Raw genomic sequence first — 53,018 nt, forward strand, 5'->3', positions numbered from 1 at the left:
CAGCATGCCAATCGAGATGCCGCGATGCAGATTCCGCTGGACGGGGTGCTGCCGCAGCTCTGGGATCGAGCCCTCGCGCTCAGTGCCGATGCGGTGCTCAATTTCGGCTACGACTGGCTACCGCTCTGGCTTACCCCCCACGTGGTCAGCCCCGTCTTCCACCTGGTGAGCATGGGATCGGTGTCCTCCTTGATGGATCGGGCCATTCAGGATTTGGCGCATTGGGATCAGCGCCGCATGGCCTTTCATACCCAACGTCAGGCCAAAGATTTCGCTCTTCCCCATCCCCCTGAGGTGGTGGGCAATGGCTTTGACCTGTCCCGCTACGCACTGCAGCTCACCGGGGATGGTCCGCTCGGATGGGCTGGTCGTGTGGCTCCCGAGAAGGGGCTGGAGGATGCCGCTGCCGTCGCAGCGGCGCTGGGCGAGCCCCTCAAAGTGTGGGGACTGGTGGAGGATCCCGCCTATGCCAGCCGTGTGGAAGCGCAGGTGCCTGCCGGCACGATCGAGTGGTGTGGTTTTCAATCCACGGATGAGCTTCAGCGGCAACTGGGGCGTTGTCGTGCCTTTCTCAACACTCCCAAATGGAATGAGGCCTACGGCAATGTGGTGGTCGAGGCCCTGGCCTGCGGCGTCCCCGTGATCGCTTACGACCGCGGTGGCCCTGGCGAGATCATTGAAAACGGTGTGACCGGATGGCTGGTCACTGCCGATGACCGCGAAGCGCTCACCGAAGCAACCCGGCGCGTGGCGGCTATCGACCGGCGTGCCTGTCGACGCTGGACGGAGCAGTGGGCCAGCCAGGAGGCCCTCGCGGCTCGAATCGAGGCCTGGATCCGTCGTGGTTTGATCCCAACGGATGGCACCATCAGCTGATGACCGCGGTTTCGTCAGCTCCAATCGTTCCCACGCCACGGCAGCGCCGACGGGGACTGTTGCTCATCCTTGCCCTGGGGGTAGCGCTCTGCTGTTGGAAGCTCGGCAGCACAGGGTTGGTGGATGAAACACCGCCGCTGTTTGCAGCTTCAGGACGAGCCATGGCTGAGACCGGTGATTGGCTGACACCACGGGTGAACGGGCTGCCCCGTTTTGACAAGCCGCCCCTCGTTTATTGGCTGATGGGGCTTGGGTATGCCCTGCCTGGTCATCAGCTCTGGGATCCCCTTGGGACCTGGGCGGCGCGTTTGCCGTCCGCGCTGGCTTCGGTGGTGACGATGCTGGCCATCGGTGACACCTTGATGCGTCATCCCGGTTCCGAGGATGACCATCCCCGCCGCACGGCAGTGGCAGCAGCGCTGGCTTTCGGGTTGTCGCCCCTTGTGCTGATCTGGAGCCGCACGGCCGTCAGCGATGCCCTACTGAATGGAACGCTGGCTCTCAGCCTGCTCTGCCAGTGGCGTTGTTACGTCTCCGAATCCGAACGGCGCTGGTGGTTGGCCTGGATCCTCCTGGCCACAGCTGTGCTCACCAAGGGGCCTGTCGCAGTGGTGCTCACGGGCATGACTCTGTTGCTGTTCGCGATCACCCGACGAGACTTGGCTGGTCTCTGGCGTCGCCTCAGACCGTTGCCAGGACTTCTAATCACCGCGGCGATCAGTCTTCCCTGGTATGTGGCTGAGTTGCTGGTGGAGGGTCAGCCGTTCTGGGACAGCTTCTTTGGGTACCACAACCTTCAGCGACTCACGAGCGTGGTCAATGATCACCTCCAGCCCTGGTGGTTCTTCGGACCTGTGCTGGTGGTGGCATCTCTGCCGTTCACGCCCCTCCTGCTGCTTGGATTGGGACGGGTGTTGACCGGCTTCTTCGGCAGTGCCTCCACCGCTCGAAAGCCTTCTCACGACAGCCTGATTGATTTCGCTGGTTGTTGGTTGCTGGCTGTTCTGTTGTTGTTCACCGCAGCGGCCACCAAGTTGCCCAGCTACTGGTTGCCTGCCACGCCGGCTGCGGCGCTGATTATGGCGATCACAGCGCGCCCAGCGGCGCTTCAGCGCCGTTGGGCGCTCCTCACTGCCTGGTCCTGCATAGCGGGTCTCGTCTTGATCCTGACAGTGGGTTTTTGGCTGTCTTCGCTTTGGATCCCTTTGATCCAGGATCCTGAAATGCCCACCCTGCCCGCCGAGCTGCTGGCCAGTGGTCTTGTGCTGAGGTCAGCGGTCTGCTTTTCAGTCGCTCTCTTTCTGGGCCTGTGGTGTCTGGGTTCGCCGGTGTCGGGGCGACTGCTTGCCTGGCAGGGGCCACTAGTGGCCTTCCAGTTGTTTGCGCTCGTGCCGATGATCCAGCTGGGTGATCGGGTGCGCCAGCTGCCGGTGCGCCTTGTGGCCGAGCAGGTCGTGGCGCAGCGCCGGACTGGCGAACCGCTCGCCATGATCGGCGTCCTTAAGCCATCGCTGCACTTCTACACCGGTCAGGTGGTGATTTACGAAGGCGAATCGCGGGCTGCACTCATGAACCTGGCCGATCGCCTCAACCATGAACGTCGGCAGGGATTTGAGGGCCGCCCCCGCGACGCTGCTGATGGATCTCCCTCGGTGCTCGTGGTGATCAACACGGGCACCGCAGCCAAGGAGCATTGGCAGGATCTGCAACCTCAGATCCTGGCCCGTGAGGGAATTTATGAGCTCTGGCGCCTCGACCGTGAACGCCTGGAGGAGCGCGCCGATGCATTGCAGGCCAGTGGCGTGGTGCTCACCTGGCGCAAGCCAAGACCAGAGCGCTACTGATCGCCCCCGTTTGCCTTGCTCAGCTCCATGCGACGGCAGAAACTGCAATGGCCCCACTGGGCCATCTCGCCCAGGGGGGATGGCGTGCCGCAACGGGGACAGGGCGCGATGCCATGCACATCGATTCGGCTGGGATGGCGCTTCCAGTCCTCAAGAGGGTCATCCGCAGCTGGGCGCGCGACTGCGTGGTGCTGCTGGATGCGCAAATCCTTCACCGGATGGCCTGCGGCACGAATCGCCGCCAGCAGTTGCAATTTGCTGTAAAGCAACGCCTGGCGCCACTGGGGGTGGCTGGCCCCCACGGTGAGGACGCCATTGCGCAGGCCCAGGGGTCTGCAGTGGCCAGCGAGCTGGTCGCCGGCCAAGGTCCGCCAGTCCTGCCAGAGAGCCGCTAGGGACCCTTCCTGACGCCAGGTCTTCTGGAGGGCTTCGAGACATCCGCTCAACGGTTGGGCGGGCGCAGGCATGGGTGGCAGAAGCACTTCACCCTTGCCAAAGCGACGTCGCTGCGATTGCGGGGCCCGTCCCATGGCCGTCTGCCGATTTCTGCCAAACCCTAGGCAGGTCCGGTTGATTCGCTCGCTACCCTCAGGCAACGCTCTCCGCGATTCATGGGTTTCTTCAATCGGGTCAGCCGTCTGCTGCGCGCCAATGTCAATGATCTGGTGAGCAAGGCCGAGGATCCGGTCAAGATTCTCGATCAGTCCGTCGCGGACATGCAGGAGGACCTGGTGAAGCTTCGCCAGGCCGTGGCGTTGGCGATCGCCAGCCAGAAGCGTCTGCGCAATCAGGCAGATCAAGCCGAAGCGCAAGCTCGCACCTGGTACGAACGGGCTGAGTTGGCACTGAAGAAAAACGAGGAGGATCTGGCCCGTGAGGCGCTAACCCGCCGCAAGACCTTCCAGGAGACCGCTACGTCCCTCGCCAAGCAGGTGCAGGGTCAGGACGCCCAGGTCGAGACCCTGAAGAAGAGCCTGGTGGCGCTCGAAGGCAAGATCGCTGAAGCCAAAACCAAGAAAGACATGCTGAAGGCCAGGGCTCAGGCGGCCAAGGCCCAGCAGCAATTGCAGAGTGCTGTGGGCAATCTGGGCAGCAACTCCGCCATGGCGGCTTTCGAGCGCATGGAGGATAAGGTCGAGGCCATGGAAGCCAGTAGTCAGGCTGCGGCCGAGCTCGCGGGAGCTGATCTCGAAAGCCAGTTTGCTGCTCTGGAGGGTGGTGACGATGTCGACGATGAACTGGCTGCGCTGCGCCAGCAACTCTCGGCGGGTCCCGAGGCTGCCGCTCTGCCCTCTGCAGACCAAGCAGCAGATGCCACCGTCGAACCGGTGAAAGTTACGGAGGTCGATACCGACCTTGAAGAGTTGCGCCGCTCCATCGACAAGCTCTGAGCCTGCAGGCCCTCCGGCAGTCACACCGATTCATAGGATCGAAGCACTTCGCAGCTCCGATGTGTCCGCCTCTGTTTCCGATTTCACCGACGCAGGGTTTGCTCAAGAGGTGCTCAAGGCAGACAGCACCGTTCTGGTGGACTTCTGGGCTCCCTGGTGTGGTCCCTGCCGGTTGATGGCGCCGCTGATGGACTGGGCCGCGGAGGCTTATGCAGGTCGTCTGAACGTCGGAAAAATGGAAGTGGATGGCAATCCCACCACCCGCGATGCTTACAAGGTGCAAGGCATTCCTTGCTTAATTCTGTTCCGGGATGGTGTGGAACTTGCCCGGCATGAAGGAGCGGTCGCCCGCCCACAGCTGCAGGCCTTCCTGGATGCTCACCTCTGATCGTCTGGCCAGGCTGGGCAGCGGTGTTTTTGACCGCAACGATCGCCGTAAAGCCGCTTATGGACGCAGCGCCGCTTGCGCTGAACAGCCGCTGATCGATCTTTCGCTTGGCTCAACTGATCTTTTGCCTCCGCCGGCTGCTGTGCAGGCCATGGCATCTGTCCTGACGGAACCGGCCAGTGCCTCCTACTGCCTGCACGCCAGTACGGAACCCTTTCGCCAGGCCGCGGCGGCCTGGTGCCAGCAGCGCTTCGGTGTGTCGGTCGATGTCGACCGTGAGGTGCTGCTGCTGGTTGGCTCCCAGGAGGGGACGGCCCATCTGCCGCTCGCTGTGCTCAATCCAGGAGATTCAGCGCTGATCCTCGACCCCTCTTACCCCTCCCATCGGGGCGGCCTCGAACTGGCGGATGCCGCCATTGAGACCCTGCCCTTGTTTGCTGAGCGGCAATGGGCTCCCGATTTCGACGCGCTCTCTCTGGCTCAGTGGGATCAGCTGCGCCTGATGGTGCTGGGCTTTCCGCACAATCCCACCGCCTGCACCGGCGAGCAGGCCTGGTTGGACGCGGCGATGCGCCGCTGTGATCGTCACGATCTTGTGCTGGCCCACGACAATCCCTACGTGGATCTTGCCTTGGAAGGAGAGGCGCCGTCATTGTTGCGTTGTCCCCATTGGCGGGAGCGCGGTATCGAGTTCTTCTCCCTCTCAAAAGGGTGGTGTCTTGGTGGGTTCCGTTTGGCATTCGCGGTGGGAGCGGCGCCTTTGATTGCGGCCCTACGCGAACTCAAGGGCGTTGTGGATTTCAACCAGTGCCGGGCGCTGCAGCAAGGCGCGATTGTGGCTCTTGATCAACATCCCGACTGGCCATTGCGCCTGCAGCCGGTGTATCGCGAACGGCGGGATCGCACCCGTCAGGCCTTGGCAGCTTTCGGATGGTCGATCCCCGAACCGTCGATGGCGCTTTACCTCTGGATGCCTGTGCCGGGTTGGGCTCGTGCCCGGGGTTGGAGTGATGAACAGTTGTCGGCTGACCTCTTGGAGCATTGCGGGGTGGCCCTGACACCTGGCTCCGGGTTCGGTGATGCCGGCGCCGGTTGGCTGCGCCTGGCCTTGGTGCGGCCCACCGATGTGTTGGAGCAGGGGGCAGCCCGTCTGGCTCGATGGTGGACGCAACAGCATTGAAAGAGATCCGCATCCCGCAGGGACGGCTAGTTCACGCGCTTCGCGACAGGGGCTCGTCCGGGTGGCAGCTGCGTCATCTGAGTGTCTGTTCCAGCACTGAAACCGCGTTGACGCAGTGGTTGCGTCAACAACCCTGGTTGGCGCGTCAGCCCCGGGCGGTGCTGGCCCAGCATCAACGCTTCGCCCACGGCCAGTACGGTCGCTTCTGGATGGCACCGCCAGGAGGCGTCTGGTTGAGTGCCGCACTGCCTTGGCCGAACGGTGAACCCTCCACGGGCCTCTTTGGGCTGACTGTGGCGTTGGCGATGGCCGAGCAGCTGGAGAGCCATGGGGTGTCGGCAGCCATCAAGTGGCCGAATGATCTGATCGTTGGCTCCCGCAAGCTGGCGGGTGTGTTGCCCAAGCTTGTGTTTCGTGGCCATCACGTGCGTTTGGCCCGGATCGGGGTGGGCCTGAATGTGTGCAATCCAGTGCCGCAGGGGGGCATTGCCTTGCGGGAGTTGCTCCCTCCCGGACGTTGTCGAGTTCGCTTGTGGCAACTGCATATGCTGCTGGCACTCGAGCGTGCCAACCAGCTTGCGGCGCATCCTCAACGGGTGGTCGCTGCGGCGGATCAGCGCCTGTGGTGCAGGTCCGTTGCCGATCCGGCTAGCGGTGAACACTGGGCTGTGTGCGGCATCGGTCTGGATGGTCAGCTGCTCCTGCGTCAGGGAACCCGGACCACCAGCTGGACGCGTTGGGGCGGTCGCTCAGACGGGAATCTTTAAAGTCTCACCAATGAGATGGCGTCGTTCATTGGCATTGCGCTTGCTCGCTGCGTCCCTGCTGCTGTCCCTTCCGTCACTGCAGGCTCCGGTGCAACCTCAGGAGCTGCTTCCACCTCAGGCGCCTCTGACCTTCGACCGGTCGCTGGAATCTCTGGAGCGCAATCAGGTGATCACACCGCAGGAGCGTCGACAGCTTGAAACCGGTGATGTCAGCCGACCAATCAACGTGCCGGCATTCCAGCAGGCCTGTCGCAGTGGTGCCTTGTCACGCCAGGAATGCAACGGTGGCGTCGCCGTGCGTGGTCGTGGGGTTCGCTCGCCCCGAATTGTCTGGAATGGCCGCGATGAGTTGCTCACCGGACTGCGTCGTCTTGGACCGGATGGTCAGCCCTTACCCCCGATTTCGGTCCCCGTGGGCGCTCTTCTCGCGGGACCGTCTCCCGGATTCCGGCTGGACTCGGTCTTTGCGGTGTCACCGCGTCCTGCTTCCGTCGCAGGCAATGGCGATCGCCAGCTGTTGTTCCCGATCATCGGGTCCGCCATCACCACGAGTGAGTTCGGATGGCGCCTCCATCCGATCGTGGGCCAATGGCTGATGCATGCCGGCAAGGATTTTGCTGCGCCGGAAGGGACTCCCGTCGTGGCAGCACTCTCGGGCCGTGTGCTCAGCAGTGGTTTGGCCGGCGGCTACGGCATCGCCATTGAACTGGAACATGAACTGCCCCGCCGCAGAACGCTCTACGGCCATCTCTCCGAGCTGTATGTGAAGGCCGGCCAGACGGTGCGCCAAGGAGAGGTGATCGGTCGGGTCGGTAGCACTGGTCTAAGTACGGGACCGCATCTTCACTTTGAGTTGCGCCAGCCGCAGTCAGGCGGATGGGTGGCCAAGGATCCAGGCGATCTGGACCTTAATCCGCTGACGGCCTCCGGCGCTGATGCAGTGTCGTTGCTGGTGGCCCAGCTGATGAACAGTCTTGAGCGGCCAGAGGGGTCATGACGCCGACGATCGGCTGTCAATGCGCATGATGAATCACACACCGCGAACAGTGTGGATCAAAGGAGGCAACTCCTTCGATTCAATTTTCTGACGCAGATAGCGGATGTACACATCCAGCAGATTGTCGTCGCCGTAGAAGTTTTCGCCCCAAACACCGCGCATGATTTCGGCCCGTTCCAGCACCTTGCCCTGACCACGCATCAGGAAGTTCAGCAGCTCGTATTCCTTGACCGACAGCTGAATCATGCGGCCTGACCTGCAGACATCCCGGGTGTTGGTGTTCATGGTGAGATCCCCCACCTGGAGAGTTTCTGGTTGAGCGGCTTCGCCATCACCGCCAGAGAAGCTGATCGCGCGTCGTTGCATGGCCCTGAGCCTGGCCATCAACTCTTCGATCGAGAACGGCTTGATCAGGTAGTCGTCTACGCCTGCATCCAGTGCTGTGACGCGATCCGCGACGTCATCGTGTCCCGTCAACATCAGGATCGGTGTGGTGATGCCACTGCTGCGCATGCGTTGACAGATGTCCACGCCACTGAAGTCCGGAAGATTCCAGTCCAGAACAATCAAGTCGGGAGCGGGTTCGGTGCGGGCACGGATCAGGCCACTGGCACCATCAGCGGCCACCTCCACGGCGTAGCCCTCCACCTCCAGCTCCATGGACAACAGTTCTGTGAGTCTGGCTTCGTCATCCACAAGAAGGAGTCGGGTCTTCGTTGTAGTGGAGGACGCCATGTTGGCCAGCTCACTCGCGCCCAGACTAATCAGCTTGTCCCGGGCTTCCCAGCTGATTTGGGGCGCTCGTTCCAGCGCTCGATGCGACCGTCGCGGAAATGGGCCACCCGCTCGGCTCGCGCGGCGACGTCATCTTCATGGGTCACGAGCACCAACGTGATCCCCTGAGCATGCAGTGCATCAAACAGGTTGAGCACATCGTCGGTGGTGCGGGAATCCAATGCTCCGGTGGGTTCATCTGCCAGCAGCAGGCTCGGCTGGTTGATGATGGCTCTGGCAATGGCGACACGCTGCTGTTGGCCGCCGGACAGCTGGTTAGGACGGTTCTGCATGCGATCTGCCAGACCGACGCGATCCAGGGCTTGGCTGGCTTTCTCGCGTCGTTGCTGGGCGGGCACTCCCGCGTAGATCATCGGCAGCATCACGTTTTCCAGTGCTGTCGCATGGGGCAGCAGGTGGAACTGCTGAAACACGAATCCCAGCTGCTGATTGCGCAGGTCAGCCAGAGCATCATCGTCAAGATCCTCAACAGCGTTCCCATTGAGGCAGTAGGACCCTCCGCTGGGTCGATCCAGGCAGCCCAGGATGTTCATGGCCGTGCTTTTGCCTGATCCGCTGGCCCCCATCACGGCCACATAATCGCCCTGACGAACGGTGAGATCGAGTTGATCAAGTGCTTTGACCAACCCAGCACCATTCCCGTAGACCTTGTCAACGCCGCGCAGTTCTGCGACAGGAAGCCTTGCGACTGCCGTTGATTTATCCAAGGGTTGTTCCGGAAACACTGGCGATCGCCTCCTGCAGCAGTGGAGTGCCGGCGACAGCATCGCTAGCCCATTGGAAGAGGGGATTGGACAGGATTCCACCGATCGCGGTGATCACTACGCAGGTAACCAGGGCCACGCGCAGGGGTGGAAGGCCAAGGGTGTCCCACTGGATGGCGGGGTAAGCCTTCACCACTTCAGAGGCCTCCTGAGGCTCCTTGACCACCATCATCTTGATCACACCGATGTAGTAGTAGATCGAGATCACCGAAGTGATCAGGCCCACCACCACCAGTAGGTACTGCTGATCGGCCCAGCCAGCGAAGAACAGGTAGATCTTGCCAAAGAAGCCAAGCATCGGCGGAATGCCACCCAGGGAGAGCAGGCAAAGGCTGAGGCCCAGGGTGATCAGCGGATCCTTTTGATAAAGGCCCGCGTAATCGGAAATTCGATCACTGCCGGTGCGAATGGAGAAGAGGATGATGCAGGCGAAGGCCCCCAGATTCATGAACAGGTAGGCCGCCGTGTAGAGGATCATTGCGGCGAAACCGTCTTCCGTCCCGCAGACCAGTCCGATCATCACGAAGCCGGCCTGACCAATGGAGCTATAAGCCAGCATTCGCTTCATCGAGGTTTGCGCCAAAGCCACGACGTTGCCAAGCGTCATGCTCAACACGGCCAGAACGGTGAAGAGCAGTTTCCACTGGGTGTCGAAGCTGCCGAAGCAGCCCACCAGCAGGCGCAAGGCCAGAGCAAAGCCCGCCGCTTTGGAACCCACGGAAAGGAAGGCCACCACAGGGGTGGGAGAGCCTTCGTAAACATCGGGGGTCCACTGATGAAAGGGCACGGCCGCAATCTTGAACGCCACGGTGGCCAGCACGAACACCAGCGCTAGAGCCGCCAGGGGGGTTGGACTGGTCAGCAGCGACTGACCGATTACCTCAAGACTTGTGGAGCCGCTGAGCCCGTACAGCAGGGAGGAGCCGTAAAGAAATACTGCCGCCGCGGCTGAGCCCACCAGGAGATATTTCAGAGCTGCTTCTGAGCTGCGCGCGTCGCCCTTCATGTAGCCGGAGAGCAGATAGCTAGCGACGGATAGCGTCTCTAGAGACACAAAGACACTCACCAGATCGGTGGCTCCGCAGAGCAGCATTGCTCCGAGCGTGGCCGCTAGCAGGATTGCGGCATATTCCCCGACCGGGGTGCCTCCCTGTTCGGCGTAGCGCCAGCTGATCAGCAGCGACAGCAGGGTGGATGCTGCCACCACGGCGCGGAAGGCGATGGCCAGATGATCCGGCAGGAACGCCCCGAGAAAGGAGCTCTCCAGTGGTGCATTCCATTGCAGGGCAAGCAGCACCAGAGCCGTGCCAAGGCCGGCATAGCAGATGGGTGGAACCCAGCGAACAGAAACCTTTTCACCGGCCAGATCCACCAGCAAGGTGGCGAGCATGGCGAGGAGGACTGCACCCTCGGGGGCGACGGCTCCAGCGTTCAACGCCAGGTTCAGCAGGTCACCAGGGGCTGCCAACGCCTGGGTGGAAAGAAACAAAGCACCCAATTCGGGCATGGCGCGCGCAGGGCAGAGCGGTTCGGGTGACTGTAGCTGCGCTTTCGTTCTGGCTTGTGGCTTCCGATCAATTCGCTGCAGCCGGCGCGACGGTGCGATAAAGAGGGTGACGGTTACCTGCCCCCCTTTGGCGCACACCCTGGTCATCGTTGAGAGCCCCACCAAGGCCCGCACCATCCGTGGATTCCTCCCCAAGGACTTCCGAGTGGAGGCCTCGATGGGACATGTGCGCGACCTTCCCAACAACGCGAGTGAGATTCCTGCTGCTCAAAAGGGGCAAAAGTGGGCCAATCTCGGCGTCAACACGGAAGCAGACTTCGAGCCCCTATACGTGGTTCCGAAGGACAAAAAAAAGACTGTGAAAGAGCTGAAGGATGCGCTCAAGGGTGCCGATCAGCTGCTTCTGGCAACGGATGAAGACCGGGAGGGAGAAAGCATCAGCTGGCATCTGCTGCAGCTGTTAGCGCCGAAGGTGCCGGTGAAGCGCATGGTGTTTCACGAGATCACCAAAGAGGCCATCGGTCGCGCGCTTGAGCAGACCCGGGAGCTCGACATGGAGCTGGTCCACGCCCAGGAAACGCGCCGCATTCTCGACCGACTGGTCGGATACACCCTCTCGCCGCTGTTGTGGAAGAAAGTGGCCTGGGGGCTCTCGGCCGGGCGGGTGCAGTCGGTGGCCGTGCGTTTGCTGGTGCAGCGCGAACGGGCTCGGCGTGCGTTCCGCAGTGGCAGCTACTGGGACTTGAAGGCGGCTCTTGAGCAGTCCGGCACGCGTTTCGATGCCAAGCTCACCCATCTCGAAGGGCAACGGATCGCCACCGGCAATGACTTCGACGAGAGCACAGGTGGACTGAAGGAGGGCAGCAAGGTCCGATTGCTGAGTGAGGGCGATGCCCGCACGCTGTCAGAAGCTGTGAAAGCCGCCGCCTGGGCTGTCACCACGGTGGAGGAGAAGCCCACGGTGCGCAGGCCCGTGCCGCCGTTCACCACCAGCACCCTGCAGCAGGAATCCAACAGAAAGCTGCGTCTGTCGGCGCGCGAGACCATGCGGTGTGCACAAGGTCTCTATGAGCGTGGCTTCATCACCTACATGCGCACTGATTCGGTGCATCTCTCCGACCAAGCCATCAGTGCGGCCCGTAGCTGCGTGGAGTCCCGCTACGGCAAGGAGTATCTGAGCAAAGCCCCTCGGCAGTTCAGCACAAAAGCTCGCAATGCGCAGGAGGCTCATGAGGCGATTCGCCCTGCCGGTGAGAGCTTCCGTGCTCCCCAGGAGACCGGACTCGATGGCCGGGATTTAGCCCTCTACGAATTGATCTGGAAACGCACGGTGGCGAGCCAGATGGCCGAGGCGCGCCTCACCATGCTGTCGGTGGATCTCAGTGCTGCGGAGGCCGTGTTCCGCGCTAGTGGCAAGCGAATTGATTTTCCCGGATTCTTCCGTGCTTACGTCGAGGGCAGCGACGATCCCGATGCTGCGCTGGAGGGCCAGGAAGTGCTGCTGCCGGCCTTGAAGGTTGGTGATGCTCCCAACCTTCAAGAGGTGGAAGCGCTCGGTCATCAAACTCAGCCACCGGCCCGTTTTTCCGAAGCTTCCCTCGTGAAGATGCTCGAGAAGGAAGGCATCGGCCGGCCATCCACCTATGCGTCCATTATCGGCACGATCGTGGATCGCGGGTACGCCTCTCTCCTCAACAACTCACTCACTCCGAGCTTCACGGCCTTTGCGGTGACGGCGCTCCTGGAGGAGCATTTCCCCGATCTCGTCGACACCTCCTTCACGGCCCGAATGGAGAACACGCTGGATGAGATCTCCCATGGCAAGGTGCAGTGGCTGCCTTACCTGGAAGGTTTCTACAAAGGCGATGAGGGCCTGGAGTCCCAGGTGCACCAACGGGAAGGTGACATCGACCCGGGGGCATCACGCACCATCGATCTCGAGGGTCTTCCCTGCGTGGTCCGCATCGGCCGTTTCGGTGCCTACCTGGAGGCGAAACGTGTCGGTGACGATGGCGAAGAGGAGCTGATCAAGGCCACTCTTCCCCGCGAGATCACTCCTGCCGATCTTGATCAAGAGCAGGCCGAACTCATTTTGAAGCAGAAGGCCGATGGGCCTGAAGCTCTTGGCGAAGATCCCGAAACCGGTGATCTGGTTTATCTGCTGTTCGGTCAGTACGGCCCCTATGTGCAGCGGGGTCAGGTCAGCGACGACAACCCCAAGCCCAAGCGCGCTTCGCTGCCGAAGGGCGTCAAACCCGAGGATCTCAGTCTTGACGATGCGCTGGGCTTACTCCGCTTACCCCGTCTGCTTGGTGAGCACCCTGATGGCGGCAGGGTGCAGGCCGGTCTCGGCCGTTTCGGGCCCTATGTGGTTTGGGACAAGGGCAAAGGGGAAAAGGATTACCGCTCCCTCAAGGGTGATGACGACGTGCTTGCCGTTGGACTCACCCGTGCCATTGAGCTGTTGGCCATGCCCAAGCGTGGCCGCGGCGGCCGCACGGCGCTCAAGGATCTGGGCAAGCCTGACGGCAGCGATGAGACCGTGCAGGTCTACGACGGTCCCTACGGGCTCTATGTGAAGCAGGGCAAGGTCAATGCCTCTTTACCTGAAGGCAAGGGGGCTGACGACATCACCCTGAAGGAGGCGGTGGAACTTCTTGCGGCCAAAGCGGCCACCAAAAAGAGCAGTCGCAAGTCGGCATCGGCGAAGAAGCCAGCCGCCAAGAAATCAACAGCGAAAAAGCCAGCGGCCAAGAAGCCTGCCGCCAAGAAGCCCCCGGCTACCACCAAATCGGGTCGGCTTCGCGCCAGTGCCGTGCGCGTGATCCGGCCCGCCGATTCCTGATGGACATCCGGCGGTTTTCTTCGGCGCTGCTGCCCCTGGTGGTGCTGCTTCAGGCGTGCTCCAGCACCCCGTTCGGTCAGCAGCTCTCTGAGAGTTTCGATGGGCAGACTGCTGCGGACGTGCCCACCGCTGCACCCTCCCAACCTGAACCGTCCCAATCCCAACAGGCCCAGGCCACGGAGTCGAAGGACGATGGGTCCGATCGCGCTGCTGAACAGGAGCCGCCGAAGGATCCAACCATTTCGGAACCTCAGCAAGTCAGCGCCGATCAGCCGGTACCAACCAAGGATGTTCAGCCAGCAGATGGCCAGCCAGCAGATGGTCAGCCAGCCGAAGCGCGCGCGGTGCCGGAGCGGACCCGTCCTTATCGGATCATCATTCGCTTGTCAGCTGCTGATCCAGCGGCACCGGCAGAGGGGGTCACGGAAGCTCTGCGGCGCGCGGGAATCGGTTTCGAGGTGGAAACGATTGAGAAAGTTCCTGCGCGAGAGCTGAATCCGTCCCCCAGCGCTCAGCCGTCCAGCACGCAGCGACAGCCCGCCTCCTGATGCCTCCAGCCCTCAGTCGTCGTCAGGCTCTGCGCATGATGGAGTCCTCTTACCTAGCGGCCGCGGCCGCGTTGATCTGGCTGGCTCTCTACTACCTGCCGGTTGGCGGTGCGTTGTTCCGGCTCGCCCTGCCGCTTCCGTTGGCCTTGCTGACAGTGCGTCGCGGCGGCCGCGCTGGTGTCGAGGGGCTTGCGGTGGCGATTCTGCTGCTGATCGCCCTAATGGGGCCCGTCCGCGGCCCCCTAATGCTCTTCCCCTACGGCTTGTTGTCGGTCTGGTTGGGCTGGTGCTGGTTGCATCGACGCAGCTGGTGGCTGAGCTGGGGCATCGGTCTGCTCGTCGGTGCGGCGGGCTTTCTGGTGAGGGTTGTGGCGCTGTCGTTGCTGGTGGGAGAAAACCTGTGGCTGGTCATCACCCGGGCTGGGGCTGGCCTGCTAGATCGCCTGCTGGATCTTTTGCAACTGCCCGTGGCTCCAGATCTGCTGCTCGTGCAGCTCATGGCTCTCGCACTCGTGCTGATCCAGCAGCTCGTGTATGTACTGGCGCTGCATGCTCTGGCTTACTGGATCTTCCCTCGGCTGCAGGCTCCTGTGCCTGAGCCGCCTCCGCTTCTGCATGGACTGGTTGCCCTCGATCCTCTCTGAACGGCTTGCGGCCAGCCAGCGGCTGACAGGCACGCCGGTTCCGGCTGCAGCGGCACCGTTCCTGCAGTCTTGGTGTGATCCATCCAGGCCTCTGCCGGATCTGTTGCTGCTGCTGGCTGGCACCAGAACCGCGGAAACCAATGGGATCTCTGCTGCTGGATGTACCCCAGAAGCCCGTCGCACCACGGCCCTCGCCGATGCGGAATTGCTGCTGAACGGACCGTCGGTGGCTCCGCGTTGGCCGCTGCCTCCTCTTCCTGCTGGTGTTTCACCGGCTCTCATCAGCTGGGTCATGTGTGATCAGCTTGGTCTTCATCCGCAGGTGGCGGCGCTAGGGCTGTCTTTGCCGCCACCGTTCGCCCATTTGCGCTGTGAGCCGCCTGAGTTCGGCCCGGCGGACTGCGTGTCCACGGGGCACGCCATGGAGCTCAAACGGGTGCGCCAGTTGCTGCAGCGTGGTCACCGGCTCGGCAGTCGATTGCGGCATCCGTTGCTTCTGGCGGAATGCGTCCCGGGCGGAACGACCACGGCCCTGGCGGTGCTGACCGGTCTAGGTCTGCCGGTGGACACCCTGGTGAGCGGCAGCGCCTTGCACCCCCCCATGACGCTCAAGCAGACCCTGGTTCGGCAAGGGCTTGCGTCATGTTCAACGGGCTCCGACGTTGACATTGGGGTGTTGCTGGCTGCAGTCGGTGATCCGTTTCAGGCCTTTGCGACGGGGCTGCTCCTCGGTGTAGTGGAGGCGGATCAGCCGGTGTTGCTCGCCGGGGGCAGCCAGATGGCTGCAGTGCTGGCCTTAGCACTTCAGGCCCTGCCGCCCTCTGCGCGCCAAGGCCTCTCCAACCAGGTGCTGTTGGGCACCACGGCTTGGCTGGCCGCTGAGTGTCTCCAGGCTTCAGCCGGCCCCTCATCACTGATGGTGTTGTTGCGCAACTTGGAGCAGCATTTCTCGGTGTCGTTGCAGGCTTATGCCGCCGGGCTGCGTTTCAGCAACAGCCAGCAGCCACGGTTGCGAGATTTTGAGCAAGGTCACGTGAAGGAGGGCGTCGGTGCGGGGGGGCTCACCCTTCTGGCCCAGTGGCGTGGTCTTCCGCTCAGTCGCCTGGGGATTGCCTGTGATCGTGCAGTGGATCAATTGCTGGCCCATGGACACCACAACCGGGCTGCCCCGTAGGTTCAAACCATGAAGGCTGCTGTCCCCCCAGAGTTCCCGCTGAATCGCCGTCGCTTTCTCCAGCTCGCTGCCCTCACCGCCGCAGCCGGTCTTAGTGGCTGCAGCCGCGGCAATGCTGTGCCCACCCTGAGAGCCTCAGCGGACACCCTGCCTGCACTCTGGCGTCGCCGTCTTCCCTCCCCCTGGGCGTTCTCTCCCTTCAGCAAGGCTGCTGAGGTTGCTGATGTTTGGCCTCCATCCACCGATCTCCTGGCTCTGACCGATGGTTGGTTAGCAGGTCTTGCGCCATCGCGGCTTCAGGCGATCGCCACATCTCCGCTTGAAAGCCAACTGGGTCGACTCGGCCAGCGGTTTCTGGCTGACACCCCCGAGGCCTGGTCGGGTCTGATGCTGCCGGTGGGATTCAGTCCCTGGGTGATGTTGATCCGCCGCGAAAGCGGCACTGCGCCGGATCTGGATGCAGGCTGGAACATCCTTTTGGACCCGGCGTTCGAGGGCAAGCTGCTGCTGCCATCCAGTCCAAGACTGTTGGTCTCTTTGGCGGATCGGATCAGCGGACCTGACCCGCTGCGTCGTCTCCGTGCTGCTGCACTCAGCTTTGACGACCGCTTTGCGTTGAACTGGTTGTTGCAGGGTGAAGCCCGGCTGGCGGTTCTGCCCTTGCAGCGCTGCATGGGTGCCCTGCAGCGCGATCCGCGTTTGATGGTCGTGCTGCCGCAGCAAGGGGCTCCTCTGCACTGGACGTTGCTGCTGCGACCGACGGGGACCGCCGAGCCAGTGCCGCAGGCTTGGGTGGAGGAAGCCTGGACCCCCCCGCTTCTGCCGCGGATGTTGTCTCAGGGTTGGATTCCACCTCTCCCAGCAGCCACGCTTGCTGCCGCCGCCAATCGGGTCCCCAGCCGCCTGCTGCCCGCTTTGCTGCCACCCGCGACGGTCTGGGATGCCTGCTGGACCTTGTTCCCCTTGGATCCTTCCCAGACGTTGCCGCTGCAGGTTCGCTGGAACGCTTCAGCCCCATAGACGTCGACGTGGTGCTGCGGCCAGTCGCTTGTGGGTGTCGGCCAAAAGCGCTGGAATGGCCAATTGATGGGGGCAGCGCGGCAGGCAGTCGCCGCAGGACTGACAGGCCTGGGCATTGATCGTTTCCCACCAGTGGCCAGCCCTGCCGATCAGGTTGTACCGCTCACTGGCGAATTCCATCAGCTCGTGACCGAGCGCCAGATTGCGAAGACGCAGCAGATCAGGGATGGGCACCGCATTGGGACAGGGCAAGCAGGCGCGACACTGCTCGCAGAGCTCGTCACCCAGTCGTTCTCGGCGCTGTTGATCCAAGCGCTCGATGGCCTGGCATTCCTCGGCCTGCAGGGGACCATCGTGTTGGCCGAGCGCGTGGGCCAACTCCAGGTCTGTGGCGTTTTGTGCTCCCACGGTGAGCGTGCTGATGCCTGCGGCCAGCAGATAGCGATAGGCAAGCTCCAGGGGTTGAAACGGGCGGCAGTCCTCAACCAATCGCGTGCTGGGAGCCTGAAGACGGCCGCCCTTGTCTGCGGGCGAAATTGCGAGCACACCCATCGTCTGCTGCAAAGCCAGCTGCGCCAGAGGCATGCGTGTGGGATCGAGTAGATGCAGATGCAGACAGCAGAAACGGAACCGTTGACTCTCGATCGCCTGATGGATCAGGGCATTCGAGCCGTGGCTGCTGAACCCCACCTGGCTCACTGTTCCGCTGTTCAGGGCCCAATCGATCAAGCGGGCGCCCTCGCCATGGAGGGCCCAGTTGAGATGGCTGTCCAGATTCAGCCCGTGAATCGCCAGGTTGTCGAGTCGCTCAATTCCGAGACGCTCAAGGCTTCCCCTCAGAGCGGCTCGACCCTCGTCAAGGCTGAGACCAGGCAACAGCTTGCTGGTGACGACCCAGCCATGGCCGGCCGGTTGGATCCCTTCGCTGTGCAGTTGCGTTAGGGCCTCACCCAGAAAGGATTCGGCGGGTCCATAGGCCGGGGCTGTTTCTAGATGGTTCACCCCCGCTGCATGGGCGGCCCGCAGCACCATGAGCATCTGATCGGGTGCCTGCAGCGCCCGCATCGTGCCCAGCGTGAACAGGCTCACCGGGGGACCATCACCGAAGGGGCGTTGCTGCATCGCTTTGATGCTGCTCAAGGGGGTGGGGTGTCGCTTTGAGAGTCGCGGGAATCGCCAGGGGGCCGGGATTCCAGGTGACGCACCAGTGCGGCGGGGCTCAGTTGATCCAGGAAGCGACGGAATTCGTCCCTGTCTTCCGCATCTGCCTCGGCATCCACGGCGATTGAGGCTTCGGCGACCACTTCCTCCAGCATCCAGATGCTGCTGCCGGTGCGGATGGCTAAGGCAATGGCATCACTGGGGCGCGCATCAATCTCCAACTGGTTGACGCTCTCTAGATCAACGCCAGTGGCATCGTCGCCGTCTGGCTCGTCGCCGAGCGGTTGCAGCCGCAGCACCGCGCGAAAGGTGCTGTCTTCAATGGCATGGATGATCACCCGTTCCAGTCGAAGACCGCCTGCTTCGAGCAGAGCGGCCATGAGGTCGTGGCTGAGCGGCCTGGGCTGTGGTGTGTCGTTGAGGCCGGCCATGATGTTGTGGGCCTGGGCCTGATCAATCCAGATCGGCACCTGACGGGTTCTGGATGGATCTCGCAGCAGCACGATCGGGCTGCGACTGCTGGCATCGAGGGCGATTCCCGCCACGCTCATCTCAACCAAGGACGGCTCCGCCGCTATATCGATTATGAACAGATGACAGGGCTGCAGAGGGGGAGATGTTCACGGGTTTGGTCCAGGCGGTGGGTCGCGTTGAGCGGCGCGGTCGAGCGTTGCTGGTGGAGGGCTGTTCGCCGTTCACCCCTTTAGCACTAGGTGACAGCGTGGCCGTGGACGGTGTCTGTCTGACGGTGGCGGAGCTGGTTGGAGATGGTTTTCTGGCGGATGTCAGCGAAGAGACCCTGCAGCGAACGATCCTGGGTGCGAAGGCTTCGCACGGTGCAGCGGTCAATCTCGAGCCAGCCCTGCGCCTCTCCGATCGTCTGGGCGGCCACCTGGTCAGCGGCCATGTGGATGGCATTGGTGAGGTGGTGGCTGTGGAGGCCTTGCCGCAGTCGTGGCACTTGGAATTGCGCTGGCGGGACCCGTCTTTCGGTCGCTACATCTGCGACAAAGCCAGTATCGCCGTGAATGGCATCAGTCTCACTGTGGCGGGCTGCGCCGAGCAGGGAGCCAGGTTCTGGGTTGCCGTGATTCCCCACACGTGGTCGGTCACAGCCTTGCGGCATCTACAAGTGGGGGATGCGGTGAATCTGGAAATCGACCTGTTGGCTCGGTATACGGAGCGATTGCTCGCGGCCACTTCACCCAAGCCGGAAGGTGCCGCTGTTACCACCGCCTGGCTGGCGGAGCATGGCTGGGGCTGAGGAACGATCACAAACGATGGCCGCTTGTGAAGGGTGTCAATAAGTTGCGGGAGTTGTTCAAGCTGAACCCTCGATGACTGGCGATGAGCGCCCTGACTCTCTGGGCACGTTCAAGGCTTTCACCATTGCCGAAGGCATCCTTCTAATTGTTCTGGGCATCCTCGCCCTGATCTTCCCCGTGATTGCCTCGTTCTGGACCATCGGAGTGATCGCCGTGTTGTTCCTCGTGGGCGGCGTGGTCGGCTGGATCAGCAATCTGGCGCGTTCCGGACGCATGGGGCGCTGGGTCTGCTTCTGGCGTCTGGTGGTCTCCACCCTTTTTCTGGTGGCGGGCGGCTCGATGATCAGCAACTTCCGGGATCCGGAGGAAGCGGCCGAGCAGGTGGTGACTTTTGCCCTGGCCATCGGCATCGTTTTCCTTGTTGAGGGACTGGTCGCCTTCTTCAACGGCCTTGCACACACCAACCGACCGGGTTCCGGCTGGGCGATCGCCAACGGTGTGATCACTTTCGTTCTGGGTTTGCTGATCGTGACCTTGAAGTTCTGGGGTCTGCTGTGGGTGCTCGGAACACTGGTAGGAATCAGTTTCCTGTTCAGCGGCCTCGAACTCATGATCTTCAGCTCAACCCTGCATGACGATCAGGATCCTCCAGCTGTGGCCTGATGGACCAACGCTCAGGGGAACTCAGGCAAAACCCATATGCCTGGGTTGCGAATTCACTCCGACGCCGGGGATTCCTCGAGGGGCAGGAGTGTGATCGTGCCTGAATCTTTGTTCAATTCAATCTTGAACTCCTGGCCAGGCACGAGGTCAAGTCGTCGCGTGTAAGCATGACCGATCAGTAGGTTGCCGTTGCCGTGAACGCGCGTGCGGAAATCGGCCTGACGTCCCCTTGGGCCGCCGCTGCCATTGCCGCTGCTGGAGGGCAGCTTGTAGCCCTTGGCTTCAACGAGCGCGCGGTAAAAGCTTTTGCGCAACAGCCGGCCACTGGGTCCGACGTAGCCGCAGCCACGGGCAATTTCGTCCTCAGGTCGGTTGCTGAGGGCCCGGGCCTTGTTCAGTAATTCCTCTCCAACCAGCATCTTTATCGGAAAAGACACATCAATTCTGGCTTCAGAGTGCAATCTGGGCAAGGAATCCATGGGGATTCCCTGCACAAAGCAAAGACGGTCTGTTTCAGATCAGGTAGAGAATCACGAACAGAATCACCCAGATGCCATCCACGAAGTGCCAATAGAGCTCGGCGGCTTCGAGGGGGAAATGATTGCTGGCGCTGATGCGTCCTGATGGGCTGCGGCATTGCCACCACACAATCAGGATCATCAAGGTCCCAAGGGTGACATGCAACCCATGAAATCCAGTCAGGGCATAAAAAGTGCTGGCGAAGAGATTGTCAGTGAGACCAAACGGCAAGGTGAAGTACTCCACCATCTGACTGGCCAGGAAGGCCAGGCCAAGGCCCGCTGTGAGCAGGAGCCAGAAACGGCATCGATCGTTTTCCTGTTGGCGCAGATTCGCTCCAGCGCGATGAAATGTGGCACTGCTCACCAGCAGGAGGATGGTGTTGAGGGTGGGCAGCGGCAGTTCAAGTTCGTAAATTGCACCTGGCAGGAGTGGATTGACCGCTTTGAAGGTGAGATAAGCGGCGAAGAATCCGGCGAAGGTCATGGCATCAGCCACCAGAAAGGTGGCCAGTCCGAACATGCGGTGATCGGGATGCTCCGCTGCATGCGGATCGTGATTGGTCAGGTCGTGATCCTGGGTGGTGATGGTCATTGGCCGCTGCTCCAGAGATCACTGCCGCTGGCAGAATTGAGGTCAATTTCATCGGCGGGAACCCCATAGCCATAGGGATGGGTCACCAGGGGCGGTTCGCCGGTCCAGTTCTCCACTGGTGGCGGTGAGGACGTCAGCCATTCCGGTGTGAGCGCTTTCCAGGGGTTATCCCCTGCGGGTGCTCCGGAGAACGCGCTGGCCACCACATTCCAGAGGAAAGGAAGCGTGCTGATGGCCATCAATAGGGCTCCCACGCTGCTGATCTGATTCACCAGAGCAAATTGAGGGTCGTATTCCGCCACGCGTCGGGGCATGCCATTAAGGCCAAGCCAGTGTTGAGGCGCGAAGCAGAGGTTGAAGCCGATGAACGTGATCAGGAAGTGAAAACGCCCCAGATGCTCGTTGAGCATGCGGCCAGTCACTTTGGGGTACCAGTGATAGATGGAGGCGAAGATCACAAACACCGATCCCCCATAGACGATGTAGTGAAAGTGGGCAACCACGAAGTAGGTGTCGTGGACATGCACATCGAAGGGCACTTGCGCCAGGGCGACGCCGGTGATGCCCCCCAAGACGAAATTCACGATGAATCCGCAGGAGAACAAAACAGCACTGTTCAGGCTGATCCGCCCGCCCCAGAGGGTGGCTAGCCAATTGAAGAATTTGATGCCCGTCGGTACGGCGATGAAGGCCGTAGCGATCGTGAAGAACAGGCGCATCCAGGGAGGAGTACCGCTGGTGAACATGTGGTGCGCCCAAACCACAAGGCCCAGCACCACAATCGCCATGATCGAATACACCATCGTCGCGTAACCGAACAAAGGTTTTCGGCAATGCACCGGCAGGATTTCACTGACGAGCCCGAAAGCCGGCAGCACCATGATGTAGACGGCAGGGTGTGAGTAGAACCAGAAAAGATGCTGATACACCACCACATTGCCCCCCAATCCAGGATTGAAAAATCCGGTGTGGGCCACGATGTCGAAGCTCAACATGATCAATGTGCCAGCCAGCACGGGCGTGGAGAGCACGACGAGAATGCTGGTGCCGAGCATGGCCCAGCAGTACATCGGCAACTGCATCAGTTTCAAACCGGGTCGGCGCAGTTTGAGAATGGTGGCGATGAAATTGATGCCTCCGAAAATGGAGCTTCCACCTAGTAGAAGCACACTCAAGATCCAGATGATTTGCCCAGTGGCCGGTGTGGTGATGCTGAGGGGGGGATAGGCCGTCCAACCCGATTGCGCCGCACCGGTGATGAAATAGCTGCTGATCAGCATCAGCCCTGCCGGAGGAATCAGCCAGAAGGCGACGGCATTCAGCCTGGGATAAGCCATGTCCCTCGCGCCGACGTAGAAGGGAATCAGATAGTTACCAAAGGCGCCATTCACCACCGGCACAATCCATAGAAAAATCATCACCGTGCCGTGCAAGGTGAGAATCTGGTTGTAGACATCTCTCGGCATGAAGTCCGAGATGGGGCTGAGCAGCTCAGTGCGAATGGCGCCGGCCATCGCCCCGCCGATCAGATAAAAAGCGAAGCCGCACACCAGGTACTGGAGGCCGATCACCTTGTGATCGACGCTGAAGCTGAAATAGCGCAGCCATCCACTGGGTTGCAGTGACGCTGACGACGGTGTGGATGGTGGGGGTGCGGTGATGGTCATGCTTCAGAAGGGGTGGTCTTGCTGTTGGCCTGCAGCCAGGTCTCGAAGTCATCGGCGCTGTCCACCACGACAGAGGAGCGCATGCCGCCGTGATAAGGCCCACAGAGCTCTGCGCAAACGATCGAATAAGTGCCAGGTCGGGTGGGTGTGAAGTCGAGAACCGTCGGTTGCCCAGGGATAACGTCCTGTTTCAGCCGGAACTCAGGGATCCAGAACGCATGGATCACATCCTTCGCTTCCATTGTCAGTGAGACAGGGCGATCGGCTGGGACGTGCAGCTCCCCGGAAATGAAGTCGCCTTCCGGGTAGTGGAACAGGAAAGCGAACTGCATCGCCGTGACCTCGATGGGAAACGGTGCGATGGCCGACGCCTTGGCCGTTTGGGAATCCTGTGTAGAGCCAATGCCTCCCCAGATCCGTTGCTCCGTCGCGCTGGCAGTCGCACTGACGGCTCCATGGTTGCCATGGCCAAGGGGAACCATGCCGCCCATGCGTTCGTAGATGTCGTAGCTGTAGAGCCCGACAAACAGAACAACGATCGCGGGAACTGCCGTCCAGAACACCTCGAGCGGCAGATTGCCTTCCAGGGCGATGCCATCACCGAGTTGGCCAGGACGTCTCCGGAAACGCACCAGACTGAACACAATCAACCCAACGATTCCGACGAAGAGAATCGTGCCAATGCTGAACAAAACACGAAATAACTCGTCGTAGATGGGCGCATTCACGCTTGCATCCACCGGCAAAAGATTCACGTTCTGGCCAATCCAAAGCCCCCCGAGAACGAGGAGCATTCCTAGGACAAGCGTGAGGATGGCTGAAGGAATAGGCACCCGAACTTTGATGGGGGCAACTTCAGGCTATGGAGGTTGGTTTCAATCACCACCTACTGATTGTTAAACCAGCCTGAAAATCTCTCGGCCTGGCTGACTTTCTCGAGGTTTGTGTCAGCAAAGTCGCATCACTCTCCTGATTCTGTTGTTGCAGTCGTGCACACATCGTGCCGTTTTGATTGAGATCGCTACGTTCCGTTGATCACCACTCCATGGAGGAGTCGACGTTGACTGCATCGTCTCTTGCTCCGATCCGTCGACGTTTGGCCCAGCTGGCTGCGCATCTGGTGGTGGCCTTGGTGGCCTTAGTGGTGATCGGTGGCGCGACCCGCGTCATGGAGGCTGGTCTGGCGTGTCCGGATTGGCCGTTGTGTTACGGCACGCTGCTGCCAGGGCGTCAGATGAACCTCCAGGTTTTCTTGGAATGGTTTCACCGACTGGATGCCTTCGTGGTGGGGGTTGCACTCATGGTGCAGCTCGGTGCTGTGTGGTGGTGCCGCCGAGATCTGCCGAGATGGTTGCTGCCCATCAGCGCTTCCCTGGTGCTGATGGTCGCCCTGCAAGGAGGGCTGGGGGCTCTCACGGTTCTGCAGCTTCTTCCTTCCGCGGTGGTGACCGCTCACCTGGCTCTGGCACTAACGCTCGTCGTCACCGTCAGTGCACTCACACAGGTGCTTCTCGCCGACGCTTCGACCACGGCCGCTCCGCGCTGGTGGGTGCTGCTCGGATCCTTCAGTGTTTTGGCAGTGTGCGGGCAAAGCCTCCTCGGCGCCCGCATGGCTACGACCTGGGCGTCCCAGCGTTGCCTGGAGGCCGGAGCCTCCTGTCATTGGTTGCACTGGCATCGGATGGCCGCCACTCCCGCGGCTCTTTCGGTGCTCGTTTTCGTCCTCGTAGCGCTGTTCAGCGGGCGTTGGGGTCGCAGCCAGTGGCCGCTTCTGTGCACAGCCCTCCTGCTTGTGGGCACCCAGATCGCCCTTGGCGTCAGCACGTTGCGGCTGGGTTTGTCCCAGCCCGCTCTCACCGTTGGTCATCAGTTGGTGGCTTGCCTGCTGGTGGCCGTGCTGGCGGCGCTCACGTTTCGGCGTCAGCCTCCCGCCAGCGATGCGCTGATCGCCCTTCCCGATTCTTCCGCTTTGGAGGCCTGTCATGGCTAGTGCCACTCCGACCGCAGCTGCAGCTCCTCTCACCCGGGACCAGGTGGTCCCCTCCCGTCGCCGCATCAAGCTGCCTCCATGGTTGGAGGTGGCCAAACCAAGGCTGATTCCTTTGCTTCTGGCCACCACTCTTGGTGGGATGGCGCTGTCGGAAGGCTGGCCTCTGTCGTCGCCACGACTGGCCTGCACCCTTGGAGGTGGAGCCTTGGCCTCCGCTGCGGCAGGTGTTCTCAACTGCCTCTGGGAACAAGAGCTGGATGGTCGGATGCAGCGAACTAGTGGTCGTGCTCTCCCATCAGGACGGCTCTCCCCGACCGCCGCTTTCGCAGGTGCCGTGTCCTGCACCCTTGCCGCGGCGACGTTGCTGGTCAGCGGTGTGAACTGCCTGGCGGCCGGGTTGTCCCTGCTCGGTCTGTGCAGCTACGTACTTCTCTACACGGCGCTTCTCAAGCCCAGAACCACTCAAAACATCGTGATCGGCGGAGTGGCTGGGGCGATTCCGCCGCTGGTGGGTGCTGCGGCCGCCACCGGTCATGTGGGCCTGAGCGGCTGGTGGCTCTTCGCGTTAGTGATGGTCTGGACCCCTGCCCACTTCTGGGCCCTAGCTCTGTTGCTTCGCGACGACTATCGCGCCGTTGGAATTCCCATGTTGCCGGTGGTCAAAGGCCCCATTGTGACTGCCCGTGCTATCCGCCGTTACGGCTGGGCGACGGCTCTGCTCAGTTTGCTCGGTGTTGTCGCGTTGCCAGAAGGTGGTGTGCTCTACGGCTTGCTGGTAATTCCCTTCAACGGGCGCTTGCTTCAGATGGTGGAGCATCTCGCCCAGGACCCCAGCAGTTCCGAACGCGCCAAAGGGTTGTTCCGCTGGTCGATTCTTTACCTCTTCGGTATTTGTCTGCTGCTGATCCTCAGCCGTCAATCGGATGCAGCACTTTTGGACGCGCAGGTGAGGGGATGGATGCTGATGCTGACGGGCGGGTTCTCAGGGACATCTGCCTAGATTTTGCGAGTTCGTTTCTGTCGGTAGATGTCTCTGCTGGAGCTGGACCAACTGGAAAAGTCCTACGGGTCCGTTGAGGCTCTGAAGGGACTCAGTTTGTCTGTTCCTTCCGGTTGCCTGTACGGCTTACTCGGCCCGAATGGTGCCGGAAAGACAACGGCCCTGCGCATCCTGGCCACCTTGCTTGCCCCTGATCGCGGCACCGTGACGGTTGGAGGCGTCAATGCCTTGGAGAACCCGCGTGTTGTCCGCCAGCTCATGGGATTCGTGGCTCAGGAGGTGGCGATCGACAAGATTCTGACTGGACGTGAGCTCCTGGCTTTGCAAGGCGATTTGTACCACCTACGTCGCGCCGAGCGGAACCAAAGGATCGAGACCCTCATCGACCGCCTGTCGATGAACGAATGGATTGATCGCCGCTGTGGCACCTACTCAGGCGGGATGCGTCGTCGGCTGGATCTGGCTGCCGGACTCCTGCACGAGCCTCGATTGCTCGTTCTGGATGAACCCACGGTGGGGCTCGATATTGAAAGTCGTGCCGTGATCTGGGAAGTGCTTCGTGATCTTCGAGATCAGGGAACGACAGTGTTGCTTAGCAGTCATTACCTCGAGGAGGTGGAGGCCCTGGCCGACCGCATGGCGATCATCGATGCCGGTCGCGTGATCGCCGAAGGCTCACCCGACGGCCTCAAGCAAGACCTGGGCGGCGACAGGGTGACCTTGCGAGTGCGTGAATTCAGCGATCAACCGGAGGCCGAGAAGGTGCGCCATCTACTGGAGGGCTTGGACGGCGTCAGGCGGATTGTGGTCAACCGCGCCCAGGGCTACTCGCTCAACCTCGTGGTGGATGGCGAGCACGTGCTGTCAGTACTCAAAACGCAGCTCGCCAGTGCTGATCTCGAGGTGTTCTCCCTGTCCCAGAGCCGTCCAAGCCTCGATGATGTCTACCTGCAAGCGACGGGTCGCACCCTGATGGATGCTGAGCTGGCCGTTGCGGGTCAACGCGATCCCAAGCTCGAGCGTCGTCAGTCGATGCGTTGAAGCACAACCCTCTGTTGTTCCCGTTTTTGTCTTCTTCATGACCAGTCCAGTCATCGGTGCTCCATCCGCCCAACCCGTCGACCGCTCAGCTTTGTCCGAGTTGGCGCAGGAGACGTCTGCACTGACGCGCCGGTTGTTCCTTCAGTTGCAGCGTCGCCCGTCAACGCTGGTGGCGGGAGTTCTCCAACCGTTGATCTGGTTGGTGTTGTTCGGTGCACTGTTTTCGCGCGCTCCAGAGGGATTGCTTCCCGGTGGCATGAGCTATGGGCGCTTCCTTGGGGCTGGCGTGATTGTGTTTACGGCCTTCAGCGGGGCTCTCAATGCAGGGTTGCCGGTGATGTTCGACCGGGAGTTCGGCTTCCTGAACCGACTGCTGGTGGCTCCTCTGCGCAGTCGAAGCTCGATTGTGCTGGCGTCGGTCATTTTCATCACCACCCTCAGCCTGGTTCAGAGCCTGGCGATCATGCTGATGGCCGCGCTGCTGGGTTACGGCTGGCCTGGAGCTGCGGGTCTGCTGCTGGTGATCATCACCTTGCTGTTGCTGGTATTCGCGGTGACGGCACTCAGCCTCGGCCTTGCGTTTGCGTTGCCTGGTCACATTGAATTGCTTGCGGTGATCTTCGTGGCCAATCTGCCGCTGCTGTTCGCCAGCACTGCGTTGGCACCCCTCAGCTTCATGCCCCCCTGGCTGGGCTGGCTTGCAGCGCTGAATCCCCTTACCTTCGCGATTGAACCCATCCGCGCCGCCTATGCAGGTCCATTGGATCTGTCGTCGGTTCTTTTGGAAGCCCCTTACGGTCCGGTCACCGGAACCACCTGTCTGCTGGTCCTGACGCTGTTAACTGCTGCGTTGTTCCTGCTGATTCGCCCTCTGCTCAATCGCAAACTCGCCTGATCCCGTGACTCAGTCTCCGTACCAGCATCAGGATCCACGCCGGATCGACCTGCAGCGTCTGATCGATCAGGCGCAACGGGATGGCGATGCGCAACGTCTGGCGCGTCTCGAGCTGCAGTGGGTCCATCGCTTTGGGGTGGATTCGCTACCGCAGAGCACCACGCTTGAACGCATCGATGATGCCGCTGTTCATCCCGACGTGTCTCCAGCCTTGATGAAAGAAAGCTCCGCTGAGGCGATCGCCGCCGTTGAGCTGGCTTCCTCTGAGACAGCCACCTCAGAGACAGCCACCTCTGAGACAGCCCCGCCCGACCTAGCCACGCAGACCCCAGCCGCTACCACGGATTCGGACACGGCTGATTTAAAGGCAGTTCCTGCTCCCGAAGAGCAGCGCGTTGACTCGACGGCCAGTCCCTGGTCAGCGCTGGAGCCAGAGCCAGAGCTGGAGACAGAGCCAGAGCCAGCACTGCAGGCCGATCAAGAGCAGCCGACGACTTCGGACTCAGGGTTCAGTCGTTTCACTGCGCTCTTGAAGGATTGTCTTGATGATGTGGGACGGGTCGTTGATCGTGAGGACCACACAAGTGGCGCTTCACCAGCTCCTTCCGCAGTCTCTGCTGCTGCACCAGCACCATCCCCCAGGCCCGTTCCAGCCTCAGGCCCCCGTCGTCTACGCCGATGGTTGACTCCCGTCGATGCTGACGATCTGCCCAAGGCGTCTTGAGGCTCCATGGCTGGTTTCCTTGATGCGCCCCTTGATCGTGCCCAGCTCAAGCGCGGCTTGATTGTGTCGGTGCAGGCTCCCGAGGGATCGCCCATGCGCCATCCGGATGTGATTGCAGCCATGGCGGAAGCGAGCCTGCGCAATGGGGCCCTGGGTGTTCGTCTGGAGAGTCCTGAACATATCGGTGCCGTTCGGGAACGCTGTCCTGATGCCTTGATCATCGGGCTGTGGAAGCGCACCTGGGCTGGAAGTTCCGTCTACATCACTCCGCGATGGCATGAGATCCAAGCGGTCTGGGCCGCGGGCGCCGACGTGGTGGCCTTAGATGCCACCGATCGCGCGCGCCCGGATGGTGAACGATTAGAGGATTTGGTGCGTCGCGCTCGATCAGAGCTTGGAGCCCCGTTGATGGCCGATATCGACACGCTGGCCAATGGGCTGCGCGCGGCTGCGTTGGGTTGTGACTGGGTTGGAACCACGCTGTTCGGCTACACCGAAGCGACAGCAGCCTCGTCTCCACCGGCCTGGGATCTCATTCAGCCCCTGCGTGAGCAGTTGCCATTGACCACCCCCTTGATCTGTGAGGGCGGCATCGCATCGGCTTGCGCAGCTGTTGACGCCATTCAGCGCGGTGCAGATGCAGTGGTGGTGGGAACGGCCATCACCGGCGTGGATCTCCAGGTTGCTGCCTACAGGCAGAGGATGGACGTGCAGACTGGTTGAGTCTCGCGAGACTCAACCCATGCTTCGCCTGATGTCGGCCCCGGCAATGATCGGTGGATTGGTTTTCGCCCTGCCTCTCGCGGTCCTTCCGATGAACGAACTTCAGGCTTTGAATCGGGAGTTGGGCTACCTCTGCCGCAACCCCCCGCGCGAAGCCTTGACGGTGTGTCGGATTCATGCGCGCCTGGTGAGATCGTTTTGATCCGATCAGGCGCGCGTTGTTGAATCACATCATGCCGGGCATGCCCATGCCTCCCATGCCTCCCATGCCACCCATGCCACCCATCGGGTCGCCGCCGGGTGCAGCTGCTGCAGCGGGTTCGGGCTTGTCAGCCACCACCACCTCTGTGGTGATCAGCAGCGAAGCGATCGACACCGCGTCCTGTAGGCCCAGGCGAACCACCTTGGCAGCATCCAGGATGCCGGCCTGAAGCAGGTCTTCGTAGGTTCCGGTGAGGGCATTGAAGCCCTGGCCGGTGCGCTGGACCTGCTCCACCACCACATCCCCGTTGGAGCCAGCATTGATGGCAATCTGCTTGAGCGGTGCGCTCAGGGCACGCTTCACGATTTCCACGCCAGTGCGTTGATCACCCTCGAGCTTCGAGGCCACGGCATCGAGAGATCCGGCGAGCTGTAGCAGGGTGGTGCCACCACCCGCAACAATTCCCTCCTCCACTGCGGCGCGCGTGGCATTGAGAGCGTCTTCGATACGCAGTTTGCGGTTCTTCAGCTCCGTTTCGGTGGGAGCGCCCACTTTGATCACCGCCACGCCGCCGGCCAGTTTGGCGATCCGTTCGGTCAGCTTCTCGCGGTCGTATTCCGATTCGGTGTTCTCCAGCTCGCGACGGATGGAGGCCACACGGTCAGCCACGGCGGCCTGACTGTCTTCGCCCGCCACGATCGTGGTGTTTTCTTTGCTGATGGTGATTCTGCGGGCGCGTCCGAGGTCCTGAAGCGTGACCTTGTCGAGGGTCATGGCCTTGTCTTCGCTGATGACGGTGCCACCAGTCAGGATGGCGATGTCAGCCAGTGCTGCCTTGCGTCGCTCGCCGAATGACGGAGCACGCACAGCGGCCACTTGCAGCACACCACGGTTCTTGTTGACCACCAGGGTGGCCAGGGCTTCACCGTCCACCTCTTCGGCCAGGATCACCAGTGGGGAGCCGGACTGTTGAACCGTCTCGAGCACCGGCACCAGATCGGTGACGGAGCTCACCTTCCGATCGGTCAGCAACAGCAGTGCGTTGTCGAATTCGCACAGCTGACGGTCACCGTCGGTGACGAAATAGGGAGAGCTGTAGCCGCGGTCGAAGGCCATTCCTTCGGTCACTTCCAGCTCGGTGGCGAGGGACTTTGACTCCTCCACGGTGATCACACCGTCCACGCTTACCCGGTCCATGGCCTCAGCGACCATCCGGCCGACCTCTTCATCACCACCGGCACTGACCGTGGCGACCTGACGGATGGCATCGCCGCTGACGTCTTGACTGCATTCGGCAAGGCCTGCCACCACATGGGCGACGGCCGCTTCCATGCCGCGACGCAGTTCGATCGGGCTGGCACCCGCCGCTGTGTTGCGCAGGCCCTCTTCGACCATGGCCTGAGCGAGCACGGTCGCCGTGGTGGTTCCGTCGCCAGCCTTGTCCTTGGTCTTGGACGCCACCTGCTGGATCAGCTTGGCCCCGATGTTTTCAAAGGGGTCTTCCAGTTCGATTTCCTTGGCGATCGTGTCGCCGTCGTTAATGATGTCGGGCGCTCCGAAGGACTTCTCAAGCACCACATTGCGACCGCGGGGGCCGATGGTGACGCGCACGGCATCGGCAAGGGCATTCATCCCACGCTCGAGCGACGCGCGGGATTGATCTGAAAAGCTGAGAAGTTTGGCCATAAACAACACTTACCCAATTGCTAATTTCCCATAGCAACAGGTCGCTTGACCCGGTTTTGGAAGTGGGGAAAGCCGAATCAAGCCGCTCTGATCACAGACGGATCGAACTCAGCTCGTTAGCGTTGATCCATGACTGATTCAGGGGTGCTCTTTTTCGGTCTGATGGCCGCTTTGGCGGGCTCCCTGGCCCTCGTCTATGTGCCTCTGAGGATTTTTCTGACGGCCACGGAGCGCAGCCGTCGGTTTCGTCTGCTGCAGCGGATTCGCAAGTTGCGAGATGAGCTGGGACAGCCCCTCGAACGCTGATCACAGCCTCATAATTCAACCCATCACCATGCCTCCATCCACTTGGATCACCTGACCGGTGATGTAAGCGGCGGCGGGATCGGCGGCGAGGAAGCGGACGGTGCCAGCCACCTGTTCGGGTGTGCCGAAGCTTCCGAGTGGAATGGCCGCAAGGATGCCCTCGGCGTTTAGATCCTTGGTCATGTCTGTGGCGATGAAACCAGGCGCCACAGCATTCACAGTGATCCCCCGACTCGCCATTTCCTTGGCTGTACTGCGGGTGAAGCCCACGACCCCTGCTTTGGCGGCGGCGTAGTTCGCCTGACCTGCATTGCCCATGAGACCCACCACAGAGGTGATGTTGATGATCCTTCCGCTCTTTTGCTTGAGCATCGGACGGGTCACAGCGCGCGTGCAGAGGAAGACACCACTCAGGTTGAGGTTGATGACGGAGTGCCAGTCAGAGGTTTTCATGCGCATCAGCAGTCCGTCGCGCGTAATTCCGGCGTTGTTCACCAGGACGTCGATGCGGCCACTTCGCTCCAGCACGGCCTTGATCAGCCCATCGACGGCCTCCTCATCAGCCACGTTCGCCTGGAGGGCATAGGCCTTTCCCCCTGAGGCCTCGATCGCCTGCACCACGGCTTCTGCCGCATCAGGGGAACTGGCGTAATTCACCACCACCTCGGCACCGGTTTCGGCCAACGCCAGGGCAACGGCCCTGCCGATGCCCCGGCTGGCTCCAGTGACCAGGGCGATTTGACCTTCAAGGGTGCGAGTGGTGCTCATCCATGGACCTGCGGTCGGTTGATCGTAAGCACCGATCATGTGAGCTCTTAATCCGTCGTGCTGATGCCACTCATGGTTTCCACGGCATCGACGCCATCGCCCAAGATGCCCCGCAGATCCTCCAGCTGCTGCTGACTTCCCATCACCACCAGCATCTGGCCCGGTGCGAGGGTCATCGCACCACTGGGATTAGCTGTCAGGGTGTTGTTCTCACGGATGGCCAGGACCATGGCACCCGTGCGTCGTGCCAGGTCGAGATCTGCAAGGCTGCGATCCGACAGGTGACGCATCATCAGGGGATCTTTGCTGAGGCGGAATTCTTCGATTTCACAATCGGATCCCGCTAGCAGATCAACAAAATCGACCGCCAGAGGGCGCAGGGCCGTGGCGGCCATCATCCGTCCACCTGCCACATAGGGACTCACCACCACACTGGCTCCAGCCAGTTCCAGCTTGGCTGCGGCTTCTTCGCTGTCGGCGCGTGCGATCAGCCGGCAAGTTTTCTCGAGCCCGCGGGCACTGAGGATCACGTAAAGATTGGCGGCGTTGCTGGGGAGAGCAGCCACCAGACTGCGACAACGGCGAAGGCCAGCCTCCAGCAGCGTTTCATCCAGGGTGGCGTCGGCTTGAAGCACCTGCAAGCCGCATTGCTCGGCGGCGGCTTTGCGGGCAGGGTCCAGTTCCACCACGAGCACCGGCACCTGGTCTCGACGCAGTTGCTCGCCGATCTCACGGCCAATCCTGCCGTAACCGCAGAGAATCACATGGTTGTTCATGCGCCGAAGCATCCGGCGAAACCTCAACTCCCGCACTTGACGGAAGTACCCCGATTCTGACAGTCCCAGCACGCGCTGAATCGACAGCTGTACCACCAGCAGGCCGCCAGCAATGATCAGCACGGTGACCAAGCGCCCGGCTTGGGAAAGGGGTTCCACTTCTCCGTAGCCGATAGTGCTGATGGTGATCAGCACCATCCACAGGCAATCACCCCAGTCCCACCCTTCAGTGATGCGGTAGCCCAGAGCACCTCCCAGCACCAGAACCGTGAGCGCCAGCACTGGCAGCAACCACGGTTTGGCGATCAAGGCCAGATGGCGCAGCCTGGTGCGATGCCTCGTGGACGCTCCAGGTCGCCTGGGGCTCCGCATCAGAAGCCCAGAGCCTGCATGACATCCGCATCTGAGAGGGAGGAGAGATCTGGGCTCTCCAGTCGCCGGATCACCTCACGTTGCGGGATCTGATCTGCGTTGGCCCCCAGCGTCACCATCGGCAAACCGCAGTAGGTGGCGAGAAGCTGCGTAATCGGGCAACTGCTCAGGACCACATCCGCACAGGCCACGGCGGCCGCTTTCTCCACCACTGGCATGTCAGGTGCCAACAGCTGACTGCGCAGCTGAGGCAGCTTGATGCGGATGGTGTCAGGCAAAGCAGTCCAGCGCTCCTGGGGCCAATCTCCGGGGAATGCGCCGGGGGCCAGCAGCAGGAGGGGCCCGTCGCCGGAGGGTTGACGCTCGCGGGCCGCATCCATGGCTTTCGCGCTCAGACTCAGACGGAAGGCATCTGCCTGAAGCGTGACCCCCATCGGCGTCAGAAATGCTTGCAGTTCTTGTGGCAGCCAACCGGCGTTGATCTCCGCCTGAGTCGTGCTTGCGAATCCTTCAGTGGCGATCCGCGTGGGAATGTGGCTCATCGACAGGAGCAGATTCACCTGTCGCCCGGTGGCGAAATTCAGACAGGCCTGAAAGTCGGGCTCACGCACGAGACCAAGCAGGTTGGCCCAATCCGCCAGGTTGGGTGCTGCGTTGAAGGGAAAGGGAATCACCTTCTCCACTGCAGGGAGCAGTTTCCAGAGCCCCAGATGGGACGGATCGCAGGCCACTTGGAGACTGGCCTGCAGCTGTTCAGCGGTGGCAGCCAGGGCCGGAAGGCGCTCAAGCTGCTGCTGAAGGCTTCCAGGGCTGAGAGCGAGAACGCGCATGAAGCGGCAGCACAAGTGGTGCGAGCTGATTGTATGGAGGCCGTTTCAGCCTGCCGGGAGCAGGAGTCGCTTGTGCATCTGTTGATCGCTGCCGCCGGCAGCGGCCGTCGTATGGGAGCGGAATGCAACAAGCTCCTGTTGCCCCTGCTGGGCAGGCCGGTGCTGGCCTGGACCCTGGACGCTGCCTTTGCCGCAGCGGACATCCATTGGATTGGTGTGATCGGTCAGTCGCTGGATCAGGTGGCCTTCGCTCCCTTACTCGAGGGAGCGCCGAAGCCTGTGGTCTGGATTCAAGGGGGAGCCACGCGACAGGAATCGGTTGAACGTGGCTTGGCGGCTCTTCCCGGCGATGCTGAGCATGTGCTCATTCATGACGGTGCCCGCTGTCTGGTCGAGTCCGCTTTGTTCAATCGCTGTGCTCGGGCTGTACGAGAGGGTGGCGCTGTGATCGCCGCCACGCCGGTTACGGACACGATCAAACGGGTGAATGCCCAGGACGTGATTGTGGACACGCCGGACCGTGCGGAGCTCTGGGCGGCGCAGACACCCCAGGGGTTTGCCGTGGCGTCCCTGCGACAGGGACATGTCGAGGCCAAGGCCCGTGGTTGGAGCGTGACGGATGACGCTTCCCTGTTTGAGCGGTTGGGATGGGATGTGCGGGTTCTCGATGCGGGGCCCGCCAACATCAAGGTCACCACGCCGTTTGATCTCACGGTGGCGGAGGCTGTCCTCGGTCAGCGTTGAAATGGCATTGCCACACTCAGGGTTCCCTGATCGGCGTCCAGCTGTGCCTCCACACCCACCGGCAGGGCTGCATTGCCACCGGTTCCGTGGCCGACTGGCAGATCAGCGATCACCGGGCAGTTCAAATCTGCAATTCGTTCCCGCAGCACCTGTTCCAACGTGAAGGTGTCGGCGGAGGCCTCCTCACTGTCGTCGTCACAGCCGCTGAAGCGACCGAAGCCGATCCCGGCGAGCTGGTGCAGCACACCAGCGAGTCGCCAGTGGGTGAGCATCCGATCGATTCGGTAGGGAACTTCGCCCACGTCTTCGATCACGAGGATGGCACCACGCAGATCCGGGAGGTGAGGCGTGCCCAGAAGGTGCGATGCCACGGTCAGATTGATGGTGACCAGAGGGCCTGATGCATGGCCGCTGCGCCAGCACGTGCCCTGCAGAGAGGGAACCGGTTGCCCGAATAGGAGAGACCTCAGCCGTTCCTGGCTCCACGGCGGTTCACTCGCCAGGGTCGTGAGCAGTGGTCCATGAATTCCTCCCCCCAGGCCGCGGGCCCAGCGGCTGCAGAGCAGTGCTGTGACGTCGGAAAACCCCAGCAACCAGCCGTCCGTCCAGGTGATGGGAGCTTCCAGGAGGCGTGCTGCTCCCCAGCCGCCACGCGCACAGGCCACCAGTGCTCCTTGAGACGGAAGCAGGAGATCTTTGCGGCGTTCGTCGTCGCGTCCGGCCAGATATCCCCAGCGCCGCTCCAGAGGCGGTGGAGGGTTGACCTGCAACCCCCAGGAGGTGAGAACGGCGACCCCTTCCAGCAGCGTGTCATGGTCTCGCAGGCAGGAGCTGGCTGCGGCGATTCCGACCTGATCTCCGGTTCGCAGCGGAGCGGGCCATTGGTGCGAGGAACCGGGCACGCTCATCCGAGACCCCTGGATAGCACCAAACCGCCCAGCAGGAGTGCTCCGATCTGGACCTGACGGGCGAAATGACGCGCATAAATCGCTGGCGCCTGTTGCTCTGAGCCCCGAAGTGTCTGGGTGGATTGCCAAAACCCCACGGTGGCTAGCCCCCAAATAGGCCAGAACACCACGCCCACTTCAGCGGACGCAGCTGCAATCGCCAGTGCCGCTGTGGTGAGGCCGTAGCCCGCCCTCACTGTTCTGACGGCTCTACGCCCTAAAGACAAGGCACTGCTGCGCAGCCCCAGCCGAGCATCGTCCGGGCGGTCGGCCATGGCGTACACCGTGTCAAAACTGAAGGTCCAACAGACCGTGGCAAACCAGCAGCAGATCAGCGGCAGGGTGGGCCAAACATTGCCCTCAATCGCTGCCCAGGGGATCAGCACAGCGAAGCCCCAGCAGATCGCCAGGACAGCTTGCGGGTAGGGAAACCAGCGCTTGGCAGAGGGATAAAAAAGAATCGGTGGCAGCGCCAGCACTGCCAGCAGCAGGCACAGCTGCAACACCTGAGAGGGAAAACTGAGCACCACCCCGAGGGACAGTGCCAGCAGCAGCAACAGGGCTACTACAGCTTGTGATCGGCCTAGTGCGCCGCTAGCCAGTGGACGTTGACGGGTGCGTTCGACCTCGGAATCGATCCTTTGATCCCAGAGATCATTGGCCACACAACCGGCGCCACTGACGGCAAGTCCACCGATCAAGATGCGCAGGATCAGGGCTAGGGAAGGTGGTGCGGCTGGAGCCAGCCAAAGACTCCAGCCGGCCGGAATGAGCAGAATCAGGCGACCTGTGGGCTTGTTCCACCGCAGCAGGGCCAACCACGGTGTCGTGACGCGCGCAAAGGTCGTTCCGGTCACGGTGCGAAGCGCTCAAACACGGGAATTTTCGAACCTTAATCAGCAGGCTCCCCCCCTGGAGAACCGATGGCAGAGTGGGGCCCACTCCTTCACGGTGCGCCATGTCAGGTGCCGACACTTCGCCTGTGACTACCGTGGACCGAAATGATCAGCGCTTGCGCCAGGCTCTGGACGCGGGCCTGCGCGAGCCGCGGCAGGTTCGGCGCGTGGCTGCGATTGATGTCGGCACAAACTCCACCCACATGCTCGTGGCGTCTGTGGAAGTGGCATTGGGCACGTTCACCATCGATCTAGCGGAGAAATCCACCACCCGCCTGGGTGAGCGCGATCCAGAGACCGGTGAGCTCACGCCTGAAGCAATCGCCCGAGGATTGGAGAGCCTTCGCCATTTTCAGGAGCTTGCACTCAGTCACCAGGTGGAGCAGATCGTCGTCGCCGCCACCAGTGCGGTGCGTGAGGCGCCCAACGGCCGGGACTTTCTCCAGATGGTCAAGGATCAGCTGGATCTGGACGTGGATCTCGTCAGTGGTCCTGAGGAAGCGCGCCTGATTTACCTCGGTGTCTTGTCCGGAATGCCCTTTGGTGATCGACCGCATCTGGTGCTCGACATCGGCGGCGGATCCACCGAGTTGATCCTGGCGGATGGTCGGGATGCCCGCGCACTCACCAGTACCCGTGTTGGCGCGGTGAGGCTTCAGCGTGATTTCGTCAAAGATGACCCGATCCCACCACAACGTCGCTCCTTTCTTCAGGCCTTCATTCAGGGATCCCTGGAGCCTGCGGTGGACAAGGTGCATCGCCGGATCAAACCGGGGGAGACCCCGGTGCTGGTGGCAACGAGCGGCACCGCCATGGCGATCGGTGCTCTGGCCGCCGCCGAGGATGACCGCCCTCCTTTGAAGCTGCATGGCTACAAGGTCTCTCGGCAGCGCCTGAACCGCGTTGTGGAGAGACTCGCGACCATGACGCCTGATCAGCGACGCGGTCTCACAGCGATCAATGATCGCCGGGCCGAAATCATCGTGCCTGGATCACTCATTCTCCAGACCACCATGCAGATGCTCGGGGTGGACGAACTGGTCCTGAGTGAACGAGCCCTGCGCGAGGGCCTGATCGTTGACTGGATGTTGCGTCACGGTCTTTTGGAAGACCGGTTCAGCTTTCAGAGCAGCATTCGGCAGCGCACGGTGCTTCATCAGGTTCAACGGTTTGCCGTGAATCAGACCCGTGCCGAGCGGGTGGCAAGTCATGCTCTAGGCCTGTACGACAACACGTACGGAACCCTGCATCGTGACGACGGATCTGGACGGGATCTGCTGTGGGCGGCCGCCATGTTGCATGCCAGCGGTCAGCACATCAATCTGTCCGCTTATCACAAGCACTCCTGGTATCTGATCCGTCACGGAGAGCTGCTGGGATATTCAGAAGCCGAGCATCTGATGATCGCGGCGATCGCGCGGTATCACCGCCGTAGCTTGCCTAAGAAGCGTCATGAGTCGTGGCAGGCATTGCAAACGAGGGACAACCGTCGAACTGTGTCCGAGATGTCCCTGTTACTGCGCCTTGCCGCCGCGCTCGACCGCAGGCCCGAGCCAGTGGTGAGAGCTCTGATCGCTGAGGTGGTCGGCCATCATCTCGTGCTTGAGCTCGTGCCTGAACGTCTCAATCAGAACGTCAGTCTTGAGCAGTGGAGTCTGGAGAGCTGCTCGGAGGTGGTGATGACGGTCACCGGGCTGAAGCTACAGGTGAAAATCAGGGATTGAGCTTGTACCAACGCACCTCTTCAATCGTGCCCAGGGCCTTGGGCGTTTCTTCGCCACGGCTAATCAGTACAAGATCCGGTCGGCCGGCGTAGATCTCAACATCTGCATCCGCGGGCAATGTCTTGCTGTCGGCAAGAGTGCCTTCGAACAGCTCCGATCCATCGCTGTTGCGGATCGACAGCCAGCTGGGTTCTGAGCTTGTGATGGTGATAACGGCCGGTGGTGTCGACGTCTCCAGTTCGACAACGCTGTCATCGCTGTCATCGTTGTCATCGTTGCTCACCACCTCTGAGGGCATGGCCTGTGGCGCTGTAGGGATGGCTGTGGTTTGGAGACTGCGCTGTTGGCTGGACAGCACCATGGCGCCACCGGCGACGGCAGCAACGCTGATGGCTGCAGTGATCCAACGACCCCACGAATGTTGGGGACTGACCGTCATCATTTGAGTTGTGGTCTGAGCCTTGGCACTGGGGCCAGGCTCTGATGTCTTGCGGCTGCTCGGATTGGGAAGCGCTGTCTGCAATCGCTGGATCAGAGAGTCGCTGTCCACATGAAGTTTGGAGGCAACGCGGCGCGTCATGGCCGTAATGAAGACCGGTTCAGGTAGCCGATCGAGATCACCCGACTCAAGGGCGGCCAGTTGCTCGGTTCCCATGTTCAGAGCGCCAGCTAATTGCTCGCAGGTCATCCCATGGGACTCCCGTGCCTGACGGAGCACTGCGCCGATGTCTTGGAGCGTTGAGGTGGATTCAGAATCCTTGTTGCGATCGGAATCCATCGACCACATTCGCCCTTTTTTACAAAGCTCCTTTGAAATTAATGTGGTTTCACAGATCTGTCAGTACCAAGAAGCACACAGTCATTGTTGGTTGAGGCAGGGCTTCATTGCGGCCTATGACGATGACGGGTGTTCAGGGCTGGCTTCTGACTAACAAAAGGGGGTGTTCGCCTGGGTTTAAGGATGTCGAGTGCGCGCAATCGTTCGCGTGAGCAGCTGTCTCCGCGGGCTCTGCTTCAGGACCTTCAAGGGGCTCGTGACGCCATGATTGCCTTTGATGGATACGAACCTCCGTCCACGGCTCTCCATGCCATGGCTCTGGATCGACCCAGTGCACCCACCACCACGGCTTCGAAGGGCTTGGAGCTCTTCGTTCGGCGGATTCAGATTTGGATGACGACAGCGTTGAAGTTTGGTAGCTGAATCAGTCCCATTCATCTATCCAGAACGGCGTTATTGTCTTGCGCATTGGAGTGAACCAAGGCTGGTGGTTTGACTGAAGATTGTTGCTTTTGTTCCTTGATTAAATATAAAAGAGATCCCCTAATCATAAGGGAGTCTTTTTAATGGGCGATACTGGATTCGAACCAGTGACCCCTTCCGTGTGAAGGAAGTGCGCTACCACTGTGCTAATCGCCCGCACCCCATGATCCTAGACCACGGCCGGCCTCGCAGGCTTTAACGGTGAGGTCTGAATAGGTGGTCATGATCCGGTGCATAGAGTTTTGAGCGCTGCTGACTGGAGCGAAAGGCAGGGCTGACGACATACAGCGTGGTCCGGATCAGATTGCGTTCACGACTGGCCTTGGCCATCTGATCGAGTGGCACCATCATCATCCACTGATCTGGCCAGCTCACCCTGTAGCCAATCGCGACCGGTGTATCTGCTGGGTAGTGCTCCAACAATGTCGCCGCCACTTCGTCCACATGACGAGCACTCAAATAAAGACATAACGATGCTTGAAGTCGGGCCAAGTTTCCCAAGTCTTCTCGCTGTGGAACGCCGGTGCGTCCACCTGTTCGACTCAGAACGATGGTCTGAACAACCCCTGGAATGGTCAGTTCCGCATTCAGAGCGGCAGCTGTGGCCTGATAAGCACTCACGCCAGGGACAACTTCCACTTCAATGCCGGCATCTGCAAGTCCGCAGACCTGCTCATTCAAAGCGCTGTAAAGAGCAGGATCTCCATCGTGTAGTCGAACCACTCTCAGGCCTTGCTTGGCACGATCGATCATCAGTGGAAGCACGTCTTCCAGCGTGAGCGAGCTGGTGCGAATGCTTTCGCAACCCACGGGAGCTAAGCCAGCGATCTGAGGAGAGACCAGCGAGTCTGTCCAGATCAGCACGTCGGCCGCACGAATTCTCTCTTCAGCTCGACGGGTGAGCAGGTCAGGCGCGCCTGGCCCGGCACCCACGATTGAAAGCTTGATCATGATCCATCTGTCTGTCGTAGGCCTGGGTCAGGGAGAGAGGCTTGGCGTCCATACAGCCAGTACAGCCCGAGACTCGCCAGGGCCATCAGGCTGAAACTCATCAATTGAGCCGCACGCAATCCGCCATCGCAGAAGGGGGGCTGGCCTCCCAAGCAGAGAGGATCAATCCTCAAGCCCTCAATCCAGATGCGACCAAGGCTGTAACTCAGTAAGTAGGTACAGCTGAGGGCCCCAGCAGGAAGTTGGAGCCTTTGACTGCGTCCTAGCTGGAAGAGCACCATCAGCAGCACAAAGACTCCGAGATTCCAGATTGACTCGTAGAGAAAGGTGGGGTGAAAAAATTCGGAGTCGCTGAAGATCTGAGGGCGGTTAGCAAAGGGAATGAACAGTTTCCAGGGAAGATTGGTTGGAACGCCGAAAGCCTCTGAATTGAAAAAATTTCCCCATCGGCCGATGGCTTGGCCCAGAACAACCGAGGGCACCAGAACATCCAACACATCCCAGAAGGCCACGCGCTTCCATCGGCAAAACAGGATCACGGCCAATGTGCCTGCCAGTAAGGCGCCGTGGATGGCAATGCCTCCCCTCCAAATGGCGAAGGCGTCCCACCAGGAGCGTTGGTAGCTCTGCCATTCGAAAGCGACGTAATACATCCTGGCTCCCACAACAGCTGCCAGCACCAGGATTGGAAGCAGGTCACTGATCAGATGGGAGTCCAACCCTCGTTGACGTGCCAACCAGCCGGAGAGATTGAGGCCGATCAGCACGGCCAGAGCAATCAGCAGGCCATACCAGCGGAGAACAAAAGGCCCGAGCTGAACCAGCTCGGGCCCGGGCGATGTGAACACTGCGGAGAACACCGGGCTCAGACACCCTCAGCAGCTTGGACTTTTTCGATCTGCTTTTTCTTCAGAACCAACATGATCTGGGCCAGTGCAACAGCTGCGAAGAAAGCGAGTAATCCGTAGATTCTGACTGGGTTCTGAAGCACAACCTCAGCGTCCATCTGTCCGAAACCACCGACGTTGGGATCGTTGGTCAGGGGAGCACCGGCAGTCACGGAATCACCTGTTGCCACGAGAAGTGCTGGGCCGACAGGGATGGTTTCGCTGACGCTGCTGCCATCGTCAGTGTTGATGGTGACCACCTTGGCGCCGTTGTCACCGTCTTCGATGGAGTCGATGGTGCCGGTTGCAGAGGCCGTGAAGACGGTGTTGTTGCTCTTCTCACCAGTGGGATACACCTGGCCACGGCCACGGTTGCCGCCCACGAACACCTGATACTTGCCGAAGTGGATGTTGCTGTCGGTGGCAGGGTCGGGAGACAGGATCGGGAAGACGATCTCCTGATGTTGGTCACCAGGGAGGGGACCCACCAGAAGAATGTTGGGTTGATCGTCGCTGTACTGGGTGAAGTAAACACCTTCGGTTTCTTCCTTGATCTCGTCGGTCCAGCGATCCTGGGGCGCCAGAGTGAAGCCATCGGGCAGCTGAATCACAGCACCCACCTGCAGGCCGACGTCGCTGCCATCGGCTCCAATTTCCTGGAGACCTTCCTCATAGGGGATTTTGACGGACGCTTTGAACACCGTGTCCGGAAGCACCGACTGAGGCAGCTCAGCCTGGGTCAGTTTTTTCGCCAAGTGACAGTTGGCGCAAACAATCTTGCCTGTGGCTTCGCGGGGGGCGTCGTAGTTCTGCTGAGCCCAGAAGGGATAAGCCCAGCTGCTGGACGGTGCTGAGAACACGGCAACGCCGACGATTAGAGCGGCGAAAAGAGGTGAAAGAAGGCGGCGCATCGGAGACGGTGAGTCAGGGGAGAACGGCGGGAAAGGAATCGTGGATCAGCCCCACCAGGGCTTCTCGCCCGTGCGGAAGTCGGTTTCGGTCCATTGGCTCACGAACACGTTGTCGTCTTCAACACTGACGTTCGCCAGGGCAAGGGACAGGGGTGCTGGACCGCGAACCACCTTGCCGGTGGCGTCGTACTGGCTGCCGTGGCAGGGACACATAAATTTGTTGGCACCGCTGTTCCAGGGCACGACACAACCCAAGTGGGTGCAGATGGCGTTGATGCCGTAGCTGCCAATGGCGTCATCGCCTTCGACAATCAAATAGGTGGGGTCACCTTTGAGGCCCTGGACAAGGCTGCGGTCACCGCTGGGATGATTACTCAGCCAACCACTGGCAGTGACCGGATTGCCCAGCTCATCCTTGGCCGTGGTGCCACCACCGCCTCCTGCAGCGCGAGGGGGGATGAAGTAGTTCACCACCGGATACAGAGCGCCGAGGGCCACGCCGGTCACAGACCCGAAGGTCAGCAGATTCATGAATTGCCGACGCCCCATTCCGGGCACATCACCTGCTGGCGTTTGAGTCATAACTGACTGTTGTTGGGCACTGAATGCGGTTCATTATGGACGCTGTAGGTCGTGTCACGCTCTGCGAAGACTGGACTTTTCACCGATGTTTAAGGTCGCCATTTGTGCTTGTTGAATCACCCTTGTCGTCTCTGCCAGATCCCCTGACTGTGGATGAGGTGGTTGAACTTCTGCGCTCTCGCTGGCAAGCCAGCTACGACCTGCAATTGGTGACTCGCCGTCGCCGGATGTATCTGCAGGTGATGTGGGCCTATCTCGAGCAGCAATCGTTCCCTTTGAGCGAAGAGGCCTACCGATCTCACCTCGCCGAAGTGTTGGAAATCGTCAACCGATTGGGGCAGGCGGGGGTCGTTCGCGATTGGTTAAGCACCACTCGAGACCGTCCAAGGTTGGGAAAAGCCCTCAGCCTGCAGCTGCAGGGGGAGGAGCGGCTGGAGGAGTTTCTGCTTTGAAGCGCTGCACCAGCGCCACCAGAAGAACCCCGATCAGGTACAGCCCAGTGATCGCACCCCCCAGAAGAATCATCGTCACCGGGTCCGTTGAGGGGGTGAGCACCGCTCCGGCAAGAGCCGAAATCATCACAACCCAGCGCCAGGCCGAGAGCATGCGTTTCCAGTTGACCAGTCCGAAGGCTCCCAGCAGTAACTGCAGCACGGGTAATTGGAAGGCCAGCCCAGTGGACAGCATCAGAAGCAGAACGAAATCGAGGTAGCGCTCGATCGACCAGATTGGTTCCACCACATCAGCGCCGTAGCTCACCAAAAAACGCAGTGCTGCTGGAACAAGGGCCCACCATGCGAACGCCAGGCCGGCCAAAAACAGCACGGCGGAACCCGCCACCGCCGGTGCAATCAGCCGGCGCTCACCACGGGTGAGGCCTGGAAGCACAAAGGCCAGGCCTTGATAAAGAACATATGGCAAAGCCAGGGTTAGACCGGCGTAACCGGCCACTTTGAAGGACACGAATAGGAATTCCCCCGGTGCCAACTGCAGGAACCGGATGGAACCTGCAGGCTCTTCGAGCACTCGGACCAGCGGCCGAACGGTCAGCAGGCAGGCCAGAGCGCAGAGGACCACAGCTCCAAGACTGCGCAGCACCCGTTGACGCAGCTCCTCCAGGTGATCCACCAGAGGCATCTCCACGTCATTGGGAGGGCTGTCAAGACTCCCGATACGAATCGGGGGTGGCGGTGACAGTGCGCTTGGCTTGTCGGGCTCGGTCCTGGTCAGGGGGGCTTCACTGTCCGTTCAAGGTCAGGCTAGGGGCTCCCGCGCCTCAAGGGTTCGGCGTGCACGGTCTGGCTCAGCCCAAACCAACTCCGCCTGACGATGTCGCACGGTTCCTGGGGCCGATCCAGGAATTCTCTGGAGATGATCCACCGAAGCCATCACCACGGGTACCCGTCGGTTGCCCTTCGCGCGACTGAACCAAGCGGCGAGGTCTGCTGCTTCCTGTACATCCTGATCGGATGCCGCTGCGGCTGATGCCTTCAGCACTACGTGGCTGCCGGGGCATTCTTGTGCGTGAAACCAGAGATCACCGCTGCGGGCCTGTCGAAGGCTGATCCATTCGTTCTGGCGGTGGTTACGCCCCACCTGAATCAGCAGTCCACCCGTGGTTGCCAAGGCCAGTGGCTGTGGCTGTCCCGGTGGTGGACCCGCGTGACGACGTTGCTGCTTGGGGGCCAGTAGCTCCTCCAATTCAAGCTTGAGGTCCTCGAGCTGTCGGCTGCGCTCAGCAGGGTCATCCCATTCCGCCTGGATCAAATCCTCGAGAAAGCTCTCGCTGCCATCCAGCAGGGCCAGGCGTTGATTGTGATGCCGGAGGCGCTCCTGGATCACGGGAATGGCACGCCGCAACCGTCGGGCTCGTTGATACAACTTCTGAGCCCGATCAATGCTGTCGCGGTCTGGATTCTGCTGACAGAGAAGGGTGTCGGCCTGGTGCTGCAGGGTTCCCGCGTTGTCGGTGTCTTCCATGCGGTCTTGTTGCTCCTGTCGTTGGGCCTCTTCCCGTTCACGACTCACTTGCAGCAATTGCCTCAGTTCGTCGGTCCTGCGCTGCAGGCGACGAGCATTGAGGTGGTGCCGGTAATAGAGACCCAGGCGGAGGCTGAGGCAATCCCCCACGCCAGCATCTTGTTGATTGTCACGTTGATCGACGCGTTCGTCGTCAGGTTTGTTCCAGACGCAGTACCCACCCTCTTCCTCGAAGTGGAGTTCGAAGATTGTCTGGTCGAGATGCTTGAGCCATTGCAGCCAGCGATGATGCAGTCGCAACCACTGGTCAGGGGTGATGGAGTCCACTGGTGTGGAGGGCAGTAGTGCTGGAGAAGGGTCGGCAGCCGTCGGCGGAAGTGCGATCAGTTGTTTGACCAGCGCGGGGCTGATGCCCTGGTAGGTCTCCCGCAATGCCTTGCCCAAGGCGATCGGCAGCAGTGACAGGCGTCGCTGCCACTGTTCGATGGGTTCGTTCAGCTGTGGCGGCAGGCTTTGCAGAGCAGGGGGTGGACAATAGGCATCACCACTGCTCAGCGGCCGAATTCTTGATTGATGCTGCCGCACTTGACGGGCGATCGCTGTGATGCGCTTTTGCTCATCCAGCATCAGGCAGTTGCTATGACGACCCATGAGCTCCAAGACCAGGGTCCTGACGGCTGCTTCTCCGGGTCGCGGAGCGAATTGAAACTGCACCACACGCTCGAATCCCTGTTGTTGCAGGCCGACGAGAGCTAGCTGTCGCAGTCCGTGTTGAACCTGTTGTGCCAGCGTGCTGCCGGAACCAGTCCTTTTGGGTGGCCGAATCTGCACGAGCCTGGCGGCCTCTGCCTGCCAACTGAGCTCCAGCCAAATCATTCCCTTCAGCGTGCGGAAACCCAGCTGGAGACTGTGTGGGTCTGGCTGCTGGGCCTTTTCGAAACGGCTTGGAAGAATCTGACCGCTAAGGTCCGCCAGCACGGCCTTGAGGCTGGTGAGATCCATCACCTGAAGCGTGCTGCTGGCCATCGCTGTCGGTGGTCTACTGATGTGGGGTGCCTTCCTACCCTGCAGCCTGACTGCGCACAAGCCATGGCCCTGACCGACCGCCGAGCCCGGCTCGTCCTCTTGACGGGGCCAAGCGGTGTGGGCAAAGGCACGCTTGTGGCCCGTCTACTGGAGCGTCATCCCGAAGTTTGGCTCTCGATCTCTGCGACCACACGCTCACCGCGGGATGGTGAGCAGCATGGAGTTCAGTACTTTTTTCATTCCCGTCCATCCTTCGACGAACTCGTAGCTCAAGGAGGACTGCTGGAGTGGGCAGAATTTGCCGGTAACTGCTACGGGACCCCCCGGCAACCAGTGATGCAGCGACTGGATGCTGGCACCCCTGTGCTGTTGGAAATCGAGCTGGAGGGAGCACGTCAGGTGCGCCGCAGCTTTCCTGAGGCTTTTCAGATCTTTCTCGCTCCACCGAGTTTTGAGGAGCTCGAGCGCCGTATTCGCGGACGTGGAACGGAGTCGCAAGATGCCATTCAGAAACGGTTGGATCGTGCCCGAGCTGAACTGGCAGCTCAGAAGGAATTTGATGCAGTCGTTGTCAACGATGATCTGGACATCGCACTGACAGAGCTTGAACGCCTCATGAATCTTGCCTGAATGGTTGGCAATGCGCAAAAAAAAAGGGAGGACCTCAGTCCTCCCTTTTCATGAAAAGTGAATCTATGCTCAACCCATGGGGTGGAACAGAAGATCGGGGAAGAACCGATTCCACTCAATCAAGATTCCTGCTGTGGCTGTGAACCAGATGGCCGCAACTACAGGTGCTGTGCTCAAAAATTTCTTCATCGTTTCAGTGGATCAAGGAGGGAATGGGATTAATCAGCGAGGGGAAACAGTGATTTTGGAATCATCTTCCAGCAGCTTTCCACTGGTGAATTCACGCACTGCTGCCAGAGGCCAGGTGGCTGAAGCAATCAAAGATTTGAGAGCCAACGGGAGATCGATCTGGATTTCCTTCATGTATTGCTCTTTGGTGCCGCGAGTGGCCTTGAGGTACTCACGACCCGACCAACCAATGCAACCAGCCACGTAGAGAAACATCAGGCCGGGATAAACAAAATCACCAGCGTGATCCCAGCGGCCGTCCACAATCAGGTGAGGGAGACCATCTTCACCACACACAGCTTGGCTGTACATGTCGAAGCGAGCTTTGGCTTGTGGTGTGGAGGCTGCGCTGGCGCGTTGCTGGAAACGGGCACTTTCTGAGCAGGGGGTCAGACCTGCAACATCTGCTTTGGCGACGGGCGCAAAGCCGAAGACAAGCAGTGCCGAAAGCGCGAGGGCGAAGAGACGACGCATCGGGACGATTCCTGTTGAGCCTGCGCCGAAGCGGCAGGATGTCACAAAACGACAGTAGTGGAGGCGCTCGGTTCGGATGTCAAAGCTGCTCGCCCTCGAAACAAGTTGTGACGAGTCCGCAGCTGCCGTGGTGGAGCTTCGCGAGGGTCGATTGCACGTGCTGGCGCATCGCATTGCCTCCCAGATCGAGGAGCATGCCCAGTGGGGAGGCGTGGTTCCTGAAATTGCATCCCGTCGGCACGTGGAAGCACTGCCGCACCTCATTGATCAGGCCCTCGATGACGCTCAGTTATCGATTCCTGATCTGGACGCTGTGGCGTCCACGGTCACGCCAGGACTTGTGGGCGCTCTGATGGCCGGCTCCATCACCGGACGCACGCTTGCGGCTCTCCACGACCGCCCCTTTGTGGGTGTGCATCACCTTGAGGCCCATTTGGCCTCCGTGCATCTCGCTGACGAATCCCCAGAACCGCCTTACTTGGTCTTGTTGGTGAGTGGCGGCCACACCGAGCTGATCCGGGTGGATGGTGATTGCTCCATGGAGCGTCTTGGTCGAAGCCACGATGATGCCGCCGGTGAGGCCTTCGACAAGGTGGCCAGGCTGATGGGGCTGTCCTATCCGGGTGGTCCTGCCATCCAGGACGTCGCGGTGAATGGCGATTCGACTCGCTTTTCTCTGCCCCAGGGCCGTGTGTCCAAGCCTGGTGGTGGCTTTTATCCCTATGACTTTTCCTTTAGTGGTCTCAAGACGGCCATGTTGAGGCAGGTCGAGGCCTGCAAACGTGCTGAGGAACCCTTACCGCTTGCAGATCTTGCCGCCAGCTTTGAGCAGGTGGTGGTGGATGTGCTCGTGCAGCGCAGTCTCCGATGCTGTGTTGACCAGAGTTTGTCGACTCTGGTGATGGTGGGTGGTGTGGCCGCCAACCAGCGCTTGCGCCGCTGCATGCATGCGCAAGGCAGTCAGCAGGGAGTGGCTGTCCATCTCGCTCCATTGGCGTATTGCACCGACAACGCTGCGATGGTTGGTGCGGCAGCGTTCCAGCGCCTCCACTGGAGCGCGATGTGTGGCTTCAGTTCTTTGCAGCTGGGAGTGTCTGCCCGTTGGCCGCTTGAGAACTGTGCACCTCTGTATCAATCGAATCCCCCCTTTTGAGATGCAACACATAGGGTGATTGCATCTGATTTGGGGTGCGGGGATGACAGTTGACCCCCATCAAGAGTCCAAGGTCGAACCGGTGGATTCTGTTGAGCTGAATTCCTGGCGCAGGGGTTTCACCCCTCAGGCTGAGATTTGGAACGGTCGCCTGGCCATGCTTGGGTTGTCAGCCGGACTGGCATTTCTGTTGTTGATCAGACTCTTCGCAGCCGGCTGACGCGTTGTTCGGTTGTTCTTCTGAGGGATTGTTTTGCCAATGGCTGGTTTTCAAGGTGGTGGTGTCTGAATGGATTTGATCAAGTTCCACCACGACCACGCAGAGCTTGGGCTAGTTCATTGGGTTTGAGACTTACGGCAACCGCTTGATCGGCGTCAACACGACCTTCCTCCACCAGCCTCTGAAGCGATTGGTTGGTGGTGACCATGCCATCGAACCGGCTGCGCTCCATGATGTTTTCAACCTCATCCAGGGCTCCCCGTTGGATGTAGTCCTTGCAAGCATCTGTGTTGATCAGGATGTCGTGAAACGCGGCGCGCTTGCCGTCGTTGGTGCGGATGAGTCCCTGAGCAATCACCCCGAGCAGGGCTTCCGACAGGGATCGTCGAATGCTGTCTTGATCTTCTGGAGGAAACATTCCTAGAACACGCTCCACGGTCTTGACAGCAGAGTTGGTGTGCAGCGTCCCAAACACCAGATGTCCGGTTTGGGAGGCTTCCAGTGCCGTGTTGAGTGACTCCTGATCGCGAATTTCACCCACGAGGATCACATCGGGATCCTCACGTAATGCTGCCCGGAGGGCATTGTGGAATTGGTGCGTGTGCAGACCCACCTCCCGATGGCGGATCAGGGAGCGCTGGCTGGAATGCACGAATTCAACGGGGTCCTCGATGGTGAGGATGTGACGACTCTGATGACGGTTGATCCAATCGATCATCGCGGCCAGTGTTGTGCTTTTGCCAGATCCTGTTGGCCCCGTGACCAGCACCAGCCCCTTGGGTCTGATGGCTAGATCTCTTAAAACATCGGGAAGTTGCAACGCCTCAAGGCTGAGGATGGTCTGGGGAATCAGACGCAGAACCATGGCTGGCCCCCTCAAGGAATCCAACAGGTTGATGCGCACGCGCACAAACGGGAACGCATGGGCGCCGTCGAACTCCTTCGACCGAAAGAAGTCATCAATCTGTTGAGGAGAGAGAATCTCCTGGAGCCAGCCCTGAAAGGTTTCCTGCGTGGCAACAGGCCATTCGGTCTGGAGCATTTCGCCTCGGGCTCGGTACCGGGGTGATTCCCCGACGCCAAGGTGCACATCGGAATGTCCTCGCTCATTTGCGATCTGGACAATGCGTTCCAGGCTCGGTGCTGACTCCAGATCGGAGGGCATGGCTCTGATCGGTGCCGGTGTCGGATGACGGTGGGGAACTGGAACCGTGGTGGACGGGAACCCTGGGGGGAAAATCGTTTGACTCACGCCGGCTCCGCTGCTGGGTTCAGCTTCGCTGAGATCACTGACCTGGCGAGTGAAGGCTTGGTGGGAGCTTGGTGAAACGCGATTAAGATTTCGCCATCAGTTTTCTATCTATGGCTGCCAAGCCCCGCGTCACAATCGTGCTTGGCACTCGTCCAGAAGCCATCAAACTGGCCCCTGTCATTCAGGAATTCCGTGCCTGCGATGCCCTCGACACCCGCGTGGTGCTGACGGGACAGCACCGTGAAATGGTGTCTCAGGTGATGGATCTGTTCCGTCTGAAACCGGATCAGGATCTCAATCTGATGGCCCCGCGTCAGACACTGACGCATGTCACCTGTGCTGCCCTGCAGGGGCTCCGCGACGATTTCCAGGCGTTCCCACCTGGACTGGTGCTCGTTCAAGGCGATACCACCACCGCTTTCGCTGCTGCCCTAGCGGCCTTCTATGAGCAAATCCCGGTCGGTCATGTGGAAGCTGGCCTGCGGACCGACAACCTGCTGGATCCCTTCCCAGAGGAAGCCAACCGCCGGCTGATTTCACAGGTGTCGCAGCTGCATTTCGCCCCAACACACCGCTCCCACGACAACCTTCAGGCCTCTGCTGTGGTCGGTCGGGTAATAGTCACGGGAAACACTGTGATCGACGCTCTGCTGCGGATGGCAAAGCAAGCCCCATCGCTCGATGATCTGCCCATCGATTGGGCTCATCAGAAGGTGATCCTGGCCACGGTGCATCGACGGGAAAACTGGGGTGAGCGTCTGAAAAGCATTGCGGCAGGCATGCGCCTGGTGATTGAGAGTCATCCGGATACTGTGCTGTTGCTGCCGCTTCACCGCAATCCCACGGTGCGTGAGCCCCTGCAGGCTCTTCTCGGTGACCATCCCAGGGTCGTGCTCACCGAGCCACTCGATTACGACAGGCTGGTGGCGGCCATGAAGGGATGCACGCTCCTGCTTACCGACTCAGGCGGACTGCAGGAAGAAGCCCCGGCCCTTGGGAAGCCCGTTTTGGTGCTGCGCAGAACCACCGAACGTCCCGAGGCTGTGGATGCAGGAACCGCTCGCTTGATTGGCACCGACAGTGCGTCGATTGCCCGTGAAGCCTCGCTTCTGCTCGATGATCCCGAGGCTTATGACCAGATGGCCCGAGCGGTGAATCCATTCGGCGACGGCCTGGCCAGTGGTCGGATTCTTGAGGCTGCCCGTGGTCTGCTGGAGGTCTGAAGCCTCCTTCAGCACCTGCGGCCAGTACCGATGGGAGCTTCAGCGTGTCGTTTCAACACCCGCACAGGATGAGCGTCGGCGCGTTCTTCTGTTTGTGGGGTTGAATCCTTCCCGCGCTGATGCAGATCGTGACGACCCAACCCTTCGGCGGCTGAAGGGATTTGCCCAGGCCTGGGGGCATCATCAGCTTGTGGTGCTCAATCTGTTCGCTCGGATTTCACCGGCTCCTGTGGCCCTACGACGTTGCGCCGATCCGGTCGGCGAGAACACCGACCGGGTCTTGATCCGCTGGTTCCAAGGTTGGGCATCTCACCCTGGTTGGGATCTCTGGCTCGGTTGGGGTGCCGCCGGTGGTTTGCACCAAAGGGATCAGCAAGTGGTGCAGATGCTGAAACAGTCCCTGAGGCACCGACGAGCAGGGACGGCCCCGCTGGCCATGGGCACCACCCGAAGCGGGCAACCGCGTCATCCTCTCTATCTTTCGAGTGGGAGCTCACCCACACCCTGGACCTGTACGGTTCGCTGATGACACGTACCCCCCGTCGCTATCGCATTTCGCTCCACTTATCTGGAGGTCAGACGGAGGTGGTTCATTTCCCCACGCTCGAGACGTTTCAGAATTGGTATCAGGGGCTGGTCAACGGTGGCAGCGCACAGGCCTTCGTGAATGTTCCCTTGGGTGATTTCGAAGGTGAATATCTCGTGATCCGTCCGGATGCGGTGATCGGTGTGCGTGTGGAACCGCAATACGCCTCGATCGATGACGCCTGACAGGCTCGGACTGCTCTGGGGAATCACGGTCTTCGCCGGTGCCTGTGCACGTTTGCTTGCTGCCTTGTCGGGTCTTCAGGCTGTGGTGCTCCTGCTGCTGTCCGGCCTGTTGATCGGGCGCTCCGGTCTGGGACTGGTTGAACCTCTGGACCTCGGCCTTGGGCTGGAAACAACCGTCGGGCTGCTGGTCAGCCTGGTGTTGTTCGACGGTGGTCTGAACCTGCGTCTCCCTGGGGACACGATCAAAGCCACTGTGCTTCGCATCTCCTTGGCGCGCCTGGTGTTGTCATTTGGGGCTGCCATGTTGGCGGCCCATTGGTTGGCAGGCCTGGGATGGTCCCTCGCGGGGGTCTACAGCGCGATCGTGCTGTCCACTGGCCCCACGGTGGTGACTCCAATCGTGCAGCAAATCCGACTGGCTTCGCCCCTGGGCGATGTGCTCGAGGCGGAAGGTCTGGTGTTGGAACCCATTGGTGCTGTCCTGGCATTGTTGCTGTTGGAGCAGTTGTTGGGTGACCTCTACGGCTGGAGAGGCCTGGCCATGGGTTTGCTTTCAAGACTCGGTGGTGGGGTGCTCATCGGTTTGGCGGTGGGCTGGCTCCTGTCCGAGGTGTTGCGGCGCCTTCCATCGGAGCATTCGGTGGGGCTGCGTCTGCAGATCACGCTGGGCGTCCTGTTCCTGATGTTCTCGATCTGCGAGTGGCTTCTGCCCGAATCCGGTCTGCCTGCATCCGTGGCTGCTGGTGTGGTGGTGGGTCGTCGTCCTTCGACGCAGGCTGCTCAGCTGGATGCCTTGATCCGTGAACTGGCCAGCCTCGCCATCACCATGCTGTTCCCGCTCTTGGCGGCCGACGTGTCCTGGGCCGAGCTCAGTCCACTGGGATGGGGCGGTGTCAGCTGCGTGCTTGTGCTGATGGTGCTGGTCCGTCCAATTGCCGTTGGTGTGTCCACTATGGGATTGCCGCTCGACTGGCGTCAGCGCCTGTTCATGGGCTGGCTGGCTCCGCGGGGGATTGTGACGGCTGCTGTTGCATCACTGTTCGCCATTCGGCTGGAACAGGCGGGTGTACTCGGGGCCGGCCGCCTCCAGGGTCTGGTGTTCCTAACGATTCTGATGACGGTTGGCTTGCAGGGCCTGAGCGCCCAACCCCTCGCCAGAGCGCTTGGGTTGACTCAGAAGGATCCTGAACCCTCAGTCCAGACAGCGCCTAAGGCGGGGCAAGTCTTGCTCGATTC

Annotated in this window: 60 protein-coding genes and 1 tRNA gene (3 of these 61 running past the window's edge); 33 read left to right on the forward strand and 28 right to left on the reverse strand. The window is 60.9% G+C overall.

Annotation, left to right across the window (positions count from 1 at the left end; genetic code table 11):
* Both SynA1825c_RS04430 and SynA1825c_RS04435 read left to right on the forward strand, forming a co-directional pair.
* Positions 1 to 876, forward strand: partial view of a glycosyltransferase gene (locus tag SynA1825c_RS04430; RefSeq protein WP_186470450.1) — the 3' portion only. It extends 222 nt beyond the left edge of the window; the window shows 876 of its 1,098 coding nt (coding positions 223-1,098); its start codon lies off the left edge, out of view; its stop codon occupies positions 874 to 876.
* Positions 876 to 2,720, forward strand: coding sequence for a glycosyltransferase family 39 protein (locus tag SynA1825c_RS04435; RefSeq protein WP_186470451.1), 1,845 nt, complete (start codon positions 876 to 878; stop codon positions 2,718 to 2,720). The genes SynA1825c_RS04430 and SynA1825c_RS04435 overlap by 1 nt, the downstream gene beginning before the upstream one ends.
* Here the strand turns inward: SynA1825c_RS04435 and SynA1825c_RS04440 are convergent.
* Positions 2,714 to 3,250: a DUF721 domain-containing protein gene (locus tag SynA1825c_RS04440; RefSeq protein WP_186470452.1), complete on the reverse strand. Its 537-nt coding sequence runs from the start codon at positions 3,248 to 3,250 to the stop codon at positions 2,714 to 2,716. The genes SynA1825c_RS04435 and SynA1825c_RS04440 overlap by 7 nt on opposite strands.
* 81 nt (positions 3,251 to 3,331) lie before the next feature.
* On the opposite strand from SynA1825c_RS04440, the gene SynA1825c_RS04445 reads away from it, so the two are divergent.
* The 5 genes from SynA1825c_RS04445 (at position 3,332) to SynA1825c_RS04465 (ending at position 7,443) form a co-directional block, all read left to right on the forward strand.
* Positions 3,332 to 4,111 (forward strand): PspA/IM30 family protein, encoded by a 780-nt coding sequence (locus SynA1825c_RS04445; protein WP_186470453.1) that lies wholly within the window; start codon positions 3,332 to 3,334, stop codon positions 4,109 to 4,111.
* A 61-nt stretch (positions 4,112 to 4,172) separates the two neighbouring features.
* A complete protein-coding gene (gene trxA / locus SynA1825c_RS04450) occupies positions 4,173 to 4,499 on the forward strand; it encodes a thioredoxin (protein ID WP_186470454.1) in 327 nt (108 codons plus the stop codon).
* A complete protein-coding gene (locus tag SynA1825c_RS04455) occupies positions 4,486 to 5,679 on the forward strand; it encodes an aminotransferase class I/II-fold pyridoxal phosphate-dependent enzyme (protein WP_186470455.1) in 1,194 nt (397 codons plus the stop codon). The genes trxA and SynA1825c_RS04455 overlap by 14 nt, the downstream gene beginning before the upstream one ends.
* Positions 5,658 to 6,446: a biotin--[acetyl-CoA-carboxylase] ligase gene (locus SynA1825c_RS04460; protein ID WP_186470456.1), complete on the forward strand. Its 789-nt coding sequence runs from the start codon at positions 5,658 to 5,660 to the stop codon at positions 6,444 to 6,446. The genes SynA1825c_RS04455 and SynA1825c_RS04460 overlap by 22 nt, the downstream gene beginning before the upstream one ends.
* Before the next feature lie 28 nt (positions 6,447 to 6,474).
* Positions 6,475 to 7,443, forward strand: coding sequence for a M23 family metallopeptidase (locus SynA1825c_RS04465; RefSeq protein WP_255477063.1), 969 nt, complete (start codon positions 6,475 to 6,477; stop codon positions 7,441 to 7,443).
* 33 nt (positions 7,444 to 7,476) lie between these two features.
* Here the strand turns inward: SynA1825c_RS04465 and SynA1825c_RS04470 are convergent, their stop codons facing one another.
* The 3 genes from SynA1825c_RS04470 to SynA1825c_RS04480 are packed head-to-tail and all read right to left on the reverse strand — an operon-like array spanning position 7,477 to position 10,509.
* Positions 7,477 to 8,178 carry a response regulator transcription factor gene (locus SynA1825c_RS04470; RefSeq protein ID WP_186470458.1) on the reverse strand — a complete coding sequence of 234 codons (702 nt, stop codon included), beginning with the start codon at positions 8,176 to 8,178 and terminating at the stop codon, positions 7,477 to 7,479.
* Positions 8,179 to 8,207: 29 nt separating this feature from the next.
* On the reverse strand, positions 8,208 to 8,945 hold the full coding sequence (locus SynA1825c_RS04475) for an ABC transporter ATP-binding protein (protein ID WP_255478449.1): 738 nt from the start codon (positions 8,943 to 8,945) through the stop codon (positions 8,208 to 8,210).
* A complete protein-coding gene (locus SynA1825c_RS04480) occupies positions 8,938 to 10,509 on the reverse strand; it encodes an NAD(P)H-quinone oxidoreductase subunit N (RefSeq protein ID WP_186470460.1) in 1,572 nt (523 codons plus the stop codon). The genes SynA1825c_RS04475 and SynA1825c_RS04480 overlap by 8 nt, the downstream gene beginning before the upstream one ends.
* Before the next feature lie 127 nt (positions 10,510 to 10,636).
* Between SynA1825c_RS04480 and topA the strand changes: the two genes are divergently transcribed.
* From topA to SynA1825c_RS04505, 5 genes are read left to right on the forward strand one after another with little or no spacing between them, the layout of a single operon-like run.
* Positions 10,637 to 13,354 (forward strand): type I DNA topoisomerase, encoded by a 2,718-nt coding sequence (gene topA / locus SynA1825c_RS04485; protein ID WP_186471020.1) that lies wholly within the window; start codon positions 10,637 to 10,639, stop codon positions 13,352 to 13,354.
* Positions 13,354 to 13,902, forward strand: coding sequence for a hypothetical protein (locus tag SynA1825c_RS04490; RefSeq protein WP_186470461.1), 549 nt, complete (start codon positions 13,354 to 13,356; stop codon positions 13,900 to 13,902). Before topA ends, SynA1825c_RS04490 begins: the two co-directional genes overlap by 1 nt.
* Complete coding sequence (locus SynA1825c_RS04495; protein WP_186470462.1) at positions 13,902 to 14,546, forward strand: DUF2232 domain-containing protein; 645 nt, start codon at positions 13,902 to 13,904, stop codon at positions 14,544 to 14,546. The genes SynA1825c_RS04490 and SynA1825c_RS04495 overlap by 1 nt, the downstream gene beginning before the upstream one ends.
* A complete protein-coding gene (locus SynA1825c_RS04500) occupies positions 14,518 to 15,720 on the forward strand; it encodes a nicotinate-nucleotide--dimethylbenzimidazole phosphoribosyltransferase (RefSeq protein ID WP_186470463.1) in 1,203 nt (400 codons plus the stop codon). Before SynA1825c_RS04495 ends, SynA1825c_RS04500 begins: the two co-directional genes overlap by 29 nt.
* 9 nt (positions 15,721 to 15,729) lie before the next feature.
* A complete protein-coding gene (locus SynA1825c_RS04505; RefSeq protein WP_186470464.1) occupies positions 15,730 to 16,740 on the forward strand; it encodes an ABC transporter substrate-binding protein in 1,011 nt (336 codons plus the stop codon).
* On the opposite strand, the gene SynA1825c_RS04510 is transcribed toward SynA1825c_RS04505, so the two are convergent.
* Together SynA1825c_RS04510 and SynA1825c_RS04515 are read right to left on the reverse strand one after the other, a co-directional pair.
* A complete protein-coding gene (locus SynA1825c_RS04510) occupies positions 16,729 to 17,862 on the reverse strand; it encodes an aldo/keto reductase (protein ID WP_186471021.1) in 1,134 nt (377 codons plus the stop codon). The two genes, SynA1825c_RS04505 and SynA1825c_RS04510, sit on opposite strands and share 12 nt — an antisense overlap.
* 14 nt (positions 17,863 to 17,876) lie before the next feature.
* Positions 17,877 to 18,452, reverse strand: a complete 576-nt coding sequence (locus SynA1825c_RS04515) for a bifunctional nuclease family protein (protein ID WP_186471022.1) — start codon at positions 18,450 to 18,452, stop codon at positions 17,877 to 17,879.
* A gap of 65 nt (positions 18,453 to 18,517) precedes the next feature.
* Between SynA1825c_RS04515 and SynA1825c_RS04520 the strand changes: the two genes are divergently transcribed.
* Positions 18,518 to 19,165: a riboflavin synthase gene (locus SynA1825c_RS04520; protein WP_186470465.1), complete on the forward strand. Its 648-nt coding sequence runs from the start codon at positions 18,518 to 18,520 to the stop codon at positions 19,163 to 19,165.
* A 73-nt stretch (positions 19,166 to 19,238) separates the two neighbouring features.
* The gene (locus SynA1825c_RS04525; protein ID WP_186470466.1) at positions 19,239 to 19,829 is read left to right on the forward strand and encodes an HdeD family acid-resistance protein; all 591 of its coding nucleotides are present in this window, start codon (positions 19,239 to 19,241) and stop codon (positions 19,827 to 19,829) included.
* 53 nt (positions 19,830 to 19,882) lie between these two features.
* Here the strand turns inward: SynA1825c_RS04525 and SynA1825c_RS04530 are convergent, their stop codons facing one another.
* The 4 genes from SynA1825c_RS04530 to SynA1825c_RS04545 all read right to left on the reverse strand — a co-directional run bounded on the left by SynA1825c_RS04530 (position 19,883) and on the right by SynA1825c_RS04545 (position 23,442).
* Complete coding sequence (locus SynA1825c_RS04530) at positions 19,883 to 20,248, reverse strand: AbrB family transcriptional regulator (protein WP_186471023.1); 366 nt, start codon at positions 20,246 to 20,248, stop codon at positions 19,883 to 19,885.
* Between the two features lie 94 nt (positions 20,249 to 20,342).
* Positions 20,343 to 20,942 (reverse strand): cytochrome c oxidase subunit 3, encoded by a 600-nt coding sequence (locus SynA1825c_RS04535; protein ID WP_186470467.1) that lies wholly within the window; start codon positions 20,940 to 20,942, stop codon positions 20,343 to 20,345.
* The gene (ctaD, locus tag SynA1825c_RS04540) at positions 20,939 to 22,609 is read right to left on the reverse strand and encodes a cytochrome c oxidase subunit I (RefSeq protein WP_186470468.1); all 1,671 of its coding nucleotides are present in this window, start codon (positions 22,607 to 22,609) and stop codon (positions 20,939 to 20,941) included. Before ctaD ends, SynA1825c_RS04535 begins: the two co-directional genes overlap by 4 nt.
* Entirely contained in the window at positions 22,606 to 23,442 is an 837-nt protein-coding gene (locus tag SynA1825c_RS04545; protein WP_186470469.1) for a cytochrome c oxidase subunit II, read from the reverse strand. Before SynA1825c_RS04545 ends, ctaD begins: the two co-directional genes overlap by 4 nt.
* Positions 23,443 to 23,654: 212 nt before the next feature.
* Between SynA1825c_RS04545 and SynA1825c_RS04550 the strand changes: the two genes are divergently transcribed.
* From SynA1825c_RS04550 to SynA1825c_RS04580, 7 genes are read left to right on the forward strand one after another with little or no spacing between them, the layout of a single operon-like run.
* Entirely contained in the window at positions 23,655 to 24,599 is a 945-nt protein-coding gene (locus SynA1825c_RS04550) for a heme A synthase (protein WP_186470470.1), read from the forward strand.
* Positions 24,592 to 25,599 (forward strand): heme o synthase, encoded by a 1,008-nt coding sequence (locus SynA1825c_RS04555; RefSeq protein WP_186470471.1) that lies wholly within the window; start codon positions 24,592 to 24,594, stop codon positions 25,597 to 25,599. The genes SynA1825c_RS04550 and SynA1825c_RS04555 overlap by 8 nt, the downstream gene beginning before the upstream one ends.
* Positions 25,600 to 25,626: 27 nt before the next feature.
* On the forward strand, positions 25,627 to 26,640 hold the full coding sequence (locus SynA1825c_RS04560; RefSeq protein WP_186470472.1) for an ATP-binding cassette domain-containing protein: 1,014 nt from the start codon (positions 25,627 to 25,629) through the stop codon (positions 26,638 to 26,640).
* A 37-nt stretch (positions 26,641 to 26,677) separates the two neighbouring features.
* Positions 26,678 to 27,535, forward strand: coding sequence for an ABC transporter permease (locus SynA1825c_RS04565; RefSeq protein ID WP_186470473.1), 858 nt, complete (start codon positions 26,678 to 26,680; stop codon positions 27,533 to 27,535).
* A gap of 4 nt (positions 27,536 to 27,539) precedes the next feature.
* Entirely contained in the window at positions 27,540 to 28,259 is a 720-nt protein-coding gene (locus SynA1825c_RS04570; RefSeq protein ID WP_186470474.1) for a hypothetical protein, read from the forward strand.
* Between the two features lie 6 nt (positions 28,260 to 28,265).
* Complete coding sequence (locus tag SynA1825c_RS04575) at positions 28,266 to 28,982, forward strand: N-acetylmannosamine-6-phosphate 2-epimerase (protein WP_186470475.1); 717 nt, start codon at positions 28,266 to 28,268, stop codon at positions 28,980 to 28,982.
* Between the two features lie 31 nt (positions 28,983 to 29,013).
* Positions 29,014 to 29,184, forward strand: a complete 171-nt coding sequence (locus SynA1825c_RS04580) for a hypothetical protein (RefSeq protein ID WP_370593781.1) — start codon at positions 29,014 to 29,016, stop codon at positions 29,182 to 29,184.
* Positions 29,185 to 29,208: 24 nt separating this feature from the next.
* Here SynA1825c_RS04580 and groL read toward each other — a convergent pair whose 3' ends face one another.
* Entirely contained in the window at positions 29,209 to 30,870 is a 1,662-nt protein-coding gene (gene groL, locus SynA1825c_RS04585) for a chaperonin GroEL (RefSeq protein WP_186470477.1), read from the reverse strand.
* A gap of 129 nt (positions 30,871 to 30,999) precedes the next feature.
* Here groL and SynA1825c_RS04590 point away from each other — a divergent pair, with 129 nt between their 5' ends.
* Entirely contained in the window at positions 31,000 to 31,176 is a 177-nt protein-coding gene (locus SynA1825c_RS04590; RefSeq protein ID WP_186470478.1) for a hypothetical protein, read from the forward strand.
* A gap of 15 nt (positions 31,177 to 31,191) precedes the next feature.
* Here SynA1825c_RS04590 and fabG read toward each other — a convergent pair whose 3' ends face one another.
* From fabG to SynA1825c_RS04605, 3 genes are read right to left on the reverse strand one after another with little or no spacing between them, the layout of a single operon-like run.
* Positions 31,192 to 31,944, reverse strand: a complete 753-nt coding sequence (gene fabG / locus SynA1825c_RS04595) for a 3-oxoacyl-[acyl-carrier-protein] reductase (RefSeq protein ID WP_186470479.1) — start codon at positions 31,942 to 31,944, stop codon at positions 31,192 to 31,194.
* A gap of 47 nt (positions 31,945 to 31,991) precedes the next feature.
* On the reverse strand, positions 31,992 to 33,092 hold the full coding sequence (locus SynA1825c_RS04600) for a TrkA family potassium uptake protein (protein WP_186470480.1): 1,101 nt from the start codon (positions 33,090 to 33,092) through the stop codon (positions 31,992 to 31,994).
* Complete coding sequence (locus SynA1825c_RS04605) at positions 33,092 to 33,922, reverse strand: glycosyltransferase family 9 protein (protein WP_186470481.1); 831 nt, start codon at positions 33,920 to 33,922, stop codon at positions 33,092 to 33,094. Before SynA1825c_RS04605 ends, SynA1825c_RS04600 begins: the two co-directional genes overlap by 1 nt.
* Positions 33,923 to 33,994: 72 nt before the next feature.
* On the opposite strand from SynA1825c_RS04605, the gene ispD reads away from it, so the two are divergent.
* Positions 33,995 to 34,666 carry a 2-C-methyl-D-erythritol 4-phosphate cytidylyltransferase gene (gene ispD, locus SynA1825c_RS04610; protein WP_186471024.1) on the forward strand — a complete coding sequence of 224 codons (672 nt, stop codon included), beginning with the start codon at positions 33,995 to 33,997 and terminating at the stop codon, positions 34,664 to 34,666.
* On the opposite strand, the gene SynA1825c_RS04615 is transcribed toward ispD, so the two are convergent.
* Both SynA1825c_RS04615 and SynA1825c_RS04620 read right to left on the reverse strand, forming a co-directional pair.
* Positions 34,657 to 35,568, reverse strand: a complete 912-nt coding sequence (locus tag SynA1825c_RS04615) for an LD-carboxypeptidase (protein ID WP_255478450.1) — start codon at positions 35,566 to 35,568, stop codon at positions 34,657 to 34,659. The genes ispD and SynA1825c_RS04615 overlap by 10 nt on opposite strands.
* 2 nt (positions 35,569 to 35,570) lie before the next feature.
* Positions 35,571 to 36,470, reverse strand: a complete 900-nt coding sequence (locus SynA1825c_RS04620; protein ID WP_186470483.1) for a 4-hydroxybenzoate polyprenyltransferase — start codon at positions 36,468 to 36,470, stop codon at positions 35,571 to 35,573.
* 101 nt (positions 36,471 to 36,571) lie between these two features.
* Here SynA1825c_RS04620 and SynA1825c_RS04625 point away from each other — a divergent pair, with 101 nt between their 5' ends.
* The gene (locus SynA1825c_RS04625; RefSeq protein ID WP_186470484.1) at positions 36,572 to 38,233 is read left to right on the forward strand and encodes a Ppx/GppA phosphatase family protein; all 1,662 of its coding nucleotides are present in this window, start codon (positions 36,572 to 36,574) and stop codon (positions 38,231 to 38,233) included.
* Here SynA1825c_RS04625 and SynA1825c_RS04630 read toward each other — a convergent pair.
* Entirely contained in the window at positions 38,223 to 39,011 is a 789-nt protein-coding gene (locus SynA1825c_RS04630; RefSeq protein WP_186470485.1) for a helix-turn-helix domain-containing protein, read from the reverse strand. The genes SynA1825c_RS04625 and SynA1825c_RS04630 overlap by 11 nt on opposite strands.
* A 183-nt stretch (positions 39,012 to 39,194) precedes the next feature.
* Here SynA1825c_RS04630 and SynA1825c_RS04635 point away from each other — a divergent pair, with 183 nt between their 5' ends.
* The gene (locus tag SynA1825c_RS04635) at positions 39,195 to 39,434 is read left to right on the forward strand and encodes a hypothetical protein (protein WP_186470486.1); all 240 of its coding nucleotides are present in this window, start codon (positions 39,195 to 39,197) and stop codon (positions 39,432 to 39,434) included.
* Between the two features lie 144 nt (positions 39,435 to 39,578).
* Here SynA1825c_RS04635 and SynA1825c_RS04640 read toward each other — a convergent pair.
* The 5 genes from SynA1825c_RS04640 to petC form a co-directional block, all read right to left on the reverse strand.
* Positions 39,579 to 39,650: transfer RNA gene (locus tag SynA1825c_RS04640), tRNA-Val, on the reverse strand.
* A gap of 39 nt (positions 39,651 to 39,689) precedes the next feature.
* Complete coding sequence (gene cobM, locus SynA1825c_RS04645) at positions 39,690 to 40,445, reverse strand: precorrin-4 C(11)-methyltransferase (protein WP_186470487.1); 756 nt, start codon at positions 40,443 to 40,445, stop codon at positions 39,690 to 39,692.
* A complete protein-coding gene (lgt, locus tag SynA1825c_RS04650; RefSeq protein ID WP_186470488.1) occupies positions 40,442 to 41,305 on the reverse strand; it encodes a prolipoprotein diacylglyceryl transferase in 864 nt (287 codons plus the stop codon). Before lgt ends, cobM begins: the two co-directional genes overlap by 4 nt.
* 5 nt (positions 41,306 to 41,310) lie before the next feature.
* Entirely contained in the window at positions 41,311 to 42,243 is a 933-nt protein-coding gene (gene petA, locus SynA1825c_RS04655; RefSeq protein ID WP_186470489.1) for a cytochrome f, read from the reverse strand.
* Between the two features lie 45 nt (positions 42,244 to 42,288).
* Entirely contained in the window at positions 42,289 to 42,825 is a 537-nt protein-coding gene (gene petC, locus SynA1825c_RS04660) for a cytochrome b6-f complex iron-sulfur subunit (RefSeq protein ID WP_186470490.1), read from the reverse strand.
* A 122-nt stretch (positions 42,826 to 42,947) separates the two neighbouring features.
* Here petC and SynA1825c_RS04665 point away from each other — a divergent pair, with 122 nt between their 5' ends.
* Positions 42,948 to 43,277 carry a DUF3067 family protein gene (locus tag SynA1825c_RS04665; protein ID WP_255477067.1) on the forward strand — a complete coding sequence of 110 codons (330 nt, stop codon included), beginning with the start codon at positions 42,948 to 42,950 and terminating at the stop codon, positions 43,275 to 43,277.
* Here the strand turns inward: SynA1825c_RS04665 and tatC are convergent.
* The gene (tatC, locus tag SynA1825c_RS04670) at positions 43,228 to 43,962 is read right to left on the reverse strand and encodes a twin-arginine translocase subunit TatC (RefSeq protein WP_186470492.1); all 735 of its coding nucleotides are present in this window, start codon (positions 43,960 to 43,962) and stop codon (positions 43,228 to 43,230) included. The two genes, SynA1825c_RS04665 and tatC, sit on opposite strands and share 50 nt — an antisense overlap.
* Positions 43,963 to 44,079: 117 nt before the next feature.
* Positions 44,080 to 45,831, reverse strand: coding sequence for an NFACT family protein (locus tag SynA1825c_RS04675; RefSeq protein ID WP_186470493.1), 1,752 nt, complete (start codon positions 45,829 to 45,831; stop codon positions 44,080 to 44,082).
* Between the two features lie 63 nt (positions 45,832 to 45,894).
* Between SynA1825c_RS04675 and gmk the strand changes: the two genes are divergently transcribed.
* Positions 45,895 to 46,461, forward strand: a complete 567-nt coding sequence (gmk, locus tag SynA1825c_RS04680) for a guanylate kinase (RefSeq protein WP_186470494.1) — start codon at positions 45,895 to 45,897, stop codon at positions 46,459 to 46,461.
* 69 nt (positions 46,462 to 46,530) lie between these two features.
* Here the strand turns inward: gmk and psaJ are convergent, their stop codons facing one another.
* Positions 46,531 to 46,650 carry a photosystem I reaction center subunit IX gene (gene psaJ / locus SynA1825c_RS04685; protein WP_186470495.1) on the reverse strand — a complete coding sequence of 40 codons (120 nt, stop codon included), beginning with the start codon at positions 46,648 to 46,650 and terminating at the stop codon, positions 46,531 to 46,533.
* Between the two features lie 33 nt (positions 46,651 to 46,683).
* Positions 46,684 to 47,163 (reverse strand): Photosystem I reaction center subunit III, encoded by a 480-nt coding sequence (locus SynA1825c_RS04690; RefSeq protein ID WP_186470496.1) that lies wholly within the window; start codon positions 47,161 to 47,163, stop codon positions 46,684 to 46,686.
* Between the two features lie 76 nt (positions 47,164 to 47,239).
* On the opposite strand from SynA1825c_RS04690, the gene tsaD reads away from it, so the two are divergent.
* Positions 47,240 to 48,316, forward strand: a complete 1,077-nt coding sequence (tsaD, locus tag SynA1825c_RS04695) for a tRNA (adenosine(37)-N6)-threonylcarbamoyltransferase complex transferase subunit TsaD (RefSeq protein WP_186470497.1) — start codon at positions 47,240 to 47,242, stop codon at positions 48,314 to 48,316.
* A 43-nt stretch (positions 48,317 to 48,359) separates the two neighbouring features.
* Positions 48,360 to 48,536 carry a high light inducible protein gene (locus tag SynA1825c_RS04700; protein WP_186470498.1) on the forward strand — a complete coding sequence of 59 codons (177 nt, stop codon included), beginning with the start codon at positions 48,360 to 48,362 and terminating at the stop codon, positions 48,534 to 48,536.
* 79 nt (positions 48,537 to 48,615) lie between these two features.
* Here SynA1825c_RS04700 and SynA1825c_RS04705 read toward each other — a convergent pair whose 3' ends face one another.
* Entirely contained in the window at positions 48,616 to 49,788 is a 1,173-nt protein-coding gene (locus SynA1825c_RS04705) for a type IV pilus twitching motility protein PilT (protein WP_370523184.1), read from the reverse strand.
* A gap of 110 nt (positions 49,789 to 49,898) precedes the next feature.
* Between SynA1825c_RS04705 and wecB the strand changes: the two genes are divergently transcribed.
* The 4 genes in view from wecB to SynA1825c_RS04725 are tightly spaced (each overlapping or abutting the next) and all read left to right on the forward strand, a layout consistent with a single transcriptional unit that may run on beyond the window.
* Positions 49,899 to 51,011, forward strand: a complete 1,113-nt coding sequence (gene wecB / locus SynA1825c_RS04710) for a non-hydrolyzing UDP-N-acetylglucosamine 2-epimerase (RefSeq protein WP_186470499.1) — start codon at positions 49,899 to 49,901, stop codon at positions 51,009 to 51,011.
* Positions 50,992 to 51,537: a DUF1643 domain-containing protein gene (locus SynA1825c_RS04715; protein WP_186470500.1), complete on the forward strand. Its 546-nt coding sequence runs from the start codon at positions 50,992 to 50,994 to the stop codon at positions 51,535 to 51,537. The genes wecB and SynA1825c_RS04715 overlap by 20 nt, the downstream gene beginning before the upstream one ends.
* Positions 51,537 to 51,782 (forward strand): hypothetical protein, encoded by a 246-nt coding sequence (locus SynA1825c_RS04720; RefSeq protein WP_186470501.1) that lies wholly within the window; start codon positions 51,537 to 51,539, stop codon positions 51,780 to 51,782. Before SynA1825c_RS04715 ends, SynA1825c_RS04720 begins: the two co-directional genes overlap by 1 nt.
* Positions 51,772 to 53,018, forward strand: partial view of a sodium:proton antiporter gene (locus SynA1825c_RS04725; RefSeq protein WP_186470502.1) — the 5' portion only. 13 nt of this gene lie beyond the right edge of the window; only the first 1,247 of its 1,260 coding nucleotides appear in the window; it begins with the start codon at positions 51,772 to 51,774; the stop codon falls past the right edge of the window. The genes SynA1825c_RS04720 and SynA1825c_RS04725 overlap by 11 nt, the downstream gene beginning before the upstream one ends.
* Positions 52,975 to 53,018, reverse strand: the final stretch of a protein-coding gene (gene gltX, locus SynA1825c_RS04730) for a glutamate--tRNA ligase (protein ID WP_186470503.1). It continues 1,390 nt past the right edge of the window; the window shows 44 of its 1,434 coding nt (coding positions 1,391-1,434); the start codon falls outside the window, past its right edge; the stop codon is at positions 52,975 to 52,977. The genes SynA1825c_RS04725 and gltX overlap by 57 nt on opposite strands.

The sequence above is a fragment of the Synechococcus sp. A18-25c genome (assembly GCF_014280035.1).
Classification (GTDB): domain Bacteria; phylum Cyanobacteriota; class Cyanobacteriia; order PCC-6307; family Cyanobiaceae; genus Synechococcus_C.

What these genes read in the sequence shown, in the direction of transcription:
- SynA1825c_RS04675 (WP_186470493.1), bottom strand. Translation starts at nt 45,831, where the DNA reads ATGGCCAGCAGCACGCTTCAGGTGATGGATCTCACCAGCCTCAAGGCC.
- SynA1825c_RS04600 (WP_186470480.1), bottom strand. Translation starts at nt 33,092, where the DNA reads ATGCGGAGCCCCAGGCGACCTGGAGCGTCCACGAGGCATCGCACCAGG.
- SynA1825c_RS04510 (WP_186471021.1), bottom strand. Translation starts at nt 17,862, where the DNA reads ATGCAGCAACGCCCCTTCGGTGATGGTCCCCCGGTGAGCCTGTTCACG.
- fabG (WP_186470479.1), bottom strand. Translation starts at nt 31,944, where the DNA reads ATGAGCACCACTCGCACCCTTGAAGGTCAAATCGCCCTGGTCACTGGA.
- SynA1825c_RS04635 (WP_186470486.1), top strand. Translation starts at nt 39,195, where the DNA reads ATGTCGAGTGCGCGCAATCGTTCGCGTGAGCAGCTGTCTCCGCGGGCT.
- petA (WP_186470489.1), bottom strand. Translation starts at nt 42,243, where the DNA reads ATGCGCCGCCTTCTTTCACCTCTTTTCGCCGCTCTAATCGTCGGCGTT.
- SynA1825c_RS04455 (WP_186470455.1), top strand. Translation starts at nt 4,486, where the DNA reads ATGCTCACCTCTGATCGTCTGGCCAGGCTGGGCAGCGGTGTTTTTGAC.
- SynA1825c_RS04445 (WP_186470453.1), top strand. Translation starts at nt 3,332, where the DNA reads ATGGGTTTCTTCAATCGGGTCAGCCGTCTGCTGCGCGCCAATGTCAAT.
- SynA1825c_RS04480 (WP_186470460.1), bottom strand. Translation starts at nt 10,509, where the DNA reads ATGCCCGAATTGGGTGCTTTGTTTCTTTCCACCCAGGCGTTGGCAGCC.
- SynA1825c_RS04560 (WP_186470472.1), top strand. Translation starts at nt 25,627, where the DNA reads ATGTCTCTGCTGGAGCTGGACCAACTGGAAAAGTCCTACGGGTCCGTT.
- wecB (WP_186470499.1), top strand. Translation starts at nt 49,899, where the DNA reads ATGGCTGCCAAGCCCCGCGTCACAATCGTGCTTGGCACTCGTCCAGAA.
- SynA1825c_RS04720 (WP_186470501.1), top strand. Translation starts at nt 51,537, where the DNA reads ATGACACGTACCCCCCGTCGCTATCGCATTTCGCTCCACTTATCTGGA.
- SynA1825c_RS04460 (WP_186470456.1), top strand. Translation starts at nt 5,658, where the DNA reads ATGGTGGACGCAACAGCATTGAAAGAGATCCGCATCCCGCAGGGACGG.
- SynA1825c_RS04525 (WP_186470466.1), top strand. Translation starts at nt 19,239, where the DNA reads ATGACTGGCGATGAGCGCCCTGACTCTCTGGGCACGTTCAAGGCTTTC.
- SynA1825c_RS04565 (WP_186470473.1), top strand. Translation starts at nt 26,678, where the DNA reads ATGACCAGTCCAGTCATCGGTGCTCCATCCGCCCAACCCGTCGACCGC.
- petC (WP_186470490.1), bottom strand. Translation starts at nt 42,825, where the DNA reads ATGACTCAAACGCCAGCAGGTGATGTGCCCGGAATGGGGCGTCGGCAA.
- groL (WP_186470477.1), bottom strand. Translation starts at nt 30,870, where the DNA reads ATGGCCAAACTTCTCAGCTTTTCAGATCAATCCCGCGCGTCGCTCGAG.
- SynA1825c_RS04535 (WP_186470467.1), bottom strand. Translation starts at nt 20,942, where the DNA reads ATGACCATCACCACCCAGGATCACGACCTGACCAATCACGATCCGCAT.
- SynA1825c_RS04575 (WP_186470475.1), top strand. Translation starts at nt 28,266, where the DNA reads ATGGCTGGTTTCCTTGATGCGCCCCTTGATCGTGCCCAGCTCAAGCGC.
- SynA1825c_RS04580 (WP_370593781.1), top strand. Translation starts at nt 29,014, where the DNA reads ATGTCGGCCCCGGCAATGATCGGTGGATTGGTTTTCGCCCTGCCTCTC.
- SynA1825c_RS04550 (WP_186470470.1), top strand. Translation starts at nt 23,655, where the DNA reads ATGGAGGAGTCGACGTTGACTGCATCGTCTCTTGCTCCGATCCGTCGA.
- SynA1825c_RS04700 (WP_186470498.1), top strand. Translation starts at nt 48,360, where the DNA reads ATGACAGTTGACCCCCATCAAGAGTCCAAGGTCGAACCGGTGGATTCT.
- SynA1825c_RS04630 (WP_186470485.1), bottom strand. Translation starts at nt 39,011, where the DNA reads ATGGATTCCGATCGCAACAAGGATTCTGAATCCACCTCAACGCTCCAA.
- SynA1825c_RS04500 (WP_186470463.1), top strand. Translation starts at nt 14,518, where the DNA reads ATGGACTGGTTGCCCTCGATCCTCTCTGAACGGCTTGCGGCCAGCCAG.
- SynA1825c_RS04470 (WP_186470458.1), bottom strand. Translation starts at nt 8,178, where the DNA reads ATGGCGTCCTCCACTACAACGAAGACCCGACTCCTTCTTGTGGATGAC.
- tatC (WP_186470492.1), bottom strand. Translation starts at nt 43,962, where the DNA reads ATGCCTCTGGTGGATCACCTGGAGGAGCTGCGTCAACGGGTGCTGCGC.
- tsaD (WP_186470497.1), top strand. Translation starts at nt 47,240, where the DNA reads ATGTCAAAGCTGCTCGCCCTCGAAACAAGTTGTGACGAGTCCGCAGCT.
- SynA1825c_RS04515 (WP_186471022.1), bottom strand. Translation starts at nt 18,452, where the DNA reads ATGAGCGTGGCGGGAATCGCCCTCGATGCCAGCAGTCGCAGCCCGATC.
- psaJ (WP_186470495.1), bottom strand. Translation starts at nt 46,650, where the DNA reads ATGAAGAAATTTTTGAGCACAGCACCTGTAGTTGCGGCCATCTGGTTC.
- SynA1825c_RS04440 (WP_186470452.1), bottom strand. Translation starts at nt 3,250, where the DNA reads ATGGGACGGGCCCCGCAATCGCAGCGACGTCGCTTTGGCAAGGGTGAA.
- cobM (WP_186470487.1), bottom strand. Translation starts at nt 40,445, where the DNA reads ATGATCAAGCTTTCAATCGTGGGTGCCGGGCCAGGCGCGCCTGACCTG.
- SynA1825c_RS04490 (WP_186470461.1), top strand. Translation starts at nt 13,354, where the DNA reads ATGGACATCCGGCGGTTTTCTTCGGCGCTGCTGCCCCTGGTGGTGCTG.
- SynA1825c_RS04435 (WP_186470451.1), top strand. Translation starts at nt 876, where the DNA reads ATGACCGCGGTTTCGTCAGCTCCAATCGTTCCCACGCCACGGCAGCGC.
- SynA1825c_RS04555 (WP_186470471.1), top strand. Translation starts at nt 24,592, where the DNA reads ATGGCTAGTGCCACTCCGACCGCAGCTGCAGCTCCTCTCACCCGGGAC.
- SynA1825c_RS04625 (WP_186470484.1), top strand. Translation starts at nt 36,572, where the DNA reads ATGTCAGGTGCCGACACTTCGCCTGTGACTACCGTGGACCGAAATGAT.
- SynA1825c_RS04495 (WP_186470462.1), top strand. Translation starts at nt 13,902, where the DNA reads ATGCCTCCAGCCCTCAGTCGTCGTCAGGCTCTGCGCATGATGGAGTCC.
- ctaD (WP_186470468.1), bottom strand. Translation starts at nt 22,609, where the DNA reads ATGACCATCACCGCACCCCCACCATCCACACCGTCGTCAGCGTCACTG.
- SynA1825c_RS04590 (WP_186470478.1), top strand. Translation starts at nt 31,000, where the DNA reads ATGACTGATTCAGGGGTGCTCTTTTTCGGTCTGATGGCCGCTTTGGCG.
- SynA1825c_RS04605 (WP_186470481.1), bottom strand. Translation starts at nt 33,922, where the DNA reads ATGCGCGTTCTCGCTCTCAGCCCTGGAAGCCTTCAGCAGCAGCTTGAG.
- SynA1825c_RS04690 (WP_186470496.1), bottom strand. Translation starts at nt 47,163, where the DNA reads ATGCGTCGTCTCTTCGCCCTCGCGCTTTCGGCACTGCTTGTCTTCGGC.
- SynA1825c_RS04520 (WP_186470465.1), top strand. Translation starts at nt 18,518, where the DNA reads ATGTTCACGGGTTTGGTCCAGGCGGTGGGTCGCGTTGAGCGGCGCGGT.
- gmk (WP_186470494.1), top strand. Translation starts at nt 45,895, where the DNA reads ATGGCCCTGACCGACCGCCGAGCCCGGCTCGTCCTCTTGACGGGGCCA.
- SynA1825c_RS04530 (WP_186471023.1), bottom strand. Translation starts at nt 20,248, where the DNA reads ATGCTGGTTGGAGAGGAATTACTGAACAAGGCCCGGGCCCTCAGCAAC.
- SynA1825c_RS04505 (WP_186470464.1), top strand. Translation starts at nt 15,730, where the DNA reads ATGAAGGCTGCTGTCCCCCCAGAGTTCCCGCTGAATCGCCGTCGCTTT.